Source organism: Streptomyces avidinii, assembly GCF_045161815.1.
Taxonomy (GTDB): Bacteria; Actinomycetota; Actinomycetes; order Streptomycetales; family Streptomycetaceae; genus Streptomyces; species Streptomyces avidinii.
Genome location: NZ_CP108863.1, coordinates 5,867,309 through 5,922,003, shown reverse-complemented (window position 1 = coordinate 5,922,003; position 54,695 = coordinate 5,867,309). Strand labels below are relative to the sequence as shown.

Here is a 54,695-nt window from a genome sequence, read left to right as displayed (position 1 = left end):
CACGGAGTGGTTCAGGCACCCGGAGACCCCGCAGGCGATCTCCACCGACGTCTTCGGGACGGCTCCGCGCGAGCTGACCCGGGCGATCACCCTGCGGCAGACCGTCGAGATGGTCCGCACCACGATCGAGGTCATGGAGGCCGCGATCGAGGAGGTGGCGGCGCCGGGCGACGAGTCGATCCTGCGCGAGGCGCTGCTGGTGTACGCCCGGGAGATCGCCTTCGCCACCGCCCAGGTGTACGCCCAGGCCGCCGAGGCTCGCGGGGCCTGGGACGCCCGGCTGGAGTCCCTGGTGGTCAACGCGGTGCTGTCCGGCGAGGCGGACGAGGGGGCGCTGTCCCGTGCGGCTGCGCTGGGCTGGAACTCCCCGGAGCACGTGTGCGTGGTGCTCGGCACGGCGCCGGAGGGGGACAGCGAGCTCACGGTCGAGGCGATCCGGCGCGCGGCCCGTCACCACAAGCTCCAGGTCCTCACGGGTGTGCTCGGGGATCGTCTGGTGGTGATCGCGGGCGGCAGCGACAACCCGATCCAGGTGGCCAAGTCGCTGATCGGGCCGTTCGCGGCGGGTCCGGTGGTCGCCGGACCGGTGGTGTCCGACCTGCTGAACGCAACGAAGTCGGCGCAGGCCGCGGCGGCAGGGCTGAAAGCGTGCACGGCCTGGCAGGATGCCCCTCGGCCCGTCCTGGCGGACGATCTCCTGCCGGAACGGGCCATCGCCTCCGATCCCGCTGCCAGGGATCAGCTGGTGGAGGAGATCTACAGACCACTGGAGGAGGCGGGGTCCGCACTACTGGAGACCCTGAGCGTCTACCTGGAGCAGGCCAGCAGCCTCGAAGGGGCGGCGCGGATGCTGTTCGTGCACCCCAACACGGTGCGCTACCGGCTACGACGTGTGACCGACGTCACCGGATGGTCTCCTTCCGATGTCCGCTCTGCGTTCACGTTGCGGATCGCCCTGATTCTGGGGCGTCTGGCCGACGGCGATCCGCAGTCCTAGACTTTTGTCGGACATCAACAATTACCCCGACGGTTCTTCGTCCCTGTCCCCACGGGCGGCAGGGACCATCCACAAGAGAGAGTGTGAGGGTGCTCGTACTCGTCGCTCCCGGCCAAGGCGCTCAGACGCCCGGCTTCTTGACTCCCTGGCTCGAACTTCCCGGTGCCGCCGACCGCGTCGCCGCATGGTCGGATGCCATCGGGCTGGACCTTGCCCACTACGGCACGAACGCCGACGCCGACGAGATCCGCGACACGGCCGTGGCCCAGCCCCTGCTGGTCGCCGCGGGTCTGCTGTCCGCCTCGGCGCTCGGTTCCCCGGCCGCCTTCGGCGCCGTGGCCGGCCACAGCGTCGGTGAGATCACCGCCGCCGCGTACGCCGGTGTGCTGTCCGACGCCGACGCGCTGTCGCTCGTCCGGACCCGTGGGCTCGCCATGGCCGAGGCCTCCGCCGTCACCGAGACCGGCATGGCCGCGGTCCTCGGCGGTGACCGCGACGTGGTCGTGGCCCACCTGGAGAAGCTGGGGCTGACGCCGGCCAACATCAACGGCGCGGGCCAGATCGTGGCCGCCGGCACGATGGAGCAGATCGAAGCTCTGCAGGCCGACAAGCCCGAAGGCTCCATGAAGGTCGTCGCCCTCAAGGTCGCGGGCGCCTTCCACACGCACCACATGGCCCCGGCGGTCGCCACCCTGGAGAAGGCCGCGGAGGCCCTCACCCCGGCGGACCCGGCGCTGAAGTACGTTTCGAACAGGGACGGCCTCGTCGTCGCCACGGGCGCCGATGTCGTCGCCCGCCTGGTCGGCCAGGTCGCCAACCCGGTCCGCTGGGACCTGTGCATGGAGACGTTCGCCGAGCTGGGCGTCACGGGGATCATCGAGCTCTGCCCCGGTGGCACCCTGACGGGTCTGGCCAAGCGCGCGCTGAAGGGCGTACCGAGCGTGGGTCTGAAGACCCCGGACGATCTCGACAAGGCCGCGGCGCTCATCGCCGAACTGACGGCCTGAGAGAAGGAGCCCACACAGCATGTCCAAGATCAAGCCGGCCAAGGGCTCCCCTTACGCCCGCATCCTCGGTGTCGGCGGCTACCGCCCGACCCGTGTGGTGCCCAACGAGGTCATCCTCGAGACCATCGACTCGTCCGACGAGTGGATCCGCTCCCGCTCCGGCATCGCGACCCGGCACTGGGCCTCGCCCCAGGAGACCGTCGCCGCGATGTCGGTGGAGGCCTCGGGGAAGGCGCTGGCCGACGCCGGTGTCGCCCCGGAGCAGATCGGTGCCGTGATCGTCTCGACGGTCTCGCACTTCAAGCAGACTCCGGCGATCGCGACCGAGATCGCGCACCGGATCGGCGCGGGCAGGCCCGCCGCCTTCGACATCTCCGCCGGCTGTGCCGGATTCGGCTACGGCCTGACCCTGGCCAAGGGTCTGGTGGTCGAGGGTTCCGCGGAGTACGTCCTCGTGATCGGCGTGGAGCGGCTCTCGGACCTGACCGACCTGGAGGACCGCGCGACGGCCTTCCTGTTCGGTGACGGCGCCGGCGCCGTGGTCGTCGGTCCCTCGGACGTGCCGGCCATCGGCCCCACGGTGTGGGGTTCGGAGGGCGACAAGTCCGAGACGATCAAGCAGACCGTGCCGTGGGACGAGTACCTCGGCAAGGACGGCGGCGAAAAGTTCCCGGCCATCACCCAGGAGGGTCAGGCGGTCTTCCGCTGGGCCGTCTTCGAGATGGCCAAGGTGGCCCAGCAGGCGCTCGACGCCGCCGGGATCACCGCGGATGACCTGGACGTCTTCATTCCGCACCAGGCGAACATGCGGATCATCGACTCGATGGTGAAGACTCTGAAGCTGCCGGAGCACGTCACGGTCGCCCGTGACGTGGAGACCACCGGCAACACCTCGGCCGCCTCGATTCCGCTCGCTATGGAGCGGCTCCTGGCGACCGGAGCGGCGAAGAGCGGCGACACCGCGCTCGTCATCGGCTTCGGGGCGGGACTCGTCTACGCCGCGACGGTCGTTACCCTCCCCTAGGGCCGGGATACACATCCCGCCCTGTTCCACCCCAGTTAGCTATAGAAGGAGCGCCACATGGCCGCCACGCAGGAAGAGATCGTCGAGGGTCTCGCGGAGATCGTCAACGAGATCGCCGGTATCCCCACCGAGGACGTCGCGATCGAGAAGTCCTTCACCGACGACCTGGACGTCGACTCGCTCTCCATGGTCGAGGTCGTCGTCGCCGCCGAAGAGCGCTTCGACGTCAAGATCCCGGACGAGGACGTCAAGAACCTCAAGACGGTCGGCGACGCCGCCGAGTACATCCTGAAGCACCAGGCTGCCTGAGCCTGACGAGCGTTTGTCGCCACCTGGCGGTGGCGCCGTGACAATTCAGCACCCCCTGAGACGTGGAGAAAGAATTCCTGTGAGCCCGACCAATCGCACCGTGGTCGTCACCGGTATCGGCGCAACCACTCCGCTGGGTGGCGACAGCGCTTCGACCTGGGAAGGTCTGCTTGCCGGCCGTTCCGGCGTCAAGCCCCTGGAGGGCGAGCGCTTCGCCGAACTCCCGGTACGCATCGCCGCTCGGGCCGCCGTCGACCCGAGTGAGGTCCTGCCCCGGCCGCTGGCCCGCAAGCTGGACCGCTCGGCGCAGTTCGCCGTCATCGCGGCCCGCGAGGCGTGGGCCGACGCCGGCTACACCACCCCGGCCGGCGAAGAGACGGAAGAGGGCGCGTTCGTTGCGCCCGAGCGTCTGGGCACCGTGATCGCCTCCGGCATCGGCGGTGTCACCACCCTGCTCGACCAGTACGACGTCCTGAAGGACAAGGGCGTGCGCCGGGTCTCCCCGCACACCGTCCCCATGCTCATGCCGAACGGCCCGTCCGCCAACGTCGGCCTGGAGGTCAACGCCCAGGCGGGCGTGCACACTCCGGTCAGCGCCTGCGCGTCCGGCGCCGAGGCCATCGGCTACGCCGTCGAGATGATCCGTACCGGCCGTGCCGACGTGGTCGTGGCCGGCGGCACCGAGGCGGCGATCCACCCGCTGCCGATCGCCGCGTTCGCCAACATGATGGCGATGTCCAAGAACAACGAGAACCCCGAGCAGGCTTCCCGCCCGTACGACAAGGCCCGTGACGGCTTCGTACTGGGCGAGGGCGCGGGCGTCGTCATCCTGGAGTCCGCCGAGCACGCCGCCGCGCGCGGCGCCCGGGTCTACTGCGAGGTGCTGGGCCAGGGCCTGTCCGCGGACAGCCACCACATCGCGCAGCCGGAGCCGACCGGCCGCGGTGTCGCGGCCGCGGTGCAGAACCTGCTCGACAACACGGGTCTGGACCCGGCCGAGCTGGTCCACCTGAACGCGCACGCCACGTCGACCCCGCAGGGTGACACGGCCGAGCTGAAGGCCCTGCGCAAGGTGCTGGGCGACGACCTCGACCACATCGCGATCTCCGCGACCAAGTCGATGACCGGTCACCTGCTGGGCGGCGCGGGCGGTATCGAGACCGTCGCGACCGTGCTGGCGCTGTACAACCGGCTGGCCCCGCCGACGATCAACGTCGACGACCTCGACGAGGACATCGACGCGGACATCATCGTCGGCGAGCCGCGCAAGCTGCCGGCCGACGGCCCGATCTCCGCGATCAACAACTCCTTCGGCTTCGGCGGTCACAATGTGACCCTGGCCTTCCGCACGGTCCAGTAACCGCGCGGCAGACATGAGAAGGGCCCACCCGGATTCACCGGGTGGGCCCTTCTCATGTCTGCCGCGGGCTCGGGCCGGGCGGCTCGGGCCGGGCGGCTCGGACCGGGCGGCTCGGACCGGGCTCAGACCACCTGGTGGAGCCAGCGGACCGGGGCACCCTCGCCCGCGTAGCGGAAGGGCTCCAGTTCGTCGTCCCACGGCTTGCCGAGCAGTTTGGCGATCTCCGCCTCCAGGTCGGTCTCGCCGCGCGCGGACCGGGCGAGGGCGGCACGCAGCCGGTCCTCCGGGATCAGGATGTCGCCGTGCATACCGGTGACGGCGTGGAAGATGCCGAGCTCCGGGGTGGAGCTGTAGCGCTCGCCCTCGGCGTTCGGGCACGGTTCCGCGGTCACCTCGAAACGCAGCAGGTGCCAGCCGCGCAGCGCGGAGGCGAGCTTCGAGGCGGTGCCCGCTTCGGCCTGCCAGGAGAACTCCGCTCTCCAAGTGCCGGGAGAGGCGGGCTGTCTGATCCAGTCGAGGTTCACCCGCACCCCGAGCACCCCCGCAACAGCCCATTCCACGTGCGGGCAGAGCGCGCGCGGTGCGGAATGCACGTACAGAACTCCACGTGTCGTCACCGGGACCTCCAGTGTGGGACGAGGTCGGGAATAAACTCCAGAAAACGGACAGTATGTGACGTGATGTAATGTAACGGAAATTATTTGACATTGCGCTACGGGACCTGCGGCCGAAACGCCACGGGAAAAAGCTACCGTGCGCCAGGGGTCATGGTGTGACGTACGGTCGCTCCGAACCCGGTAAACACAGAGCTTTCACTCAGCAGGACCCCCCGAACGACACGGGGGCGACAAGGAGGGTCCCTTCCCATGCGCACCACCGCTGCGCGCCGCCGCGCGCGCCGGACTCTCGCGGGCGCGGGCACGGCGGTCGTGCTGCTGGCCGGGGCGGCCACCGGGTGCAGCTCGGGCGGGTCGACCGAGCAGGGCGGCGAGCGCGGGGCACAGAGCGCACCGCGCTGGAACACGGCGCCCGCCTCGATCGCGGCCGTGGGCGACTCCATCACGCGCGGGTTCGACGCCTGTTCGGTGCTGGCCGACTGCCCGGAGGTCTCCTGGGCCACCGGGAACGACCCGGCGGTCCGCTCCCTCGCCACGCGGCTGCTCGGGGACGCCGAGGCGCCCGCCCGGAGCTGGAACTACGCGGTGACCGGCTCGCGGATGGCGGACCTGCCGGCCCAGCTGGCGGGGGCCGCCGCGCACAAGCCCGACCTGGTCACGGTGATGGTGGGCTCGAACGACGCCTGCCGGCCCACGGCTTCGTCGATGACCCCGGTGGCGGACTTCCGGGCCGGATTCGAGAAGGCTCTCGCGGAGCTGCGGACCGCCTCCCCCGCCTCCCAGGTGTACGTCTCCAGCGTGCCGGACCTGCAGCGGCTGTGGGAGCAGGGCAAGGACCTGCCGATGGTGCGGCAGGTCTGGAAGCTGGGCATCTGCCAGTCCATGCTCGCCGATCCGCTGTCGGCGGCCACGGGGGCGACGGCCCGGCGCGAGCAGGTGCGGGCGCGGGTGGTGGAGTACAACGAGGTGCTGCGCGAGGTCTGCGGAAAGGATCCGCTGTGCCGCTACGACGGCGGCGCGGTGTTCCAGTACCCCTTCGCCGCGGATCAGTTGAGCCGCTGGGACTGGTTCCATCCGGGCAAGGACGGGCAGGCGCGGCTCGCGGAACTGGCGCACCGCCAGGTGACGGCGGCCGAGCCGCCGCGTTGACGCTCCGCTGCGGAAAGGGTCCGGGGGCGGGTGTCAGGGCCCGCCCCCGGACCGGTTTTCAGGGGTGACTTCCGGCCATACGGTGTGTCACGCGATGTCGAGCGTCGCGGTCAGCCGGGTGTCACCGTGCGAGTGGCTCACGCGGACCTCGTAGGCGCCGCCGATCCGCCGCCAGCCGCGGGCCTCCTCGTCCCAGATCTCGAAGGCCCGGGCGGGCAGCGGGATCTCGGTCTCGACGCTCTCGCCGGGGCCCGCCACGACGCCCGCGAAGGCGGCCAGCCAGCTCGCCGGGCGCTCCACACCGTCCTGCGCGGGCGCCAGGTAGACCTGGACGACCTCGCGGCCGGACCGGGTGCCGGTGTTGGTGAGACGGACCCGGACCGTGTCGGCGGTGGCCTCCAGGGACTCGTAGGTCCACTCGGTGTAGCCGAGGCCGTGCCCGAAGGGGTAGGCGGGGGTCACGGCGTGCTTCTCGTACGCCCGGTAGCCGATGAAGAGCCCCTCGCGGTAGTCCAGTCGCCCGTCGGTGGGGACCACCTCGGTGACGGGCGCGTCCGAGAACCGCGCGGGCCAGGTGGTGGGCAGCCGCCCGCCCGGCTCCGCGTCGCCGAGGAGTACGTCGGCCAGCGCGGCCCCGCCCTCCTGCCCGGGGAACCAGGTCAGCAGGACGGCGGCGACGTCCTCGCGCCACGGGAGCTCCACCGGGGAGCCCGCGTTGACGACGACCACCGTGTTCGGGTTGACGGCGGCGACGGCGCGCACCAGGTCGTCCTGGCGGCCCGGGAGGGCGAGGTCCTGCCGGTCGAAGCCCTCGGACTCCACGCGCTCGGTGGTGGCGACGACCACGACGGCGGTGTCGGCCTCGCGGGCGGCGGCCACGGCCTCGGCGATCAGCTCGTCGGCGTCGCGCCGCGGGCCGAGGTGGAGCAGCGAAAACATGATCGCTCTGAGCGGCAGCGCGGTCATGTCGGGGACCTGGAAGGTCAGTGACACCTCGACCGGCTCGCCCGCGGTGAGGGTGACGCGGGCCCGCTCGTTGGGGGCGCCGAAGAAGGCCTCGAAGGGGTCGGCCTCGTTGCCCATCTCCTGGACGCCGCTCCACAGGCTCTCGCCGCCGACGGCGAGGGCGAAGGCGCCGAGTCCGCGGGTGCCGAAGGCGTGCTCGCCGCTCTCCCGCGGCACGAACGTACCGCGCACCTCGATGCTCGCCATGGTCTCGTACGTGGCCCCCGCGGGCAGGTCGTCGCCGATCCACTGGACCTGGCCGGACGGCAGGCCGCCCTCGCCGAGGACGGCGCCGGAGGCGTCGCGGCAGACGGCGTGGAGCTCGAAGCCCTGACCGGCGGGGGTGAGTTCGTCGGAGGGGTCGGCGCCGACGCTGTAGGTGAGGGCGCCGTCGGGCAGAGCCGCGGTGAGCCCGTCGAGCGGGGAGACGATCCGCTCGGGGAAGACGGTGGCGCTGCCCCCGCCGAGGACGCGGGCGTCGCGGGCGGCGGCGCCCGCGAGGGCGACGGTGCGGCCGGCGTCGAGCGGCAGCGCCCCCGCGTTGCGGACCAGGACGAAGCCGCGGGCGGCGAGCTCGCGGGCCAGCGCCTGGCCGTCGATCGGGGCCGGGGCGCTCTCCACGGCGGCGGGGGCGCCCTCCAGGACGCCGACGCGGGCGGCGAGGCGCAGGACGTTGCGCACGGCCTCGTCCACGGCGGACTCGGGGACCTCCCCGGCGCGGACGGCCTCGGCGAGGGCGGGGCCGTAGACGGTGGTGGGGCCGGGCATGGCCACGTCCATGCCGCCTCGGATGTCGCCGGTGGTGGAGCGGGCGGCCATCCAGTCGGAGACGTTGCAGCCGTCGAAGCCCCACTCGGCGCGCAGGACCTCGTTCACCAGGTACTGGTGCTCCGTCATGGTCGTGCCGTTGACCCGGTTGTAGGCGGTCATGATGCCCCAGGGGTGGGCATTGGCGACGATGGCCTCGAAGGGCGCGAGGTACAGCTCGCGCAGCGGGCGCGGGGCGATGACGCTGTCGACGGTGAACCGGTCGGTCTCGGCGTCGTTGCCGACGTAGTGCTTGACGGTGGTGCCGACCCCGCCGTCCTGGACGCCGTTCACGTAGCCGGAGCCGACGACGCCGGTGAGGTACGGGTCCTCGGAGTAGCACTCGAAGTGCCGGCCGCCGAGCGGGGAACGGTGCAGGTTGACGGTGGGCGCGAGGAGGACGTGGACGCCCTTGCGGCGGGCCTCCTGGGCGAGGAGCCGGCCGGCGCGGCGGGCGAGCTCCGGGTCCCAGGCGGCGGCGAGCGCGGTCGGGGACGGCAGGGCGATGGACGGGTCGTCGGCGGTCCAGCGCACGCCGCGGACCCCGATGGGGCCGTCGGACATGACGAGGGACTCCAGGCCGATCGAGGGGACGGCGGGCAGGGACCACATGTCCTGGCCGGCCAGGAGCCGGGTCTTGGTGTCGAGGTCCAGTTTGCCCAGCGCCGCCTCGACGGCGTCGTTGCGTGACTGCTCGCGGACCTGATCGGCATCGGTCACGGCCGTGCCTCCTCGTTGAGTGCGGTTGCTCGGTGCGGTGCCCCCATCGTGGACCTGATACCTGTTGAACGGTAGGGTTCGTAATCTGTTCGTGATATTCGAATGCCGTACGGTCCTGTGAGCAGGGCCTGAACGGGAAGGGGTGCCGGGGAGATGGTCAGGGCGAGGAGCGAGGAGCGCCGCGGGGAGATCGTCCGCGCCGCCGTCGAGGTCATCGCGGAGCGCGGCTACCGGGGCGCGTCCCTGGCCACCGTCGCCGAACGCGTGGGCCTGACCCAGCAGGGGCTGCTGCACTACTTCCCGACCAAGGAGGCCCTGCTCGTCGCGGTGCTGGAGGAGCGCGACCGCTGGGACACCGGCGGCGGCTCGCGCTCCGCGGCCGGCACCTGGCGCCTGGACCTGCTCGCCTCGCTGGTCGAGTACAACGCCATGCGCCCTGGCATCGTGCAGACCTTCTCGGCACTGCTGGGCGAGAGCGTCACCGACGGGCACCCCGCCCGGGAGTTCTTCACCGAGCGCTACGCCCAGGTCCGCTCGGAGATGGCGGCGGTACTGCGCGCCGAGTTCGGCGACCACCTCCCCTCGGGCCTCACCCCGGAGCAGGCGGCCCCGCTGCTGACGGCGGTCATGGACGGCCTCCAGTACCAGTGGCTGCTGGCCCCCGAATCGGTGGACATGCCCGCCGCCTTCCGCTCGTTCCTGATCCTGCTGCGAGGGCCGGAGAAGACGACCTGGGGGCGGATGCCGGACAGGGGGTGACGGGCCATCGGGGCGCCCATCCGGCCGAGGCCGAGAAACGCGATCTTCAGTGCTGTGTCCATGCCCTCGACGCCAGATAGGCACACTCATGCGACAGGCGAATGTCTAGCATGGCCGCCATGCCCACTTCGCACAGCCTGTACGAGGTCTTCCTGCACGTGGCCCGCCTGGCCTCCTTCACCGCCGCAGCCCGCTCCCTCGGCTACACCCAGTCCGCGGTCTCCCGGCAGATCCAGACCCTGGAGGACGAATGGGGGACCCCGCTCTTCGACCGCCTCCCCCGCGGGGTCCGGCTGACCGAGGCCGGCCGGATCCTGCTCCCGCACGCCCAGGCCGTCGGCGAGCGGCTGCGCACCGCCCGCGCCGAACTCGACGCACTGCACACCCTCGGCGCCGGCCGGCTGCGCATCGGCGCCATCTCCACCGCCGACGCCGCGCTGCTGCCCCGCGCGCTGGCCGCCTTCCGGGCCCGCCACCCCGGCGTGGCCGTCACCCGTACCGAGGGCCCCTCCGCCAAGCACCTGGCCCTCCTCGCCGCCGGGGACCTCGACCTCGCCGTCGTCGCGGACACCTCCGCGGAGCCGCCCCTCGGCTGCACCCCGCACCACCTGCTCGACGAGCGGATGTACGTGGCCCTGCCGCACGGCCACCGGCTCGCCGGGCGCACCGACGTACGGCTGGCCGAACTGGCCGACGAGGAGTGGATCGCGGCGGACGCCCGGCCGGAGGAGACCCTCATGCACTCCGCGCTGGCCGGTGGCTTCCGCCCGCGCACCGGTTTCGTCGCCGCCGACTGGATCGCCAAGCAGGGCTTCGTCGCGGCCGGGCTCGGCGTCACCCTGGTCCCGGCGCTCGCCGCCTCCTCGGCCCGGGCCGACCTCGCACTCGTCCCCCTGCATCCGGACGACACCCCGCGCCGCCGGGTCTACGCCGCCACCCCGCGCGGGATCGCCCCCTCCCCCGCCGCCCTCGCCTTCCTGGCCCTGCTCAGGGAGGCCGCGGCCGGGCTGGCATCCTGACCGGGTGAAGATCGCCGCAGCGCAGCTGACGTGTACCCCCGCCGATGTACGGGCCAATGTCGCCCGGGCCGCGGAACTCGCCGCCGAGGCCCGTGAACAGGGCGCCGGGCTGGTGGTGTTCCCCGAGCTCGCGCTGACCGGGTACGAGCTCGCCGCGCTGGCCGCCGACCCGGGCCTGTGGACGGCCGCCGACGACCCCCGGCTGGATCCGCTGCGCTCCGCCGGGATCGCCACCGCGGTGAACGTCGCCCTGCCCACCGGCGGCCCGCGCCCCGCCATCGCGACCCTGGTCCACGACGCGGACGGCGCGCACGTGACGACGTACGCGAAGCAGCACCTGTACCGGCACGAGCAGGACTTCTTCCGGGCCGGTGAGGGCGACGGGCGCTTCGAACTCGGCGGGATCCGTTTCTCCCTGGGCGTCTGCTACGACAACCACTTCCCCGAACTGCCCGGCCGGGGCGCGGCCGACGGCTGCCGGGTCCACCTGGCGAGCTCCCTGTACGGGACGGGCGACGGGATCCACGAGCGCGCCACCGTGTACCCGGGGATCGCGCGGGAGCACGGCGTGTACGTGGTCCTCGCCAACCACGTCGGCCCGGCGGGCCCGTGGACCGGCTGCGGCCGGGCGGCCGTGTGGGCCCCCGGCGGGGCCCTGCTGGCGGAGGCGGACGACCGTACGCCCTCGGTGGTGACGGCCTCGGTCGGGACGGCCCGGTCCTGACGGCCCCCGGTGTGATGAGGTGGGCGCCATGAGCGACTTCGAGACGATCACGGTGCCGGAACGCCTCCACGGATATCCGGGGGTGGCCTTCGGCGGCTACGTGGCGGGCGTGCTGGCCGCCCGCGCCGCGGCGAAGAGCGTGCGGGTGGACTTCCGGCGGCCCGTGCCGACCGGGGCTCCGGTCCGGCTCGCCGCGACCGCGGACGGCGGCTGCGAGCTGACAGCCGGCGAGCTGCTGCTGGCCGTGGCGAGCCCCGCCGAAGCGCCTCCCGCGGACTCCCCCGGAGCCCCCTCCTGGGACCGCGCCGTGGCAGCTGCCGAGGCCTTCCGGGCGGACCCGCCGGAGGGCCAGGCCGACTGCTTCGGCTGCGGCCTGGACCGGACGCCCGCCACCGGGCTGCGCCTGCACTGCGGTACGGTGCCGGGCCGCGAGCTGGTCGCCGCCGCCTGGACCCCCGCGCCCGAACTGGGCGGCGCGGACGGGCTGCTGCCGCCCGAGCTGGTGTGGGGCGCGCTGGACTGCCCCGGGAACGCGGCCGGCCGGCTGCTCGACGGCCGCGGGGCCGGTGCGGTCACCGCCGCGCTGGGTGCCCGGCTGCTGCGGCCGGTACCGGTGGGCGAGGGGCTCGTCTCGTACGCCTGGATGCTGTCGGCCTCGGGCCGCAAGTACACCGTGGGCACGGCCCTGGCCACGGCCGACGGCGAACTGTGCGCCGTCGGCGAGGCGCTGTGGGTGGAGCCGCGCCCGCGCCCGTAACGGCTCACGCGGAATCGGGCAGCAGGTGCTTGCTGCCCCACATCCCGAGGGGTTCCAGGGCCGCGTTCAGGTCCTGGCCCAGCGGGGTCAGGGAGTACTCGACGCGCGGCGGAACCTCGTCGTACACCTCGCGGTGCACGATGCCGTCGGTCTCCAGCTCGCGCAGCTGGGCGGCGAGCACCTTCTCGGATACGCCCGGGACGAGCCTGCGCAGTTCACCGAACCGGCGCGGGCGCTGATCGAGCTCCCACAGGAGCGACACCTTCCATTTGCCGTCGATCACGGACATCGCCGCCGCGATCCCACAGTGATCCGCACCGGGCCTTCGTGTCACCGCCATCGCACACCCCTCCCCACCTGCTCGCTCACCTCGGGGTAACCACCCACTCCGAAGTGCGTACTTGAGCGCTTCCACGCCTGCCACCAGGCTAATCGTCATGACCGACACCACACCGCAGAGTTCCCTCACCCTCCTCGGCCTGGGCGACATGGGCACCGCCCTCGCCCGCACCTGGCTCGCCGCCGGGCACCCCCTGACCGTCTGGAACCGCACCCCCGCCAAGGCCGGGGCACTGGCCGCCGAAGGGGCCGTCGCCGCCCCGAGCGCGGCCGCGGCCGTCGCCGCGAACCGGCTGGTCGTGGTCTGCCTGCTGGACGACGCCAGCGTCGGCGCCGCCCTGGACGGCATCGACCTGGCCGGCAAGGACCTCGTCAACCTCACCACCGGCACCCCGGCCGAGGCGCGCGCCCGGGCCGCCTGGGCCGAGGAGCGCGGTGCCCGGTACCTGGACGGCGGGATCATGGCCACACCGACGATGATCGGCGTCCCCGAGGCCGGCGGGTACGTCTTCCACAGCGGTTCGCGCGCACTCTTCGATGCCCACCGGGCCGTTCTGGCGGTCCCGGCCGGGGCCCGTTTCGTCGGCGAGAACCCCGGGCACGCCGCCCTGCACGACGTGGCGCTGCTCAGCGCGATGTGGGGGATGTTCGCCGGCATCTCGCAGGCCTACGCGCTGATCGAGGGCGAGGACATCGCCCCGAAGGACCTGGCTCCGCTGCTGTCCGAGTGGCTCGGCGCGATGGGCTTCTTCGTCGGCAACGCGGCCGAGCGGCTGACCTCGCGGGACTTCACCTCGGGGGTGGTGTCCAACCTGGCCATGCAGGTCACGGGCAGCGGCACCATGCTGCGCACCGCCGAGGAGCAGGGCGTCAGCACCGAGCTGATCTCCCCGTACGTGGACCTGCTGCGGCGCCGGCTGGCCGCGGACCCGGCCGCGCACGGCGGGGAGGACACCACCGGGGCCATCCTGCTGCTCAAGCGGTAGCCGACCGGGGGTCAGGGCCGGAGCCCGGACCGCGGCCCGGCGGTTACGAGTACGCGGGCGGCGGCGGTCCGAAACCCGCGGGGGTGGTTTCGGCAGCCGGAGCCTCGTCGGTCCGCATGAGGTCGCGCGCCATGAGGGTGGCCCCGGCCACCGCTCCCGGCATCAGGAACACCGCGACGAGCGGCACCAGGAAGGCCAGCACCAGCGGCACCCCGAAGCCCAGCACCAGCATCCGCCGCGAGCGCATCAGTGCCAGCCGGTCGGGCAGTTCCACCTTGCGCCGCTGGAGGGCCACGGCGGTGAGCTCCTGGGTGAGGAAGTATCCGGAGACGCAGAACCCGAGCACCGGGATCACGGTCTGCCCGATCACCGGGACGAACCCGAGGGCGAACAGCAGGATCCCGTACAGCAGCACCCGTGCGAGCACCTTGACGCTGTCCCGGGCCGAGACCCACAGCTCCAGCCAGAGCGGGAGCCCCGACTCGGGGACCTCGCCGCCCTCGCTGCGGTCGACCTGCTCCGAGAGGGACTCGTAGAACGGCTGGCCGATCAGCAGGGTCACGGCGGTGAAGGTGATCACCGCGACGAAGAGCCCCAGGCCGAAGAGCAGGGTGGTCAGGAAGCCGCGGAAGAGCGCGAGCCACGGCGAGGACCAGCCGTCGGCGAAGGGGGTGGCCCAGGCGGTCAGGTCGTCGGCCCCGTAGCCGAGCCCGATCAGGGCGCCGGCGTAGAGGACGAACGCCACGAGCCCGGGCAGCAACCCGAAGCCCAGCCACCGGCCGTGCCGGAACACCCATCGCTGTCCGGCCAGCAGATACCGGAAGCCCCCCGCAAGATCACGCATGGGGCCAGTTTACGGCGAAGGCCGCACCCCGGTCGGGGTGCGGCCCTCGCGCTGCGAGCGCCGGATCAGACGGCGAGCTCGACGGTGATGTTGCCGCGGGTGGCCTTGGAGTACGGGCAGACCTCGTGGGCCTTCTCGATGAGCTCCTTGGCGGTGGCGGTGTCCACGTTCGGGATCACGGCGGAGATCTTGACGATCAGACCGAAGCCCTCGTCGTTCTTGCCGATGCCGACCTCGGCGGTGACCGTGGAGCCGGATATGTCGGCGTTCACGTTCTTCGCGACGACGCCCAGGGCGCCCTGGAAGCAGGCGCTGTAGCCGGCGGCGAACAGCTGCTCCGGGTTGGTACCGGCGCCGCTGCCACCGAGCTCCTTCGGCGGGTTCACGACGACGTCGAGCTGGCCGTCGTTGGTCGCGACGCGACCGTCACGGCCGTTCTCCGCGGTGGCGACAGCGGTGTAGGCGACGTCGGACTGGTGGATGGACATAAAGGAAAATCCTCCTGGTAATCGCCGTGACTCGCGCCCACGATCACGACGGTGTGCAGTGAGCCTAGCCGGTGAAAGAAACGATCATCTTTCCGGTGTTCTCGCCGCGGAGCATGCCGAGGAAGGCGGAGGTCGCGTTCTCGACGCCCTCGACGACCGTCTCGTCGTAGCGCAGCTCACCGGAACGCAGCCATCCGGCGACGTCCTGGACGAACTGCTGCTGCAGTCCGGCGTGGTCGTTGACGAGGATGCCCTGCAGGCGCAGGCGCTTGCCGATGACCTGCATCAGGTTGCGCGGACCGGGGGCGGCCTCGGTGTCGTTGTAACCGGCGATCGCGCCGCAGAGGGTGGCCCGGCCGTTCACCTTCATCGAGGAGATGGCGGCCTCCAGGTGATCACCGCCGACGTTGTCGAAGTAGACGTCGATGCCCTCGGGGGCCGCGGCCGGCAGCTGCTCGGCGACGGGGCCGTTCTTGTAGTTGAAGGCGGCGTCGAAGCCGTACTTCTCCGTGAGCAGCGTCACCTTGTCGTCCGAGCCGGCGGAGCCGATCACCCGGGACGCGCCCTTGATCTTCGCGAACTGGCCGACGAGGCTGCCGACCGCACCGGCGGCGCCGGAGACGAAGACGGAGTCGCCCTCCTTGAAGGAGGCGACCTCGAAGAGGCCGGCGTAGGCGGTCAGGCCCGGCATGCCGAGAACACCGAGGTAGGCGGAGAGCGGGGCGAGCGAGCCGTCCACCTTGGTGGCGTGCGCGGCGTCGAGGTCCGCGTACTCGCGCCAGCCGAGGTGGTGCAGGACGTGGTCGCCGACGGCGAAGCCCTCGGCGGAGGAGGCCACGATCTCGCCGACCGCGCCGCCCTGCATCGGCTCGTCCAGCTGGAACGGCGGGATGTACGACTTCACGTCGTTCATGCGGCCGCGCATGTACGGGTCCACGGACATGTGCAGGTTGCGCACGAGGATCCGGCCGGCTGCGGGCTCGGCGGACACGGGCACCTCGCGCAGGGCGAAGTCCTCGGCGACGGGCCAGCCCTGCGGGCGACGGACGAGGTGCCACTCGCGGCTGACGGCGGGGATCTGGGACATGCGACGCTCCTGGTCAGAACGAAATTGCTTCACTAGGTGAAACAACCATGCGCCTAGATATTTCATGTTGTCAAGTAAATGGGTACGCTGGTTCCATGCCCAGTCGTCGCGTAGACCCAGTGACCATCGAAGTCGTCGAACTCATCGGCGACGTCGTGGCCAGGTATCACATGGAGTACGAGCACGCGGCCGCCAGCCACCAGCTCACCGGCGCCCAGGCCAAGGTGCTGAACATGCTCTCGCTGGAGCCCATGCCGATGCGGCGCATCGCACTGAAGCTGCGGTGCGAGCCCTCGAACGTGACCGGCATCGTCGACCGCCTGGAGACCCGTGGCCTGGTCGAACGCCGCCCGGATCCGGCCGACCGCCGGGTGAAGCTGGCCGCCCCCACCGAGGAGGGCACACTGACCGCGGAGCGGCTGCGCGAGTCCCTGGACTTCGCACGCGAACCGCTGGCGGGCCTGTCCGCGGAGGAGCGCACGGCCCTGCGGGACCTGCTCAGGCGGATGCTGAGCGAGTAGGCCGGGACAGGGACGGGACTGCCTAGAACCAGCCGCAGAAGATCCAGCAGTCCTTCGTCGGCGAGGGGCTCGGCGACGGGGACGGCGGGGGCGGCGGTGCCTGCGTGCTCGCGGTGGCGCTCTGCGACGGCTTCCCGGAGGCACCTCCCTGTACGGACGACCCCGGGCCGGGAGTACGGGAGGCCGGGCCCGATGTCGCGGGCGCGGGGGCGGACGGGGCCGGACCCGGCTGCGTGACGCCTCCGGAGGGCCCGCCGGCCCCGGCCGTCCTCGTGGCACTGACGGCGGCGGCCTTCGCCGTGGCCTTCACGGAACCCGTGGGCGCCCCGGGCGTCGGCGCGTCCGGCAGCGGAGCGGGCTGCTGCGGCCCGTCGTCGGTCAGCACCACGTTCGCGGCACGGTCGGAGCGCTCCCCGTCGGCGGCCATTCGGGCCACCGCCATCGAGCCCCCGACCGCGATCAGCGCGCCGAGCGCGAGGGTCAGCACGGTCCGGCGGCGGCGCCGGTGCGTGACCCGGCGCCGCGCACCGGCGCGCCGCTCGTTCGGGGCGGACAGCACGACGAGGGAGTCCGCGAACACCTCGGAGAGCTCGGTCGGCATGGTTTGCGACGGGGCTGCGACACCTGGCGCAGCACCCGGCAGCGCGGCGGACGGGGCGGGTATCAGGTACTCGGCGGGCGTTCCGCATCCGGCGCACGCCAGTGCGCCGTTGAGGTGCCTCCGGCATGCGTGGCAGTAGTTCATGGCGCCCGCAGGCTACGTGGTCTGCGGCAACATCCGGATCCCGAGAACGTAAGGATCCTGTGTGGAATCGTTTCCGGCATGACATCTTTCGGGCCGAGCGCATTCCAGTTGGTGCTGTTGCGGCGGATGGCCGACTTCCAGCCGGACCTCGCCGACGAGGCCCGCCGCCGGCTGGGCGCCTCGCTCGCGGACCAGCGGGAGGCGAACAAGCACTGGCAGGCGATGGTCCGCTCGCCCCGCTCCCGCGGGGCGCTGGCCCGGTACCGCTCGGTGCTCGGACCGCCGGAATCCGCCGAGCGGCGCACGATCGGCGATCTGGAGTGCGAGGCGCTCCTGTGGCCGCTGCCGCTCTGGCCGGACCTGCGCTTCGAGGTGCTGGCCGCGCCGGACGGGGCGGTGTGGAACGAGTGGCTGGTACGGGCCCCGGGCGCGCCGGGGCCCGTACTGGAGTCGCCGGACGACCTGCGGCCCTGGTCGGCGACGGTGGACGAGGTCGCGCGGGCCTTCGCCCCGGTCCGCCCGATGGAGGGGACCGCGCCGACCCGCTGGCGCCTGGCCTTCGCCGTACGGGGCCGGCCCTGCGTGGCGGAGTTCACGTACGGCCTGCTCCAGCGCTTCTCCCTCGACGGGCGGACCGGGGCGGGCGGAACCTAGTGCTGTCACAGCACTAGGCCGTCTCTTTCGGATCCTGCCGGGCCCACGACGCCCGGCACCGCACCCGGCCGCGTTGTCGGGGCGCCCGAGTACGTCCAGTACAAGGGCGCCCCTCCGCCTTGCCGGGCACGGCACCGGACGCCGCGGGCCCGGCCGACAAGATCCGAAAGAGACCGCCTAGGAGGCGAGGAAGGCGCGGACCCCCGCCGAGGTCGCGTCGTCGCCGAGCAGGTCGTTGTGCCCCAGGCAGCCGACCGCCGTGTTGGCGGCTCCGGTCAGCCGGACGCTGTCGTCGGGGTTGACGACCTCGTCGCAGTCGGACCAGAAGGTCGCGTACCTCACCGCACCCGGGGTCTCGTCCCCGCCGTTCAGGTTCTTCACGACGTACGACCCGGGGGTCATGTCCCGGCAGGCCTGGTCCCACAGGGCGCAGGCCCAGGCGGTGGAGGTGCCGCGGTTGGGTCCGGCCAGCGAGACCCAGTGGTCCACGGTGGCCCCGCCGCCGCCGAACTTCACGTACCAGCGGCTCACCAGCGAGCCGAAGGAGTGCGCGACGACGTCGACCCTGGCGGCGCCGGTCTCCCGGCGGACCTGGTCGACGTAGGCACCGAGTCGCCCGGCAAGGACCTCGTTGACGGACAGGTGGGTGTCGTAGCCGAAGGAGAACAGCTCGGCGTCCGTGTACCCGGCGGCGCGAAGGTCGCCGCGCAGGGCTCCCCAGACGCCCGGGTCGGCGTTGTAGCCGTGCACGAGGACCACCGGGTTTCGGGCGGCCGCCCGGTCGGCGGCGTGGGCCGGGACGGCTGCGGGCAGCGCGAGACAGAGGGTCAGGAGTGCCAGGAGTGCCGGAAGCGCGCGAAGGGGCAGCAGTCTCTGTCGGGCCGTCAGCATCGAGTCCCCTTTACCTTGTTACGCATGAGTAGCGCGTGCGGTGCGGGCATGGTGCTGCCTGTCGGTACAGAAATCCACCCCCATGCAGCCGCGACGCACCCCCCGGCCGGAGCATCCCAACGGGCCATTAGCCCGAATTGCCCGCGATGATATGAAAAGTGACCGACACTTCCGTCGGTCCTCTTGCGCCAGCGCTCTCGGGAGGATCTGCCGTGACCGTCAGTCTTGAGCAGTTGCGCCGCTGCCACGTCGCCGTCGACCTGGGGGCGGCAAGGACCCGCGTGTACGTCAAGGGCGCCGGCCTCGTGGTCGACGAACCCAGCGTCGCCGCGGTCAACACGCGCACCGGTGCACTCATCGCCGTCGGCTCCTTCGCCGAACGGATGACCGGCCGCACGCCCGACTACATCCGGGTCGTGCGCCCCGTCTCCGGCGGCACCGTCGTCGACATCGAGATGGCCCAGCGGATGCTGCGTCACCTCCTCGGCGAGAAGCTGCGGCGCGCCCTGCGCCGCAAGCCGCGGCTGCGGGCCGCCGCCTGCACCCCGCACGACGCGGATCCGCTCGCCCAGCGGGCCACCGTGGAGACCCTCGTCGGACTCGGCGCCCGGCGCGTCGAACTGGTCGACACCCTGATCGCGGCGGCCGTCGGCTGCGGACTGCCCGTGGAGCAGCCGACCGCCACGATGATCATGGTGTGCGGGGCCGCGGCCACCCAGGTGGCCGTCCTCTCCCTCGGCTCGATCGTCACCGCCCAGCGGATCCCGGTCGGCGGCGAGGCCATCGACCACGCGGTCGTCCAGCACCTGCGCCACGCGCACGAGCTGATGCTGCCCAGCCAGGCGGTCCGGCCGCTCCAGCTGGCCCTCCACGGCAATGGCCTCACCGTCGGCGGCCCGACCTCCACCCTGATCCACGGCCGCGACGTGGCCACCGGACTGGCCCGTTCCGTGCAGGTGGACACCGCCGCCGTACGGGACGCGATCTACACCCCGCTGACCGCCGTCCTGGACGGCATCGGCAAGGTGCTGCGGGACTGCCCGCCGGACCTCGTGGCCGATCTGACGGACCGGGGGATCATGATGGTGGGCGGCAGCGCCCTGCTGCCGGGCCTGGACCAGATGCTGCGGGACGCCACCGGAATGCCCGTCGCCATCGCGGAACGGCCGGACGTGTGCGCCGTACTCGGTCTCGGCGCGATGCTCGAAGGGAAGATCGCCCCGATGGTCCTCAACCCGCTGGCCGAATGACGAACGCCGGGCAGGAGCCCGACGCGAGGCCCGACCGGCCCGACCTGATGCCCGACCGGCCCGACGAGGAGGCGGCGCTCCTTCCGGTGCTGCTGGAAGCCGTCCTCGACGTCGGGTCCGAGCTGGAGCTGCACGCCACCCTCCAGCACATCGTGGAGTCGGCGACCGAGCTGTGCGAGGCCCGGTACGGAGCGCTCGGGGTCGTCGACCCCGAGCGCGTCCTGTTGACCCAGCTGTTCACGGCCGGGCTGACCGAGGAGCAGCGGGCCGCGATCCCGCACCTGCCGGACGCGCGCGCCGGGGTGCTCGGAATCCTCGTCGGCGACCCGCGCCCGCTGCTCCTGGACGATGTCACCCAGGACCCGCGGGCGGCTGGTTTCCCTCCGGGCCACCCGCCCATGAGCAGCCTCCTGGGCGTCCCGATCCGGGTGCACACGGAGGTCTTCGGCAATCTCTACCTCACCGAGAAGCGCGGCGGCGGCCCGTTCACGGACGAGGACCTCGCCCTGCTGCGCGTCCTGGCCTCGCAGGCGGGCATAGCGATCGGCAACGCCCGGCTCTACGAGACCGCGCGCCGCCGGGAGCGCTGGATCGACGGCGCCGCCGCCGTCACCACGGCCCTGCTCGCCGGACGCCCGGCCGCGGACGCCCTGAAGTGCGTGGCCGAACGGGCCCGGCTGCTGGCGGACGCCGCGGCCGGAGTGGTGCTCCAGCCGACCCCCGAGGGCGGCATGGAGATCGTGGCCGCCTCCACGCAGGGGGACCCCGGGGACCTGGTGGGAACGGCGATCGCCCCCGGTTCGCCGGTGCTGGAACAACTCCTCGGCGGCGAACCCGTCTTCATCGACGACTCGGCGACCGACCCCCGGATGACCACGCACGTCCGGGAACGGTTCGGGCCGAGCATGATGCTTCCGCTGCAGAGCGGCGGCCAGCTGATCGGCACCCTGGCCCTGCCCCGCGCCCGCGGCGGCCCCGCGTACGACGCGGTGGACCGGCTGCTCGCCTCGCAGTTCGCCTCGCAGGCCGCGCTGGCCCTCGTACTGGCGGACGCCCAGCACGACCGGGAGCAGCTGGCCGTGTACGAGGACCGCGACCGGATCGCCCGGGACCTGCACGACCTGGTGGTCCAGCGGCTCTTCGCCACCGAGATGATGCTCGAGAGCACCCGGCGGCGGGCCGCGAACGCCCCGTCCGGGGACACCGTCGGCGACGAGCTCAGCCGGGCCGTGGACGAGCTGGACTCCACGATCCAGGAGGTCCGGACGGCCATCTTCGCCCTCCAGCAGCCGCCGACCGACGCCCCGACGACCTTCCGGGGCCGGGTGCTGCGCGAGACGGGCGGGGCGGCCGCCGTGCTCGGCTTCCAGCCGTCGGTGCACTTCGGGGGCGCGGTGGACGCCCTGCTGCCGGACCCGGTGGCGGACGCGCTGCTCGGGGCGCTGCGCGGAGCCCTGGCCGCGGCGCACCGGCGCGGCGAGATCACCTTCATCGACGTGCAGGTGGACGCGGACCCGTCCCGGGTCCGGCTGACGGTGGCGGACGACGGCCGTACCGAGTCGGGCGCGCGCGGCACGACGACGACCTGGGAGTCGGTGCTGTAGGGGGGGAGTGTCCTGCCGATCAGGCCGGTCGGGTGGCAGCGCGCAGCGCGATCCGGGTGTTGGACTGGGCCACCCCCGCCTCCCGTTTCAGCCGGCGGAGCAACCCGTCGAGGACCGCGGGGTCGGCGGCCCGGGCGCGGACGAGGTAGTCGTGCTCGCCGGTGACGTGCACGACCTCGGTGATCCCGGGAAGCTTGGCGACCTGCCGTTCGAACTCCTCGTTGGTGGTGTCCTGGCGCAGGGTGACGTCGATGAAGACGACGAGTCCGCCTCCGGTGTCGGCGGCCGGGTCCACGATCGTGGTGAAGGCGCGGATCACCCCGTCGCGGCGCATCCGTCGCACCCGGTCGGCGGTGGCGTTGGCGCTGAGGCCGACGCGGACCCCCAGATCCCGGTACGAGATCCGCGCATCCTGCTGGAGGATGCCGAGGATTTCCCTGTCGAGGCGGTCCATACCGCGATTCTCGCAGCCGGGGCCGGTATTCGCGCTCATCCCCCGGGCGGCTGGACCGAACCTCGCCCCATGAGCGAACTGATGACACCGGCGCTCGCGGGCGCGGCCGCGGGTCTGGGCGTGGCGATGCCCATGGGGGCGATGAGCGTGCTGCTGCTCCAGGAGGCCATGCGCGAGCGCCGCACGGCCGTGGCCGCCGCCGCGGGAATCGCGGCGGTCGACCTCGGCTACGCGGCCCTCGCCACCGCGGTCGGACCCTGGGCGGCCTCCCACATCTCCCCGGTCGAGGCCTGGGTCCGGCTGGCCTCGGCGGTGATCCTCCTGGCCATCGCGGCCCACGGCCTCCGCGGCGCCACCTCCCCCACCCGGACCGCCGCGGCCGCGCCGGGCTCCCTGGCTTCCCCGGGCCGGACCGCCACATCGGCCGCCCCGGCGCGGCCGGTCAGGGTCTTCGCACGGTATGTCGGTCTCACCGCCCTCAACCCCACCACCGCCCTCTACTTCGCCGCCCTCACCACCGCCCAGGGCGCCACCCTGGGCACCGGCCCGGCCGGAGCCGCGTTCCTCCTCGGGGTCGGCGCCGCCTCCCTCCTGTGGCAGCAGTCGCTCGTGGCGCTCGGCGCCCTCGCCGGTACCCGCATCCCGGACCGCGCCCGCGTCTGGACCTTCCGCCTCGGCTACGGGCTGGTCGCCGCCTACGCCCTCAAGATCGCCTTCCCGCTGCCGACCCCGGGATGAGGCGCCGGGCCCGCTCGGGGGCGACTCGGGGTGGGCTCGGGGAAGCCTCGGGGGCATGCCGGATACGGGCCGATCCCCCGGCTTGAATGATCAGTACATGACCAATCACCCCCTGGGGCGCCGCCGGGCGGCCCTCACCCGGGCCGCCTTCGTCGCCGCTCCCCTGTGCATGCTGGCCTACGGCGCCATCCGGCTCAGCGACCCCGACCACGGCCCGGGCCCCGCCTGGACCGCGGGCCACATCGCGCTGCTGGCCGGGGTGCTGCAGTTCGCCGTGATCCTCCCGGCCCTGCGCCGGCTGACCGGGCCCGCCCGCGGAGCGGCCCGCCTGGGCGCCGGCGCCGCCACCCTCCTCGGCCTGGCCGGCGCCCTGGCGGTCGTCGCCCAGGCCGTCATCGACCTCGTCGTCGGTTTCCGCGCCGCCGACCGTCCGGAGATGGCACGGCTCTTCGAGGAGATCCAGAGCCACCCCGGAGTGCTGCCCGCCGTCTACACCGTCGGCCCGATGCTTTTCTACGTCGGCCTCGTCTGGCTCCTGATCCACCTCGCCGTCCAGCGCCGGGTCAGCCCCTGGCGCCCCGTCATGGTGCTGCTGGGCACGGCCACCACCGCCGTCAGCCTCGACCTGCTGCCGCTCGGCGCCCTCTTCTTCACCGCGGCCCTGCTCCCCCTGTCCCTCCCCCTGACCACCCGGCCCGATCGACGGGAACCTTCTAGTGTGACCCCGTGACGACTCGCCTCTCGGCCCGTGCGGCCATCGCCTCCGTGACCGACCCCGGCAGCTTCACCGAACTCCCCGCCCCCCGGCGGGAGTCCCCGCCCGACGGACCCGGCGGCCCGGACGGACCCGACGGACCCGACGGCCCGCTGGAGTGGACCGGCTACGCGGACTCCCGCGCCCGCGCCGCCGCCCGCACCGGCGAGCAGGAGTCCGTGGTCACCGGGACCGCCCGCATCGGCGGTCACGAAACCGCCGTCGTCTCCTTCGAGTTCGGCTTCCTCGGCGGCTCGCTGGGCGAGCGCACCGGGGACCGGCTCGAAGCCGCCTACGCCCACGCCCGCGAGCACCGGCTCCCCCTCGTCTCGCTCATCGCCACCGGCGGCTCCCGGATGCAGGAGGGCATGCTCGCGCTGACCCAGCTCCAGCGGGCGGCCCGTCAGTGCGTCCTGACCCGGGCCGCGGGCCTCCCCCAGCTCGCCGTCCTGCGCGATCCGACCACGGGCGGCGGCTGGGCCACCCTCGGGGCCGGGGCCGACGTCGTCCTCGCGCTCCCCGGGGCCCAGGTCGGCTTCGCCGGGTCCCGGGTGCGCCCGGCCGACGCGGACCCGGTGGCCTACTCCGCCGAGGGCCAGTACGCCGCCGGACACGTGGACGCCGTGGTGGCCGCCGCCGAGCTGCCGGGGACCCTCGCCGGCTGGCTCCGTGTGCTGGCCGCACCCCGCCCCGCCGGGCCGGTCGAGCCGCCGGCGGCGCTGGCCGACGTAGCACCGCCGCGGACCGGCTGGGACGCCGTCCTGCAGGCCCGTCACCCCGACCGGCCGCGCGCCGCCGCGTACCTGGACGCGTACTTCGAGCTCCGCCTGCCGCTCTCGGGGGACCGGGCGGGCGGCACCGACCCCGGCATGCTGTGCGGATTCGGGCTGCGCGAGGGCCGCGCCGTCGCCTACGCCGCCCAGTGCGGCACCGCCACCCGCCCGGCGGGCTACCGTACGGCCGCCCGCGTCGTCCGCCTCGCCGACCGGCTCGGCATCCCGGTGCTCACCCTGGTGGACACCCCGGGCGCGGCCAACGACGCCGCCGCCGAACACGCCGGGGCGGGCGCGGCCATCGCGGACACCTTCGCGGCGCTCGCCGCGGCCACCGTCCCCGTCACCACCCTGCTGATCGGCGAGGGCGGCTCGGGCGGCGCCCTCGCGCTGGCCGCTCCGGGGAACACCTGGGTCACCCCGGACAGCTACTTCTCGGTGATCGCCCCCGAGCTGGCGGCAGCCATCCTCAAACGCCCGCCGGAGGCCGCCCCGGCCACGGCGGACCAACTGCGCATCCGCCCCCAGGACCTGGTGGCCCTGGGGGTGGCACGCGGCATCGTCCCGCCCGGTCAGCCCCGGTAGGCGCCCAGGCCGTGGTTCCGGCGGGCCGGAAGCCGGACGTCCATCCGGTAGAGCCGCGTGACCTGCCGGTCCAGCTCGTTGTCATCGCTGGCCAGCAGCAGCCGTACCCGGCCGAGGCCGTCGTGGTCCGTGACGACCATGCCCTCGATGTTGTCCACCAGCGGGTGGTTCTGCGGCAGCTTCGACGGCGCGCCCAGCGTCGGGCAGTCGTCGAAGTCCCCGATCGCCGTCTTGCGGGCGACCCGCAGGCCGCGGCCCTCGGTCAGCGTCCCCACCGCGGAGGTGTCGGTCGCGCCCAGCGGGTCGGCGACGTACAGCCGCACCGTGATGGCGAACTGCTGCGTGAAACCGCGCTCCAGGACGATCAACCGGCCGTCGCGGGTCGGCGCGAGCTCGACGAGGCCGTGCCCGGCGTCCACGGGGTAGGCGTACTGGCGGCCCGGCCGGAACTCGCCGTCGCGGCCCCGCTCCCAGGTCTGGATCCGCTGGAGGGTCCGCCCCTGCGCGTCCTTGCCGTCACCGGCCAGCGGCCCCTCGACGCCCGCGACCAGGGTGCGCCCTCCGGGCAGCAGGGTCAGCGACTCGAAGGTCTGGTTGGCGGAGGCCCGACCCTGCGGCGCGAGCCGGAGGGCGTCCGGGACCGGCAGGGTGCCCAGCACCTTCCCGTCCCGGCCGTAGCGGCGGACGGTGGGGGCGAGCTCGTCGGTGACCAGGTAGGAGCCGTCCCGGTCGACGACGACGCCCTCCGAGTCGACGGGCTTCCCGGCGCCGTCCGTCAGCGGCAGCCGCGCGGTGGCCCGGGTGTTCGGGGTGTCGCCGCGTCCCACCTTCAGCGAGTACAGCGCCGACCTGTCGGAGACGGCGGCGACCGTGCCGTCCCGGTCGACGGCGAGACCGGAGATGCCTCCGACCAGGCTCCCGTCGAGCGTGGTCTTGTCGAGCGCGAATCGAAAGAAAGCGGAAGGCCCTGAAACAGGAAGGCAACGAACCGGCCAACTTCCCTTCACAACCGGCCGGATCGGGCGAACCGTGCCGGGCCGATCCCCACGTGCCGCCCGAAGTGCCTGGTCAGATGCGCCTGGTCGTAGAACCCCGCCGCCACCGCCGCCTCGGCCGGCCGCACCCCCGCCAGCAGCAGCCGCCGCGCCACCGCCACCCGCCGCGCGGTCAGATACGCGTGCGGCGGCAGCCCGTAGGCCGCCCGGAAGCTCCGGATCAGGTGCGTGGGGTGCGGGTGCCCGAGCTCGGCCGAGGCCTCCTCCAGCGTGATCCCCTCGGCCACCCGCGCGTCGAGCAGCTCGCGCAGCCGTACGGCGACCACCGCGCCCGCCGCCCCCGCCCCCGCCCCGGGGGCCGCGCGCCCGGCCAGCCGCCGGTGCAGCCGCTCTTGTACGAAGGCGAGCCGCGACTGCGCCTCGAGGGGGTCCGGGTCGCGCTCCGCGAGCGCCAGGTGCAGCCCGTGCACCCGCTCGCGCAGCGCCGGATCGGCCAGCGACGGAGTGTCCACGGCGGCTCCGGTGAGCCGCTCCGGCAGCACCGAGGTGTCCAGGTACAGCACGCGCTTGCGGAAGCCCGCCTCGGTCACGGTCCGCCCGTCGTGAGCCACCCCGGGCGGCAGCAGGATCACCGCGTCCGACACCCCGAAACCGTGCCTTTCCCCGTCGAGGGCGAAGTCCACCCGGCCGCCGTCGAGGATCATCAGCGCCCAGGTGTCGTGCACGTGGGCCGGGTACGCGTGCTCGGTGAAGCGGGCGTGGAAGACCTCCGCGATCCCGGGAACCGCCGGCTTCCAGGCGCGGACGGTGCTGCGCGGACGTATCGCGGCCATGTCAGGAACGTACAAGACCGGTCCGCGGGCGGGCCGCCAGGCTGTCCGCATGACGACACACAAGGTCAACATCGCCGAAAAGCTGGCCGGTTTCACCGAGCAGTGGGCCCCGCGGCGCATCGCCCGCGTCAACGACTACGAGGTCAAGGTGGCCCGGATCGAGGGCGAATTCGTCTGGCACACCCACGAGGACACCGACGAGCTCTTCCTCGTGGTCGGCGGCACGCTGACGATCCGCCTGCGCGACGGGGACGTGGTGCTCGGTCCCGGGGAGATGTACGTCGTCCCGCGCGGGGTCGAGCACTGCCCGGCGGCGCGGGAGGAGGCGCAGATCCTGCTCTTCGAGCCGGCCGGCACCGTCAACACCGGCGCCGAGGGCGGGGACCGCACCCGGGAACCGGTGGACGCGTAGCCCGGCCGGTCGTGCCGGGGCCAACCGGCCACCGGCCGATGTACCGTCCGGCCCAGCGGTCCCAGCGACTAGGCCTGCGGGAACCGCGCGTCGTACCGGGCGAAGTTCCGCCACCGCAGGGCGAGCAGACCCAGCACCAGTACGCAGGCCAGCCCGCCGCCCGTGACGGCCACGGTCGGGGAGATCAGGTCGGCGGTGGTCCCGGCGAGGAAGTCGCCGAGCCGGGGCCCGCCCGCGACGACGATGATGAAGACGCCCTGGAGCCGGCCCCGCATGTCGTCGGGGGTGGCGGCCTGGAGCATGGTCGTGCGGAACACCATGGAGGCGGTGTCCGCGTACCCGGCCAGGGCCAAGAAGAACATGCCGAGCCACAGGTTCCGGGTGAGCCCGAACACCGCGACGGCCAGCCCCCAGCCGGCGACGGCCAGCAGGATCGCCAGCCCGTGCCGGCGGATGCGGCCCTGCCAGCCGGAGAACAGCCCGCCGAGCAGCGCCCCGGCGGCCATCGCGGCGACCAGCAGGCCGACGGTGCCGGCGCCCCCGCCGAACCAGAGCCCGGCGATGGCCGGGAACAGCGCCCGGGGCTGCGCGAGCACCATGGCGGCCAGGTCGGAGAAGAAGGTCATCCGGATGTTGGGCCGGGTGCCGAGGAAGCGCAGTCCGTCGAGCACGGAGGCCCTGCCCCGGGCGCCCTCGGCCCGGTCTGGCTTCATCGACGGCAGCTTCCACATCGCGTAGAGCGCGGCGGTGAAGGTGACGACGTCGATCACGTAGGCCGTCCCGTAGCCCGCGAAGGTGACGATGACCCCGCCGAGGGCCGGGCCGACCATCGACCCGAAGGTCATGGTCACCGAGTTCAGGGCGTTGGCGGCGGGCAGCTGTTCGACCGGGAGCAGCCTCGGGATCATGGCGGACCGCGCCGGTCCGGTGAGCGCCCCGCAGACCGCCTGGAGCGCGACGACGGCGTACAGGAACCACACATGGTGGAAGCCGAGGACCGCGGCCACGGCGAGCACGACGGACAGCGCGGCGGCGCCCAGCGAGCTGTAGAGGCCGAGCTTGCGCCGGTCGACGGTGTCGGCGATCGCGCCGCCGTAGAGGCCGAAGACGACGAGCGGGACGAGGGAGAAGAGTCCGACGAGCCCGACCGAGAAGCTGGAGCGGGTGATGTCGTAGACCTGGAGCGAGATCGCGAGGGTGGTCATCGCCTGGCCGACCCAGGAGATGGTTCCGCCGAACCACAGCCGCCGGTAGTCGAGGGATGCGCTCAGCGGGGTCAGGTCGGCGAATATTCGCTGCCAGAGCTGGGGTGGGGCGGTCGTCCGGGTCACAGCGGATGATAACCACCGGCCGTACCGCACCCCCGGGGATTTTCCGCCGCTTCACACACCGGCAACAGCCGCCACACCCGGCTCCGGGCTTTCGGCGCGGGCCGCCATTTGCCGGTAACTCGCCACTATCACCGGACATTTGACCGAATCGACGTGCGCTCCTCACCTCGGCTTCAGCTCATGATGAAAAGACTCGTATGTCCAGGGAGGCGTAGTGATCGAACCTGGCAACAGCACCACGAGCACCGGCACGACGCAGAACACGGTGCCCCCCACCGTTCCCCTCACCGTCGGTGTCGAGGAGGAGTTCCTGCTCGTCGACACCCGCACCTTCCGGGTGGTCCCCGCCGCCCCGCTGGTCCTCGCGACGGCCGGCGGGCTGCCCGGCGAGCTGCACCCCGAGGGCACCCGCTACCAGGTGGAGATATCCACCCCGATAGCCCACTCGGCCGCCACGCTGCGCGCCGAGCTCGCCGCCCTGCGGCGCACCCTCGGCCGGGCCGCCCGGGCCCACGGCTGCCGGCTGCTGGCCGCCCCCTCGCCGGTCGTCGCCGTGGAGGGGCCGCTGCACCTGACCGACGACGAGCCGCGCCAGCGCGAGCAGCACCGCCGCTTCGGCGCGCTCACCGACACGCTGGTCAGCTGCGGCCGCCACATCCACATCGGCACGCTCGACGTGGACACGGCGGTGGCCGTGTCCAACCGGATCAGACCCTGGCTGCCCACGCTGATCGCGCTGGCCGCCAACTCGCCGTTCTGGGGCGGCCGTGACACCGGTCACGCCAGCTGGCGGGCGATGGCCTGGTCGGGCTGGCCCTCGGCGGGCCTGCCCCCGCACTTCACGTCCACGGCCCACTTCCGGCGCTCGGTGCAGACCCTGCTCGGCTCCGGGGCGGCCCTGGACACGAAGATGGTCTATTGGGACCTCCGCCCCTCCGGGCACTGGCCGACGCTCGAGATCCGGGCGCCCGACATGTCCCCGGACATCGACTCGGCCGTCCTCCAGGCCGAACTGGCCCGCGCGCTGGTCTCGACGGCGCTGCGCGAGATCGCCGAGCGGCGCCCCGAGCCGGCCGTACGGGACGACGTACTGCGCCTCGCGCGCTGGCGGGCGGCCCACGACGGACTGGAGGGCTTCGGCCTCGACCCGTACACGGGGACGGAACTCCCCGCGGCGGACCTGGCGGAGGCCCTGCTGGACCTGGTCGCCCCGGACCTGGCCGCCACCGGCGACCTCGACCACGCGGCCAAGACCCTGGCGGGCCTCCTGCGCGACGGCTCGGGCGCCCACCGCCAGCGCGTGGCGTTCGCCCGGCGCCAGGACCTGACGGACGTCCTGCGCCACCTCACGGACGAGACGGAGGACTTCTGACCCGAGCGCCCACCGCAGCCGCAGGTGCCCCGCGCGCACCTGCGGCTGCGACGCCGCGGTGGCCGGAAGCGGACCGGAAGCGGGCCGGGGCTTCCCCCGGCAGCGGCCGCCCGGGTCTCCTGACGGAGGTCCGCGGATGCGGGCGCCGGAGCGAGGGAGGCCGCCATGAGCGGGGAACGAGGACAGTGGGAGCCGGTATCCCGACGGGGTGCACGGCGATGACGGCCGCCGTCGGCCACGATGACGCCCTTCCCTACCGGGAAACCACCTCCGACGCCTACGCGACCACTGCCGCACGCACGTTCGGCGCGCGCCGGCTCGCCGAGGGCATCAGCCTGCTGACAGGGCCCTGCCCCCGCTGCCGGGCGGTGATCTCCGTCCACCTGGTCAACGACGTCCTGCGCCGCGGAGTGCGCCGACGGGCCCGGCAGGCACCGCCGCAGCCGTACCGGACGGTGCGGTGCAACTGCCGGGCCCCGCACCCCGGACGGCCGGAGGGCCTGCGCGGCTGCGGCGCGTACTGGAACGTCCTCGTCGAGCAGCGGAGGCAGCCGTGACGACCGATCCGACGCTGCGCCCGGGGCCTCCCGCGACCCCGGACGACCTGCACCGCGCCCAGTACCAGGAGGAGTTGCTGGAGGGCGGCGAACTGGAGCGCATCCGCTCCGCGGCGCTCGCCTGGCGCAACGGCCTGGCAGGTCTGATCGCCGGCCTGATCGGCTTCGGGCTGGTCAAGGGCCGGTCCGACGTCACCCAGCTGGCACCCGGCGCGGCTGCCGCGGTGGGCGTGCTGCTGGGCCTAGTGACCCTGTTCGGTGCGCTCGCCGCCTGGCTGGTGCTGCGGGCCGCGCACGGCCTGCCCCGGGTGGTCCCGGCCGAGCAGTTGCCCGGCCGGGTGACGCACGAGCACCAGCTGGCCACCGCCGCCGCCCGCGACCTGCGCCGGGGCAGCGCCCTGGTGGTGGTCCACGCGACGCTGCTGATCGCCGCCGTCGCCGTCACCTGGTACGGCCCGGAGCGGGCGAAGCCGCAGGTGAAGGTGGTCACCCCGGACGTCACCGCGTGCGGCACCGTACGGAGCGTCGGCGGGGGAGCGCTCACGGTCCGGACCCGCACCATGGAGATGCGGATCCCGCTCGACCAGGTGCTCGACCTGACGGCCGTGGAGGCCTGCCCGCCCAGGTGAACCGGCGCCCGGGCTCAGCGGCCCATGTGGAGGAACGGGGCCCACAAGGCCGGGAGTTCGTCGCCGAACCGGTCCCGCAGCTCGCGGGTCGCGGCGTGCACCGCCCGGGCCACGGCGTCCGGCGGCAGGTCGTCCTGCCCGGCCACGGCTGCGAAGACCGCCTCGGCGACGTCCGGGATGCTGATCTCGCTGGCCGACCAGACCGAACCGACCACGTCCTGCCAGCCCGCGAACCGCAGCGCGGCGGTCAGGCTGATGGCCTCGTCCATGTTGACCAGTCCGCCGGTCGCCGTGTGGCAGGCCGCGAGGAAGGCCAGCCGGCCGGGGTGCGCGTCCTCCACGAGCCGGGCGATGGTCAGCACCCCGTCGTACAGGACCAGTCCGCCCTGGGAGGGGTCGGCGAGGTCCTGCCGACCGTGGCAGCCGAAGTGCACGTACGGATGGCGGCGCAGCTCCTCCCGGACCCGCTCCTGGCCGGCCCCGGGTCCGTCCAGCGCCGTGTGCCGGTCCCCCGGGAAGAGCTCGGCCAGCCGCTTGGCCTCCGGGACACTCAGGCGCCACAGGCCTTCGGCCTCCGGCACCGTCGCGATGAGCAGCCGGGGCGGGACGCCACCGGGTCCCGGGGGCTTCGTCGCCTCCGGTGCGGGCGCGGCACCGCTCAGCAGTCGCAGCGTGGGCGTGTAGGAGGAGACGGCCCGGTCGATCACGCTCGCTCCGCGGCCCGCCGCGCCGTCGTGGCGTCCGGCGGCGTGCAGCGGTACGAAGGACAGCAGGCTGGTGGGGCACCACCAGATGCGGGGCAGTTCCTGCCCGGACTCGTCCGGCTCGAGGCCGAGCGCCGCCATGACCGGCTCCGCGATCACGTCCCAGGCCCACTCCAGCAGCATGCGGGCGCGGGTCTGCCGGTCCTCGGGCTCGGCCTCCTCCTCGCCGAGGAGCACCCCCAGGTGTCCGGCGAGCAGGTCGACCGCCTCCTCGAAGCGCAGGCCGGGAAGCGGCACCACCCGCAGCCCGGCGGAGGAGACGACGAGCGCGTCGCTGCGCCAGCGGCTGAAGTTGATCAGGACGGCCGGGCCGTCCACCGCCCACCCCGAGACCAGGTCCTCCAAGGTGAGCAAGGGCGGTCCGGCGTCCGAACCGGTGGCGTCCGAACCGGTCAGCGACTGCGCCCAGGTCACGGCACGGCCCCGCTCCAGCAGTTCCACGGCCGCTGCGGGTTCCTGCGCGTGGAGGGCGCACGCGGCTGCGTCCGCCGCCATGCCGGCCCAGGCCCGCCGTGACAGGTGCAACTCCTGGTCGGAGCGTTCCAGCCCGCGGTGGGCGAGTTCCGGCAGCAGGTGCACGGCGGCCCGGTAGCCCTCCAGGGCCGTGGCCCACTCGCCGCGCTCCCCCGCCAGCAGACCCCACTTCTGGGCGGCGTCCAGCCGCGCCCACGGCCGTCCGCCGGTAGCACCGACCGCCTCCCGCCAGGCGGCGACGGCCGTCGCCGCGTCCGCGGCGTCCCCGGTCAGGTCGTAGCGCATCCGTGCGGCGGTGCCCCGGTTGGTCAGGCACTCGGCGTACGTCGGGTGGTCGGCGGACAGCCGCTCCACGATCACCGCGCACGTCTGCAGCGCCTCGTCCAGCAGGTCGGTCCGGGCGAGCAGTTCGCCGGCCGTCATCAGGGATCCCACGTGGTGGTTGAGGAGGTCGATCAGCGCCGGATGCCCCGGCGGGGCGGACCGCACCGAGGTGCGGCCTGCCTCCACCGCCTCCAGCAGCATCGCCCTGCCCTCCGGGGTGGCGGCGCGGGCCCGGCCCGCGTGTGCGAGGACCAGGGCGAGGTTGGACTGGATCGCGGAGTGTTCCGGGTACGAGGGCGGGGTCGTACGGGCCGCTTCCCGGCAGCGTCGCACCGCCTCGTCCAGATCGGCCGCGTCCTCGGACATCTCGTGGAGGAACAGCAGGGCCACGCCCAGCTTCGCCAGGAACTGCTCCCGGTCGGGAGAGCCGGGGCGGGTGCTGTCGCACATCTCCCGCAGCAGGTCGACGCCCCGGATCAGGTCCTCCTTGCGCCCGTTCCGCTTGAACCGGCTGACCAGAGCGCTGGAGACCGTGTCGGCGAGCCACAGGCGCAACTGCGGATCGAGTGCGTCGTCCGCCAGCAGCGGCTGTCCGGTGCCGACCACCTCGTCGAGGAGGGCCGGGTCGCCTTCCTTCTCGTAGACCATCAGCAGGGTGACCAGGCGGTGTCCCTGGGCCAGCACGTGACCGGGATGGTCCTCGGGCACCCGGCCGAGCATGTCCGTCGCCAGCTCCAGCTTGCGGTCCAGGTCGGCGGCGGCCCCGCGGCCGCGGTAGCGCAGGAGCAGCGCGAGCTGCAGGTGGTGTTGGGCAAGTCCGAAACCGGGATCCGCCGGGTCGGTCGCCTCGAGGGCCTCGATCAGCCCGTCGAGCCGCCGGTCGGAAAGCCGCCCCGCCCCCGCTGCGAGGAGTTCGGCCTCCATGCTGCTGCCGTCGTACCGGAGCCGGGCCTGGCGAAGTATGCCGAACAGCTTCCCGATCATGCGTCATCATCCTTACTCGTGCCTGCGGCCGCCGGTGTGCTCCGGCGGCCGCTCGTTCGGAACCGGACCGCTCATCGCTCGATGCGTGCCACTCCGTCGGAGGCGGGGCCGGTGAGCACACCGAGTCTTTTCGCCGTGTTCTGGATGAAGTGGATCGTCAGCAGCAGCACTCCGATGTCATCGAGGTAGACGGGGTCGGGAATCAGGTCGACCGGACTGACGGTGTAGACGAGGGAGGCCCAGAAGGCCACCTTGTTGGACAGGGGGAGGTCCTCGCTGCGCAGCAGCTTGGATATCTTCACGAGCTTCACGGCGAGCACGATCGCAACGCCCAGCATCGCGAGGACCGCGATCGCCAGGACGATCAGCACGCCTGTGGACAGTTCACTCAACCGCTTCTCCTCTGCACCGCGCAGGTGGGAACGGGCCGCGGACGACCCGTTCTCGTACGGTCCATCAGAGGTCCGGTCCTGCTTCCCCCGGCAGCTGCCCGCTGCTTCCGGTGCGCTTCCGGGGCGGTTCCCCACCCGGTGCGCACGGGCCGCGGTCGTAGGCGGTCAGGGCCCCGAAGTCGCCCGCGGTGAGCCAGTCCTGGCCCCGGGGCTTGACCGGGCAGCCGATGAGCGCCAGCCGGTTGGCGACCTTCGAGCGGAAGCCCGGGGAGTCCGAGACGGTGATGTAGTTGAGGCCGCCCAGGTCGGTGACCGGACGCATGTCACCGAACTGGAGGATCACCGTCCGCGTCGGATGGACTGCGAGGGCCATGCCGAGTTCCAGAAGGACGTTGGGGCGCGCCTGGAGGCTGGGGCCCTTCTCGGCCCGCGACTCCCGTCTCTCGTGCAGGTCGGGGTGGAGACCGACGACGTCGTCAGGCGTCAGCAGGACGACGACCGCCCCGGCCAGCGGCAGCGCCCGGCCGATCGCCTCTCCCAGGGACGGGGTGGCCTTCCCGGTCAGGGCCACCAGTTCCTCCCACTCCAGGGGGTTGAGCCCGAGCGCGCGCAGGAAGGTGAAGACCGCGCTGCGGGCCGACTCGTCCCGGCCGTAGACGACGAAGACGTTCCGCGCCGTCTCCGGTTCCGCGGACCCGGTGGTGAGCGGTGGGACGGGGGCGGTACCGGTGCCGGGCTCCGTCGCGCCCGGCACCTCGGGCGCCGGGACGGGGGCGGCCGCGATGCCCGCGCGGGAGGCCGCCGCGGCGAGGTAGGCCACCTCGTCCTCCAGCCGTTCCACAAAGGAGTGGGCCAGCTCCAGGTCGTCGGCGAACGGACCGCCCCGCTCGCACGGCCCCGCCAGGTCGAGCGCCCGGCCGAGGTTGTCGGCGGCGATCTCCGCCGTGCGGCGCATGTCCTGCAGGCCGGAACGCAGCAGCATGGCGTCGCGCCGGTACTCCCGGAGCTGCTCCGCCTTCGCGGGGCGGTCCGCCCCCGGCACCCGTACCTGCGGGACGAGCAGGTCGATCGTCTCCCGGAGCCGCCGCGCCTGCCCGTCACGCTGCCAGACCAGCAGCTGGTAGCGGAGTTTGGCGGCGTGCAGGAGGTAGCGCGCCAGCGGGGGGACGGTGCTGCCGCCGTCGGACCAGATCCACCCGCTGGCCTCCGGGTCGGCGTCCTGCCGTACCGCGAGGACGAACCTGCGCAGCGCGCGCTCGTCGGGTTCGGGCAGGTTCTCCCACAGCGCCAGGCTCGCCGACAGCCGTACGCCGGGATACTGTCCGTGCCGTCCCCGGGCCGCGTCCGGAAGCACTTCGTCCAGCGCCCGGTGCAGCGCCGGGTCCGCCGATGCGACCTGCTCCCGCGCGTCGACCCGGGCCAGGTAGATCCGGGACTCGCCGATCGCGTACGGGAGGTGGGCGCCGACCAGCGCCTGCCACTGGTGGTCGAGGATGCGCCACCACAGCCACGGGACCGACGGCGCAGGGCCGACCGGCGCGGCTGCCTCCGGCGGTGCCAGCGCCACGGACAACAGGAGCACGTCGTGGTGGCGGCGCAGGATCACCTGGGAGTGGGCGGCCGGGTGTTGGAGGGCGGCCACCGCGTGCTCGCCCCCGGGCGGCAGACCGTCGGGGGTGGCCGGGGGCATCGGCGGGAGCCCGGTCCCCGGGACGGGGTCGGTGAGGTGCAGCAGGGTCGTGCAGCCCCGCCAGATCTCCACCAGCCCCCGGTGGGCCGCATCGGCCGCGGGGCCGTCGGCCGGCAGGACGAGGTGCGCGACGAACTGCTGGTCGAGGATCACCGCGGCGCCGCCTCCCGCGATCGGAGCCCGTCGCCGTCCAGGCCCTCGAAGTAGCGTGCGACATCGGGGAGCCCGACCCCGCGCAGGTCTTCCGGCCGTACGACGACCCGTAGTTCCGGAGTGACCGGCCGGTCCCGGCAGGCGCGCAGGAAGCTGTCCGCGATCAGGGCGATCAACTCGTGCCCCCGGAGTGCGGTGACCCGCGCCAGACCGGACCCCACCAGCGGGAGCGCGACCGGTCTGAGCAGGCCGTGGACGGCGACGGACTCCCACAGCCGGTCGAGGGCGACCCGGAGTTCGTCCGGGCTCGACCGGGCGACCAGGTCCAGCCCCTGTCTGCTGTAGGCGACCGCGAACACCCGGCGTCCGGGCTCGGCCAGCGGCACCGGGACCACCGTCCCGATCGGGTAGCGCAGGCGTTTGCCCCTCGGTTTGTCCCGGGCGCTCTCCCGGCCGACCGGCTGGACGGCTCGCAGCCCCTTTCGCAGTTCCCGGTCGAGCAGCGCCCGGTCGCCGTCGAAGACCCGGTGCAGCAGTTGTCCCTGCACGCTGCCCCGGCTGATGATGAGGTCGTCCTCGGTGGCCGTGTCGAAGGTGTCCCCGAAGCCGGCGACGAGGCTCGCGTCGGTCTCCTCGAAGAGGTCCCCGCTCTTGACGACCACCGTGGTCCGGAGCCGGGGGAATTCATGGCGCAGCAGCTCAGCGCCGTTGCGTTCACGCAGTCGTGCCCACAGCCCCTGGAGCGTCGCCAACGCCTCCTCGTCGTCGGGCCGCTGCACCACGAGCCGCTCCGCGACCGGCAGGGCGAGCTCGGGCCGGTCCCACTTGGTGTGGGTCCGGATGAGTTCGGCGCAGGCCGCTTCGTACATCCCCGTCAGCCGCAGCACCAGGGGCCGGGCGAACTTCGCGTCGGCCACGTCGCCCAGCGGGCGTCCCCGCCACAGCTCGAGCGCCCGGTTGAGCAGCATCGTCGCTGTGGCCGAGCCGGTGTGGGCAGCCCGGTGGAAGAGGTCGGTGAACTGCAGGGCGTCGAGGCGGTCCGGGCCGAGCACCAGCCGGTAGGCCGACTCCTGGCCGCCCTGGGTCAGAATCTGCTCGGTCCGCAGCACGGGCTCGTCCGCACCGCCGGGGGCGGGTTCCAGTGCCCGGCGCAGCTCGAGAACGCGCTTCTGCACCTCGGTGCGGTGGGCCCGGGTGATCCGGCCCCGCTCCGGTCTTCCCCAGAGATCCGTGTACAGATCCCCGGAGGCGACGGCCTTGCCCTCCGCCGCGACCAGGCGTAACAGCAGTTTGGTCGTCAGGGGGGTGATCCGGATGCCGGTGCCTCCCCGTTCGAGCGTGGTGGCTCCCAGCACGCTCACGTAAACGTCCGTCAATACAGGACTCCATCGCCGGCTCCGTGCCCCCATGCGGCCGGTCGAGCGTACCAAGGGAGCACCGGCCGCGAGGGGTGGTCCGGGATCATCGTCGTCTCCTGCGCGACCGCCCTCCCCGGGCGGGCTCCGCTGGCTATGCTGACGCCATGTCAGCGCCCGGAGCCTCTCCTCGGACACCCCCCGGACCGGACGGGCGGACCGCCCTCGTCGACCGGATCCTGGCCCTCCTCGACTACGCACTGACGGACTGGGAGCTGCCCCCGCACCGCTGGGAGAAGCTCGGCACGTCCGTCGAGACGCTGATCGCGGCGGAGGCCCACGGCGGCGAGGAGGCGGCCCTGCGCCGCACACTCGTGCAGCTGCAGCTCGCGGCCCCCGACCGGGTGGTCCCGATCGGCTCCGTGCGGCCGGTGCGGGTGAGCGCGCGCCATCGGGAGCGCATGAACCACCTGATCCACACCCTGACGCCCCCGGAGCCGCCCACGGCTGCACCGGCCCCGCGGTCCGCACCGCCCGACGACCGCCGCTGACCCCGGCGCCGGATCGGACGCACCTGAGGGCACGGCGCCCCTGGAAAACGCCGAAGCCGCAGGTGCGATCGTTTCTGCACCTGCGGCTCGCAGTGGGGCGGGTGGGACTCGAACCCACGGCCGACGGATTATGAGTCCGCTGCTCTAACCGGCTGAGCTACCGCCCCTTCACGGCGTGGCGCGTACACGTGTGCGCGCCGTCTGCCGCAGCATAGCCGCTCATACGATCTCCTGCCTCGGATGCCTCGCATGATCGGCTTCGCCTGTTCAGAGAGACCGCGCTGAAGGCTGTCCGGTTCCCGGACGGGGTGGCAAAAGAAAAGAAGAGGACCCCGTGGGGCCCTCTTCTTCTTCCTTGCTCCCCCGGCTGGACTCGAACCAGCAACCCTCCGGTTAACAGCCGAATGCTCTGCCAATTGAGCTACAGGGGACCGCGCTCCCCCGACTGGACTCGAACCAGTAACCTGCCGGTTAACAGCCGGCTGCTCTGCCAATTGAGCTACAGGGGATTGCTGCGGTGCATCGAACAGCCCACCTCCGGCCTTGCCGGGGGGCGAGTGCCCGTTGCGAGTCATAGATTAGCGCAAGCAGGGGGGTGCTCCGCCAATCGGTTTCACCAGCGCGGCCGGGCACCACACGACGAAGGGTGGCAGGCATGCGGTACAAGGTCACGTTCGTGGTCGGACTGGCCCTCGGGTACGTGCTCGGAACCCGGGCCGGACGCGAGCGCTACGAGCAGCTGCGCAAGTCCGCACGGCAGATCGCGCAGAACCCGGCGGTGCGCAACGCCGCCGAGACCGCCGGCCAGACCGGGCGCGAGTTCGCCGGGAAGGCCTTCACCGCGGTGAGCCAGAAGGTCGGCGACGCCGTCCCGGAGTCGATCGCCGGGCGGGTACGGGGACTGCGCGACAGGGTCGGCGGCGGCGCCGACGACGACTGGGGCACCAGCAACACCTAGGCCGTCCCTTTCGAAGATCCGAAAGGGACGGCCCGGACCCACAGGTCCACGCGCCGGGGCCCACGGGATCCATGAGGTTCCGGGGGCTCCGGAGCGGTCGAGACCGGCCCCGCGTGCGGCAGAATCGTCCACATGGGGATAGTCGCCGGGCTGGACAGCTCTTCCGCGTTCACACGCATCGTCGTCTGTGACACCGAGACCGGCGCCGTGCTGCGCCAGGGGTATGCACCCCATCCGCAGCCCACGGCCGAACCGGACGGCGCGAGTCCCCATGAGACCGATCCGCAGGCCTGGCTGCTCTCGCTCGGCGAGGCCGCCGGCGGCGGGCTCCTCGAAGGGGTTCAGGCCATAGGGGTCTCGGCCCAGCAGCACGGTCTGCTGCCGCTGGACCCGCAGGGCGGGCTGGTACGTCCCGCCCTCGTCGGCAACGACAAGCGCGGCCAGGTCGCCGCCGCCGAACTCATCGAGGCCTTCGGCGGCCGGCAGCCCTGGGTCGAGGCGGTGGGCTCGGTCCCGCACGCCGCGCAGCCGGTGGCGAAGCTGGCCTGGCTGGCCCGCACCGAGCCCGAGGCGGCCCGCCGGATCGCCGTGCTGATGTCCGCGCACGACTGGCTGGTCTGGCAGCTGCTGGGCCGACCGGCCCGGCGGACCACCGACCGCGGCGGCGCCTCCGGTACCGGGTACTGGTCGGCGGCCACCGGAACCTGGCGCCCCGACCTGGTCGAGCTGGCGCTCGGCCACCGGGCGCTGCTGCCCGAGGTGCTCGGCCCGGCCGATGCCGCCGGGACCACGCCCGAGGGGCTGCTGATATCCGCCGGCACCGGCGAGACGATGGCCGCCGCGCTCGGGCTGGGGCTCGGCCCCGGCGACGCGGTGGTCTCGCTCGGTGCCTCCGGTTCGGTGATGGCGGTGCACCACGAGGCGGTGTCGGAGCCGGGCGGGCTCGTCACCTCCCTGGCCGACGCCACCGGCATGCACCTGCCCGTGGTGAACACCTCCAATGCCGTACGGGCCCTGCGCGGCACCGCCGAGCTGCTCGGCACCGATCTGGAGGGGCTGTCCGAGCTCGCGCTGAAGTCGACACCGGGCGCGCACGGCCTCGTACTCCTGCCGTACCTGGAGGGGGAGCGGACGCCGAACCTGCCGCACAGCGCCGGCACCCTGTCCGGGCTGCGCCGGGACTCGATGAAGCCGGAGCACCTGGCCCGCGCCGCCTTCGAGGGCATGCTGTGCGGGCTCGTGGACGCGCTGGACGTGCTGCGCTCGCGCGGGGTCGAGATCCGCCGGGTGTTCCTGCTGGGCGCGGCGGCCGAGCTGCCCGCCGTGCAGGCCGCGGCTCCCGGGCTGTTCGGCACCCAGGTCGTGGTGCCGGCACCGGCGGACTACGCGGCGCTGGGCGCGGCGCGCCAGGCGGCCTGGGCGCTGGGTGTGGCGCAGGGCACGCTGGCCCCGCACACCCCGCCGGTCTGGCCGGCCCCCGCGGCCCAGGTCTTCGAGCCGGGCGACGAGTTCCCGGCGTGGCAGGCCGTGCGCCAGCAGTACATCGCGACGCGGGAGCAGATCCACCCCGGGGCGTTCCAGGGGCCCGACAGGCACAACGCTCCCTAGGTCGCGGGTCGGGGTGGGCTGGTCCTTTTGACCGGCCTTTGCGAAATCCGGTGGGGATCGCGGGGCCGGTTGGCCCAATATGGGTTGACCCCCTCGATCGTGCCGACCGGAGCCTGCGCGTGCTCATACGACTTCTGCGGACCCATCTGGGTCCGTACCGCAAACCCATCGCGGTGCTGGTCCTGCTGCAACTGCTGCAGACCAGCGCCAGCCTCTACCTGCCCACCCTCAACGCCGACATCATTGACAACGGTGTCGTCAACGGCGACACCGGCTACATCCTGCGCTTCGGCGCGCTGATGCTCGGTGTCTCCCTCGTCCAGCTCGTCTGCAACGTCGGGGCCGTCTACTACGGGGCCCGTACGGCCGCGGCCGTCGGCCGGGACCTGCGTGCCGCCGTCTTCGACCGCGTGCAGAGCTTCTCGGCGCGGGAGCTCGGCCAGTTCGGCGCGCCCTCGCTGATCACTCGTACGACGAACGACGTCCAGCAGGTCCAGATGCTGGTGCTGATGACCTTCACCCTGATGGTCTCGGCACCGATCATGTGCGTCGGCGGCATCGCCATGGCGCTCTCGCTCGACGTGAAGCTGTCCGGCGTCCTGCTCGCCGTGGTCCCCGTGCTCGGGATCTCGGTCGGCGCGATCGTCTTCAGGACGCGGCCGCTGTTCCGCCAGATGCAGGAGCGGCTGGACACCGTGAACCGGGTGCTGCGCGAGCAGATCACCGGCAACCGGGTGATCCGCGCCTTCGTCCGCGACGACTACGAGAAGGACCGCTTCCGCGAGGCCAACGCCGACCTGACCGGCGTCTCGCTGGCCGCCGGCAAGCTCCTGGCGTACATGTTCCCCACCGTCATCGTGGTCGTGAACATCTCCAGCGTCGCCGTGATCTGGTTCGGCGCTATGCGCGTCGACAGCGGCGGCATGGAGATCGGCCAGCTGACGGCCTTCCTCGCCTACCTGATGCAGATCGTGATGGCCGTGATGATGGCCACCTTCATGTTCATGATGGTGCCGCGCGCCGAGGTCTGCGGCGAGCGCATCCAGGAGGTCCTGGACACCGAGTCCAGCGTGGTCCCGCCCAAGGACCCGGTGCGCGAACTCGTCCGCCGCGGGCGCCTGGAGCTGCGCGGCGCCGACTTCCGCTACCCGGGCGCCGAGGCGCCGGTGCTGCGCGGGGTGGACCTGGTGGCCCGCCCCGGCGAGACCACGGCGGTGATCGGCTCCACCGGAAGCGGCAAGTCCACGCTGCTGGGCCTGGTCCCGCGGCTGTTCGACGCGACCGGCGGCGAGGTCCTCGTCGACGGGGAGGACGTCCGCGCGCTCGACCCGGAGCTGCTGGCCAGAACGGTCGGCATGGTGCCTCAGAAGCCGTACCTGTTCTCCGGAACCATCGCCTCCAACCTGCGCTACGGGCGCCCGGACGCGAGTGACGAAGAGCTCTGGCAGGCGCTGGAGGTGGCCCAGGCCAAGGAGTTCGTCTCCGCGCTGGAGGGTGGCCTGGAGGCCCCCGTCGCCCAGGGCGGAACCAATGTCTCCGGCGGCCAGCGCCAGCGTCTGGCCATCGCCCGCACGCTCGTGCAGCGCCCGGAGATCTACCTCTTCGACGACTCCTTCTCCGCCCTGGACTACGCGACGGACGCGGCGCTGCGCGCGGCGCTCGCCCGCGAGACCGAGGAGGCGACCGTGGTCATCGTGGCCCAGCGGGTCTCCACGATCCGCGACGCCGACCGGATCATCGTCCTGGACGAGGGCCAGGTCGTGGGCGAGGGCCGCCACCACGAGCTGATGGCCGGCAACGAGACCTACCGGGAGATCGTGCTCTCCCAGCTGACGGAGGCGGAGGCCGCATGAGCGGGCCCGGAGGACGGATGATGATGGGACCGGCCCAGCGGTCCATGGACTTCAAGGGCTCGGGGAAGCGGCTGCTGCGTCAGCTCGCGTACGACCGGGCCAAGATCTGGGGCATGGTCGCGGCCGTCGTCGGCAGTGTCGGCTGCGCCGTGGTGGGCCCGAAGATCCTCGGCGAGGCCACCGACCTGGTGTTCGCGGGGATCGTCGGCCGGGAGATGCCGGCCGGGACCACCAAGCAGCAGGCGCTGGACGGGCTGCGCGCCCGGGGCCAGGACGGTATGGCGGACATGCTCGCCGGTACCGACTTCACCCCGGGGCAGGGCGTCGACTTCGGCGCCGTCGGCGTCGTGGCGATCTGGGCGCTGGTGGTCTTCACCCTGGCCGGGCTGCTGATGCTGGTCGCGACGCGGCTGTCGAACCACGTCATGAACGGCACCGTCTACCGGATGCGCGAGGAGCTCCAGGCGAAGCTGTCGCGGCTGCCGCTGTCGTACTTCGACCAGCAGAAGCGCGGCGAGGTGCTGAGCCGGGCCACGAACGACATCGACAACATCGGCCAGACGCTGCAGCAGACGATGGGCCAGCTGCTGAACTCACTGCTGACCATCGTCGGCGTGCTCGTGATGATGTTCTGGATCTCGCCGCTGCTGGCGCTCGTCGCGCTGGCGACCGTACCGCTGTCGATCTTCGTCGCGGCGAAGATCGGCAAGAAGTCGCAGCCGCAGTTCGTGGCGCAGTGGAAGTCGACCGGCGCGCTCAACGCCCATATCGAGGAGATGTACTCGGGGCACAACCTGGTCAAGGTCTTCGGCCGGCAGAAGGAGTCCGCGGCCGTCTTCGCCGAGCAGAACGAGGCGCTGTACCGGGCCTCCTTCAAGGCGCAGCTGGTCAGCGGCATCATGCAGCCGGTGATGTTCTTCATCTCGAACATCAACTACGTGCTGATAGCCGTCGTCGGCGGGCTACGGGTCGCGTCCGGCACGCTGTCGATCGGTGACGTGCAGGCCTTCATCCAGTACTCGCGGCAGTTCTCGATGCCGCTGACGCAGGTCGCCTCGATGGCGAATCTCGTGCAGTCCGGTGTCGCCTCCGCGGAGCGGGTCTACGAGCTGCTGGACGCGGCGGAGCAGGAGCCGGACGCCGAGGTTCCGGAGCGTCCCGAGGACCTGCGCGGTCAGGTCACCTTCGACAAGGTGGCCTTCCGCTACGAGCCGGACAAGCCGCTGATCGACAACCTCTCGCTCACGGTGGAGCCGGGCCACACGGTCGCGATCGTCGGCCCGACCGGCGCCGGCAAGACCACCCTGGTCAATCTGCTGATGCGGTTCTACGAGGTCACGGGCGGGGAGATCGCCCTCGACGGGGTGGACATCGCGAAGATGACCCGCGAGGACCTGCGCAGCGGCATCGGCATGGTGCTCCAGGACACCTGGCTGTTCGGCGGCACCATCGCCGAGAACATCGCCTACGGTGCTTCGCGCGAGGTCACGCGCGCCGAGATCGAGGAGGCGGCGCGGGCCGCCCACGCCGACCGGTTCATCCGCACCCTGCCGGACGGCTACGACACCGTGCTGGACGACGAGGGGGCGGGTGTCAGCGCGGGCGAGAAGCAGCTGATCACCATTGCCCGGGCGTTCCTGTCGGACCCGGTGATCCTGGTGCTCGACGAGGCGACGAGCTCGGTGGACACCCGTACCGAGGTGCTGATCCAGAAGGCGATGGCGCGCCTCGCGCACGGCCGTACGTCCTTCGTGATCGCGCACCGGCTGTCCACGATCCGCGACGCGGACGTGATCCTGGTGATGGAGAGCGGCTCGATCGTGGAACAGGGCACGCACGAGGAGCTCCTGGCCTCGAACGGCGCGTACGCCCGGCTGTACGCGGCGCAGTTCGCGCAGGCGGTGGCCGAGGTCGACTAGGTCGTCTCTTTCACGCGTCGCACGGCGGAGGGGCATCCGGTACGGGACGTACTCGGATGCCCCTCCGGCCCGGGGGGCCACGGCGCAACGGCCGTGGCTAGCATGACGGCATGGCATTGGACGTGGTGATTCGCCCGGCCCGGGCGGAAGACGAACGCGAGATAGTGGCGCTGCTTCGCTCGGCATGGTCCCGCGTGAGCGAACCCGGCCCCGAGCGCCCGGCCGATGCGTCCCTCTTCGACGAACGGCACCCCGTGGAGAGCTACCTCGTCGCGGAACGCGGGCACAGGATCGTCGGATACGTCGCCCAGGCCCCGGCCGGCCCCCTCGACTCCAATCGGCACGTCCGTCACATCCAAGGACTGGCGGTCCTCGAATCGGCCCGCGGCAGCGGGGTCGGGCAGGCCCTCGTCGAGGCCGCCTGCGCCGCCGCCCGGGCCGGTGGTGCCCGCCGCATGAACCTGCGCGTCCTCGGCCACAACAAGCCGGCGCAGCAGCTCTACCGGCGATGCGGCTTCGCAGTGGTGGGTGTCCTGCCCGAGGAGTTCTTTCTGGACGGGGCCTATGTCGACGACGTGTGGATGAGCCGGTGCCTGTCCGACTCCCCCGACTCTGCGCACCCGTAACGGTGGCAACGGAGTGGGGGCGCCTGGCGGGGCGCCCCCTTTTCCGTCGGTCCGTCGGTCCGTCGGTCCGTCAGTCCAGGTAACCGCGGAGCTGGTCGGCGAAGGCGTGGTCGCGGAGCTTGTTGAGGGTCTTGGACTCGATCTGGCGGATCCGCTCGCGCGTCACGCCGAAGATCCGGCCGATCTCCTCCAGGGTGCGCGGCCGCCCGTCGGCGAGGCCGTACCGCAGCTGCACGACTTTGCGCTCGCGCTCGCCGAGGGTCGACAGGACGGCTTCCAGATGCTCGCGCAGCAGGAAGAAGGCGGCCGACTCCACGGGCGAGGCGGCGTCCCCGTCCTCGATGAGGTCGCCGAGCGCGACGTCGTCCTCCTCGCCCACCGGGGCGTGCAGGGAGACCGGCTCCTGGGCCAGGCGAAGCACCTCGAGGACCCGCTCGGGGGTCAACTCCAGCTGGACCGCCACCTCTTCGGCCGTCGGCTCGTACCCGCGCTCCTGGAGCATGCGGCGCTGCACCCGGACGACCCGGTTGATCAGCTCGACCACGTGGACGGGGACGCGGATGGTCCGGGCCTGGTCGGCGAGGGCCCGGGACATCGCCTGCCTGATCCACCAGGTGGCGTAGGTGGAGAACTTGTACCCGCGGGCGTAGTCGAACTTCTCGACGGCCCGGATCAGCCCGAGGTTCCCCTCCTGCACGAGGTCGAGCATGGTGAGCCCGCGGCCCACGTACCGCTTGGCGACGGAGACGACGAGCCGCAGGTTCGACTCGATGAGACGGCGCTTGGCCATCCGCCCCATGACGACGAGCTTGTCCAGGTCGAGGGCGAGTTGGGAGTCGAGGTCGGGGGTGTTGCCGAGTTTCTCCTCGGCGAACAGGCCGGCTTCGACGCGTCGCGCGAGGTCCACCTCCTCGGCGGCGGTGAGCAGCGGGATCCTGCCTATCTCGCGGAGGTACTGCCGGAACAGATCGGCGGACGGGCCCGCTCCGCCTCCACTGTCGCTGTTGCTGCGCCTGCGCTGCACGGGCACCGGCTCGATGAGCTCCGGTACCTCGGGCTCTTCGTCCACGGCCTTGGCCTCCGAGGACTCGCTCACGTTCACGGTCAGGGTCCGGGTCTGCACGGGGGCGACCTCCAGGGCTCCGAGGACGGGGGCACCGCACCTCAGTGTGGGGTACGACACATCGCGGCCACGAGGGGCGTGCGAGCACTTTCTGAGTCCGGTGCGTGACCGGATGGTTACCCCCCGGCGGGAATCCCGATGCGGCTCGGACGCATGTCCGAGATGATCGACTCCATGTCGGAGTACGAGACCCATGTGACGGTGCGCTGCGCGGACGCGGCCGAGCTGGCGCGGCTCGGCGCCTGGGCCGGGGCACGGGAGCTGAAGGTCACCCACATCCTGCTGGCCCGGGGCCGGATGGTCTCGCAGCCGATGCTGACCCTGCCGGACCGCACGGGCCACGAGCGGCTGGTGCCGCGGCTGCGGTCGGCCGGCTTCGACCCGGTCCGGGTGAAGGTGGAGACGGTCCCGTGGACCACCGAGTCCCCCGGCCCGGGCGGCGGCTACTTCGAGCACCACCTCAAGCTGCTGCTGCCGGCGGACTTCGACCGCGGCGCCCTGGAGTCCCTGGTCGTCCCGCACGGGGCCCACCTGTCCTGGAACGCCCGCCGGGTCCTGGCCGGGGGCGCGCACGAACGGTTCGTGACCCAGCGGTGGCGCGGCACGGCGGCGGGGGCGGGCGCGGCCTGCGACGCGCTGGTCGCCGCGCTCGGCTCGGCCGGGTACGAAATCCGTTCGGAGGAGCGGGAGTTCGTGCTGTACGACAGTGACCTGTCGGTGGACGACGGGTGGATCGGCGAAGAGGTGACGGCATGACCGGGACGAGCACGCAGGACGCGGCCGGGGACGACTGGAGGCGGCGCCAGATCCAGCTGCCGCGCACCTCCACGGCCGGACTGGACGCGGCGGGCCCCGATGCCCGGGTCTTCGACCCGGCGCTGAAGCACTTCGCGGACGGCTACCGGATCACGGACGCGGCCGTGGACGGCGCGCTGCGCCCCGCCTGGCGGGCCGCCCGCCGCACGGCACTCGACGTGGTGGCGCGGGGTGTCGCCGGGTCGGGCTGGGCGGATTCGCTGGTGCTGCGCGGCAGCATGCTCATGTCCGGATGGTTCGGGGCGGCGGCGCGGGAGCCGCACGACCTGGACTTCGTGGTGGTCCCCCAGGACTGGGCGATCGAGGAGCCGCGTACCGCGCGGCTGCTGACGGCCGTCGCGGAGGCGGCCGAGCGGGCCGCCGACGAGCAGGGCGGGCCGGTGATCGCCGCCGGCGCGGCGGTCTGCGAGGACATCTGGACGTACGAGCGCGTCCCCGGGCGCCGTCTGGTCCTGCCCTGGTCGGCACCGGGGCTGCCCGGGGGCCAGGTCCAGCTGGACTTCGTCTTCAACGAGCGGCTCCCGGCGGCGCCGGAGCCGGCCGATGTCGCGGGGGTGCGTCTGCGGGCGGCCACGCCGGAGCTGTCGCTGGCGTGGAAGCTGATCTGGCTGGCCACCGACATGTACCCGCAGGGCAAGGACCTCTACGACGCGGTCCTGCTCGCCGAGCGCTGCACGGCTCCGTACGAGCTGGTCCACACGGTCTTCCGGGAGTCGGGCGAGTACTTCCCGCCGAAGGCGCCCCAGGACACCCCGCTGACCCTGGAGGCCTTCGCCGAGGTCAAGTGGGCCGACTGGGACACCTTCCGGGCCGACTACCCGGGGATCTCCGGCTCCGCCGAGTCCTACGCCGAGCGGCTTCTGACCGCCCTTGCGCCGACCTTCGCGGGTCGTGGCTAGGCCGGCTCGACGCGGACCGCGCAGACCTTGAACTCCGGCATCCGGGACACCGGGTCGAGCGCGGGGTTGGTCAGGGAGTTGGCGCGGCCCTCGCCCGGCCAGTGGAAGGGCATGAAGACGGTGTCCGCCCGGATGGTGTCGGTGATGCGGGCCGGGGCCACCGCGCGGCCCCGGCGGGAGGTCACGGCCAGGGGGCTGCCGTCGACCGCGCCGATCCTGGCGGCCAGCCGCGGGTGCAGTTCCACGAAGGGGCCGGGGGCGGCCGCGTTGAGCTCGTCCACCCGGCGGGTCTGGGCTCCGGACTGGTACTGGGCGACCACCCGGCCGGTGGTGAGCAGCAGCGGGTAGTCCGCGTCGGGGACCTCGGCGGCGTCGCGGTGGGAGACGGGGACGAAGCGGGCCCTGCCGTCGTCGGTGGCGAAGCGGTCCAGGAAGAGGCGCTCGGTTCCCACGGAGCCTTCGGGGCAGGGCCAGAAGACGCCCTGTTCGGCCTCGATCCGGGCGTAGGTGATGCCCGAGTAGTCCGCCGGGCCGCCGGCAGATGCGCGGCGCAGCTCCTCGAAGACCTCCTCCGGTTCGGTGGGGAATCCCTTTTCGACGCCCAGGCGGGTGGCGAGTCCGTGCAGGACGTCGAGGTCGCTGCGGACCCCCGGCGGCGGGGTCAGGGCCCGGCGGCGGAGCAGGACGCGGCCCTCCAGGTTGGTGGTGGTGCCGGTCTCCTCCGCCCACTGGGCGACCGGGAGGACCACGTCCGCGAGGGCCGCCGTCTCGGAGAGGACGACGTCGGCGACCGCGAGGAAGTCCAGGGAGCGGATGCGGTCCTCGATGTGGGCGGCGCGGGGGGCCGAGACCACCGGGTTCGAGCCCATCAGGAGCAGGGCCTTCACGTCCGTGCCGAGGGCGTCGAGGAGTTCGTAGGCGCTGCGGCCCGGGCCGGGGAGGCTGTCGGGGTCGACGCCCCAGACCGCGCCGACGTGGGCGCGGGCCGCCGGGTCGGTGAGCTTGCGGTAGCCGGGGAGCTGGTCGGCCTTCTGGCCGTGCTCGCGGCCGCCCTGGCCGTTGCCCTGCCCGGTGAGGCAGCCGTAGCCGGAGAGCGGGCGGCCGGCCCGGCCGGTGGCCAGGCACAGGTTGATCCAGGCGCCGACGGTGTCGGTGCCCTTGGACTGCTGCTCGGGGCCGCGGGCGGTGAGGACCATGGCGGATTCCGGGGCGCAGAACAGGTCCGCGGCCTCGCGGAGCCTGGGGACCGGTACCCCGGTGATGCGTTCCACCAGCTCCGGCCAGTGGGCCATCGCGGCGGCCCGGGCCTGCTCCCAGCCGGTGGTGCGGGCGGCGATGAACTCCTCGTCCGTGCGGCCTTCCGCGACGATCAGGTGGAGCAGGCCGAGCGCGAGGGCGAGGTCGGTGCCGGGGCGCGGGGCGAGGTGCAGGTCGGCCTGTTCGGCGGTGCGGGTACGGCGCGGGTCGATGACGACGAGGGTGCCGCCGTTCGCCCTGAGCTCGGTGAGGTAGCGCAGGGCGGGCGGCATGGTCTCGGCCAGGTTCGAGCCGACGAGGATCACGCAGCCGGTGCGCGGGATGTCCTCCAGCGGGAAGGGCAGCCCGCGGTCGAGCCCGAAGGCCCGCTGGTGGGCGGCGGCGGCCGAGGACATGCAGAAGCGGCCGTTGTAGTCGATCTGCGAGGTGCGCAGGGCGACCCGGGCGAACTTGCCGAGCGCGTAGGCCTTCTCGTTGGTGAGCCCGCCGCCCCCGAAGACGCCGACGGCGTCCGGCCCGTACGAGCGGCCCGTGCGGGCGAGGCCCTCGGCGACGGCATCGAGGGCCTCCTCCCAGGTGGCCGGCTCCAGCCGCCCGGCGTGGGTGCGGACGAGCGGCTCGGTCAGGCGCACCCGGGAGGAGAGCAGGGCGGGCGCGGTGCGGCCCTTGCCGCACAGCGCGCCCCGGTTGACGGGGAAGTCGGCCCGCTCCTCCACGGTCACGGTGGCGCCGCCCGGTTCGGGGCGGAGCCGCATCCCGCACTGCAGGGCGCAGTACGGGCAGTGCGTGTCGGTGGCGGAGTCGGAGGTGCGCATGGCCCCAGCGTGCGCCGCCGGTGTTACACGGGCGGCCGCCGCGCGTTACGGCCCTGGGTGCTCCCCCTCAGCGCCGGCCGCCGGCCCCGGTGAGGCCGCGGCCCGGTCCGGCGTGCGGGCCGCGGCGAGAGCTGCGGTGAGCGCCGGCCGCAGCTCGGGCCGGTCGAGGACCTCCACGAACATGATCCGTCCGTGGACGACGTCGAGGATCAGGTAGCCGCGGTCCGCGGAGAGCGGCACGTTGCGGTGGCCCGGGCCGTACGGCCCGGTCGGGCGGCGTTCGGTGTAGAAGCTCTGGCAGAAGTCGTCGCCGCAGCCGCAGTCCGCGACGATGCGCAGGTCGTTGGCGCAGATGGCGAGTTCGCGCTCGCCCTCCTCCTCCAGCAGCCGCACGAGTTCGGCCGCCAGGGCGGGGAGGACGTCGCGCACGAGGGGTGCGGCGCGCTCCTGGTCCTGGGCCGGGGCACGCTCCTGGGCTTGATCTTCCTGTTCCACAGGCCGGACCGTAGTCCGGCGCCCCGCCGACGGCACGCGAATAACCGGCGGTCGGGGCGGGGCGCCGGGCCGGTCACCGGCCCGTCAGGTACTTCACCGTCAGGCCGGCCGTCCAGCCGCCGTCGACGGCGAGCTCGGCGCCCGTCATGTACCCGGCGGCGTCCGAGAGGAGGAAGGCGATCGCGGCCGCGATCTCCTCGGGCACGCCGACGCGGCCCAGCGGGGCGCCGGGGTAGTTGCCCTCGCCCGCCCGGATGCCGATCGGGGCGGTCATCGGGGTCAGCGTCATGCCGGGGTGCACGGAGTTGACGCGGATCCCCGCCTCGGCGAGCTCCACCGCGCCGATCTTCGACAGGCCGCGCACGCCCCACTTGGAGGCCCCGTACCCGGCGGTGAGCGCGAGGCCGGTCAGGCCGGCGGCGGAGGAGATGTTGACGATGGACCCGCCGCCGTTCGCGCGCAGCAGCGGGATCGCGGCCTTGATGCCGATGAACACGCCCACCAGGTTGATCTCGACGACCCGGCGGAAGTGCTCGACGCTCTCGTGTTCCAGGAACCGGCCGGTGGATATGCCCGCGTTGTTCACCAGGCCGTCGATGCGGCCGAACTCGGCGACCGCGTACTCCAGGGCCGCCTGCCAGTCCGCCTCGCTCGTCACGTCGTGCCGGACGAAGCGCGCCGCGTCCCCGAGCTTCGCGGCCGTCCCGGCGCCCTCCGCCTCCAGCACGTCGGTGATCAGTACCCGGCCGCCGCCGTCCACGACGGCCTGTGCGGCTGCGGCGCCCAGGCCGCGGGCTCCACCGGTGATGACGACGACCTTGCCGCTCAGATCCACAACAGCCACGGTTCCACACCCCTGACGCTCTCGTACGGGACTGACCGGCATATGACTAATCGGCATAACCGGCGCCGCGTCAGTCTGCCAGAGCGGCCAGCGCCCGCGACACCCCTTCCTCCTTCGGTCCCAGGAAGTGCGGGGCGGGCTTGAAGACCGCGTCCAGCGCCGCCTTGCCCGCCGCGAAGACCTCGCGGGTCTCGCCGTAGTACCAGGTGGCGTCGTGCACGTCGGCCACCCCGACGCCGTACGAGTCCAGGCCCGCCGCCTGGCACAGCGCGACGGCCCGGCGGATGTGGAAGCCCTGGGTGACCAGCACGGCCCGCTCCACACCGAAGATCTCCTTGGCCCGTACGCAGGAGTCCCAGGTGTCGAAGCCCGCGTAGTCGCTGACGATCCGGGTGTCCGGCACCCCCTGGCCCGTGAGGTACGTCCGCATCGCGTTCGGCTCGTCGTACTCGGTGCGGCTGTTGTCCCCGGTGACCAGGACGACCCTGACCTTGCCGGTGCGGTACAGCTCGGCGGCGGCGTCCAGCCGGTCGGCCAGGTAGGGGGTGGGCCGCCCCCGCCACAGGCCCGCGCCGAACACCACGGCCACCTCGGCGGCGGGCGCGTCGGCCGTGGTCCGCAGCCGGTCGGCGGCCACCGCGTGCATCCACGCCGAGGGCAGCAGCGCCAGCACACAGCCCGCCATGACGGTCTGCACCGCCAGCCGCCGCGTCCGTACGCTGCGCAGCGCCGCCACCGCCCGGCTCCACTCGACTCTCGGCAGGCGCGGTCGGCGCATCATCCATCCCCTGGTTTCTCGGCTGCTGGTCCGCTGGTCAGGACGCGTACGGGCGCCGCGCGGTTCACCCGGGCCCGCAGGCCGGGCGGGCGGGCCGGGCGGGCACCCCGCGCGCCGCCACCGGCTCCGACAACCGCGCCGGCCGCCCTGTGAGCACCCGGCAAACACCCGTCATCCCCGCGCAACGCACCGGCAATCTCCGGCGCGCAGGATCGATTCATGACGGAGCCGGTGCACCCTCCCGAATTTCCCGCCCTCCCCTTCGACAGCACGGCCGAGCTCCTCGGCCGCATCACCCTCCAGCTGGGCACCCAGCTCAGCGGCCTGCGCCGACCCGGAGTCCGCCCATGCAGCCCACCCTCGTCGCCGTGGCCCACGGCAGCCGTGACCCGCGCGCCCTGCACACCGCCCGCGCCCTCCTCGACCGGGTCCGCGAGCTCCGCCCGCGCCTCGACGTCCGGCTCGGCCACATCGAGCTGAACGAGCCGCTGCTCGACGACACCCTGAGCGGGCTGTCCGGCTCGGCGGTGCTCGTCCCGCTGCTGCTCGGCCGCGGGTACCACGTCAAGCGTGATCTCCCGGCGGCCGCCGCCCGGGCCGGACACCTGCTCACCCGCGTCGCCGCACCGCTGGGTCCGCATCCGCTGCTCGTCGAGGCCCTGTACGAGCGGCTCCTGGAGACGGGCTGGACCCCGGCCCCCGGTTCGGCCGTCGTGCTGGCCGCCGCCGGTTCCCGCGACCCCGACTCGGCGGCCGACACGCGCCGCACCGCCGCCCTGCTCTCCGAACGCCTCGGCGGCGTCCCGGTGACCCCCGCCTACGCCTCCGCCGCCGCGCCGACCGCCCCCGACGCGGTCCGGGCCCTTGCCGCCCGAGGGCACCACCGGATCGCCGTGGCCTCGTACTTCGCCGCTCCCGGCCGCTTCGCCACCCAGACCGCAGCGGCCGCGCCGGGCAACGCCGCCGCTCCGCTGGGCGACCACCCGGCCCTGGCCCGCCTGTTGCTGCACCGCTACGACGAGGCGCGCACCCTCCCCCTCGACCTGGCGCGGCCGGAACTGCTCTCCGCCTGATCCCGATTTGTCAGAGGTTCCGGTTACCGTCTAGTCATGGAAGGCACCACGCACGCCCTCACCGACGACCACCACGGCCTCTACGGCGCGGCCGACACCGAGCGATGGGCCACCGAGCCCGACAAACGGCCCGGCCGGACCGCCTTCCAGCGCGACCGCGCCCGCGTGCTGCACTCCGCCGCCCTGCGCCGGCTCGCCGGGAAGACCCAGGTCGTCACCCCGGGCAGCCGTTCGTACGACTGGGACGCGAGCCCTCGTACCCGCCTCACCCACTCGCTGGAGTGCGCCCAGGTCGGGCGGGAGCTCGGCGCCGCGCTCGGCTGCGACCCCGACCTCGTCGAAGCCGCCTGCCTCTCCCACGACATGGGCCACCCGCCCTTCGGCCACAACGGCGAGGAGGCGCTCAACGAGTTCGCCAAGGACTGCGGGGGCTTCGAGGGCAACGCCCAGTCGCTGCGCCTGCTGACCCGCCTGGAGCCCAAGCGCTTCGTGCCCAATCCGGCGAGCGGGGAACTCGTCAGCGTCGGCCTCAACCTCACCCGGGCCTGCCTGGACGCCGCCACCAAGTACCCGTGGGCGCGCGGGGACCACCCCACCGACCCCGACTCGGTGAAGTTCGGAGCGTACGAGGACGACCTGCCCGTCTTCGCCTGGCTGCGCCGCGGCGCACCCGCGGACCGCAAGTGCTTCGAGGCCCAGGTCATGGACTGGGCCGACGACGTCGCGTACTCCGTCCACGACTTCGAGGACGGCCTGCACGCCGGCCACCTCGACCCCAACCTCCTCTTCTCGGAGCCCGAGCGCACGGCGATCTGGCAGGTCGCCATCGGCCGGTACGTCCCCGCCGACACCGCGCCCGAGGAGCTGCGGGCCGCCCTCGACCGGCTGATGGAGGAGGAGTGGTGGCCGCACGGGTACGACGGCTCGGCCGTCGCCCAGGCCCGGCTGAAGGACGCCACGAGCCAGCTGATCGGCCGGTTCTGCCTGGCCGCCGAGGGGGCCACGCGGGAGGCGTACGGCTCCGGCCGCCTCACCCGCTACGGCGCCGAACTGGTGGTCCCGCGCGAGGCGCGCAACGAGTGCGCGGTGCTCAAGGCTGTCGCCGACCTGTACGTCATGCAGCGCGACGAGCAGGAACGGATCCGCGCCGACCAGCGCATCGTCCTGGCCGAACTGGCGGAGGCGCTCAGCGCCCGCGCGCCCGAGGGACTGGACCCGCAGTTCCGGGCGACCTTCGACGCGGCCCCGGACGACCGGGCCAGGAAAAGGGCGGTCATCGACCAGATCGCGTGCCTCACGGACGCATCCGCCCGTTCCCTTCACGCACGCCTCACCCGGCGCGGCCGACGCGCCGAAAGGTGAGCCGATCGAGCCACTCCCCCTTCACGCGGCAGGCTCGGTGCGGGACGCTCGCATGTGCTCGCATGTGGCGGAGAGGTTATGAGGAGGCATCAGGTGGTCGACGCACACCGGACATTCGTCATCGTCGGCGCAGGGCTCGCCGGGGCCAAGGCGGCCGAAGCGCTGAGGTCCGAGGGGTTCACGGGGCGGGTGATCCTGATCGGCGACGAGCGCGACCATCCGTACGAACGCCCTCCGCTGTCCAAGGGCTACCTGACGGGCAAGGAGGACCGGGAGAGCGTCTTCGTCCACGAGCCGTCCTGGTACGCGGCCGCCGACGTCGAGCTGCACCTCGGCCAGCCGGCGGTGCACCTCGACCGGGACGCCAAGAAGGTGCTCCTCGGCGACGGCACGGTCCTGCACTACGACAAGCTGCTGCTGGCCACCGGCGCCGAGCCGCGCCGGCTCGACATCCCCGGCACCGATCTGGCCGGGGTGCACCACCTG

Annotated in this window: 54 protein-coding genes and 3 tRNA genes (2 of these 57 running past the window's edge); 33 read left to right on the top strand and 24 right to left on the bottom strand. The window is 73.0% G+C overall.

The window, feature by feature from the left end; translation table 11 throughout:
* From OG373_RS26590 to OG373_RS26570, 5 genes are all read left to right on the top strand, one after another.
* Positions 1-997, top strand: partial view of a CdaR family transcriptional regulator gene (locus tag OG373_RS26590; RefSeq protein ID WP_189964030.1) — the 3' portion only. Its footprint begins 221 nt before the window's first position; the window shows 997 of its 1,218 coding nt (coding positions 222-1,218); the start codon falls outside the window, past its left edge; its stop codon occupies positions 995-997.
* A gap of 89 nt (positions 998-1,086) precedes the next feature.
* Entirely contained in the window at positions 1,087-2,004 is a 918-nt protein-coding gene (locus OG373_RS26585) for an ACP S-malonyltransferase (protein WP_405440777.1), read from the top strand.
* Between the two features lie 19 nt (positions 2,005-2,023).
* Positions 2,024-3,028 (top strand): ketoacyl-ACP synthase III, encoded by a 1,005-nt coding sequence (locus tag OG373_RS26580; RefSeq protein ID WP_405440776.1) that lies wholly within the window; start codon positions 2,024-2,026, stop codon positions 3,026-3,028.
* A gap of 57 nt (positions 3,029-3,085) precedes the next feature.
* Positions 3,086-3,337, top strand: coding sequence for an acyl carrier protein (locus OG373_RS26575; protein WP_053702965.1), 252 nt, complete (start codon positions 3,086-3,088; stop codon positions 3,335-3,337).
* Positions 3,338-3,416: 79 nt separating this feature from the next.
* On the top strand, positions 3,417-4,697 hold the full coding sequence (locus OG373_RS26570; protein WP_189964036.1) for a beta-ketoacyl synthase: 1,281 nt from the start codon (positions 3,417-3,419) through the stop codon (positions 4,695-4,697).
* A gap of 122 nt (positions 4,698-4,819) precedes the next feature.
* Here the strand turns inward: OG373_RS26570 and OG373_RS26565 are convergent, their stop codons facing one another.
* Complete coding sequence (locus tag OG373_RS26565) at positions 4,820-5,314, bottom strand: DUF3145 domain-containing protein (RefSeq protein ID WP_052875531.1); 495 nt, start codon at positions 5,312-5,314, stop codon at positions 4,820-4,822.
* Positions 5,315-5,563: 249 nt separating this feature from the next.
* On the opposite strand from OG373_RS26565, the gene OG373_RS26560 reads away from it, so the two are divergent.
* Entirely contained in the window at positions 5,564-6,463 is a 900-nt protein-coding gene (locus OG373_RS26560) for an SGNH/GDSL hydrolase family protein (RefSeq protein ID WP_405440775.1), read from the top strand.
* A gap of 87 nt (positions 6,464-6,550) precedes the next feature.
* Here the strand turns inward: OG373_RS26560 and OG373_RS26555 are convergent, their stop codons facing one another.
* The gene (locus OG373_RS26555; RefSeq protein ID WP_405440773.1) at positions 6,551-8,995 is read right to left on the bottom strand and encodes a beta-glucosidase; all 2,445 of its coding nucleotides are present in this window, start codon (positions 8,993-8,995) and stop codon (positions 6,551-6,553) included.
* A 153-nt stretch (positions 8,996-9,148) separates the two neighbouring features.
* Here OG373_RS26555 and OG373_RS26550 point away from each other — a divergent pair, with 153 nt between their 5' ends.
* The 4 genes from OG373_RS26550 to OG373_RS26535 all read left to right on the top strand — a co-directional run bounded on the left by OG373_RS26550 (position 9,149) and on the right by OG373_RS26535 (position 12,254).
* Complete coding sequence (locus OG373_RS26550; RefSeq protein ID WP_405440771.1) at positions 9,149-9,754, top strand: TetR/AcrR family transcriptional regulator; 606 nt, start codon at positions 9,149-9,151, stop codon at positions 9,752-9,754.
* 110 nt (positions 9,755-9,864) lie between these two features.
* A complete protein-coding gene (locus OG373_RS26545; protein WP_405440770.1) occupies positions 9,865-10,773 on the top strand; it encodes a LysR family transcriptional regulator in 909 nt (302 codons plus the stop codon).
* Between the two features lie 4 nt (positions 10,774-10,777).
* Positions 10,778-11,497 (top strand): carbon-nitrogen hydrolase family protein, encoded by a 720-nt coding sequence (locus tag OG373_RS26540; RefSeq protein WP_405440768.1) that lies wholly within the window; start codon positions 10,778-10,780, stop codon positions 11,495-11,497.
* Positions 11,498-11,525: 28 nt separating this feature from the next.
* The gene (locus tag OG373_RS26535; RefSeq protein ID WP_405440766.1) at positions 11,526-12,254 is read left to right on the top strand and encodes a PaaI family thioesterase; all 729 of its coding nucleotides are present in this window, start codon (positions 11,526-11,528) and stop codon (positions 12,252-12,254) included.
* Positions 12,255-12,258: 4 nt separating this feature from the next.
* Here OG373_RS26535 and OG373_RS26530 read toward each other — a convergent pair whose 3' ends face one another.
* Positions 12,259-12,543: a winged helix-turn-helix transcriptional regulator gene (locus tag OG373_RS26530; RefSeq protein WP_397728675.1), complete on the bottom strand. Its 285-nt coding sequence runs from the start codon at positions 12,541-12,543 to the stop codon at positions 12,259-12,261.
* A gap of 148 nt (positions 12,544-12,691) precedes the next feature.
* Here OG373_RS26530 and OG373_RS26525 point away from each other — a divergent pair, with 148 nt between their 5' ends.
* A complete protein-coding gene (locus tag OG373_RS26525) occupies positions 12,692-13,579 on the top strand; it encodes an NAD(P)-binding domain-containing protein (RefSeq protein ID WP_405440764.1) in 888 nt (295 codons plus the stop codon).
* A 43-nt stretch (positions 13,580-13,622) separates the two neighbouring features.
* On the opposite strand, the gene OG373_RS26520 is transcribed toward OG373_RS26525, so the two are convergent.
* The 3 genes from OG373_RS26520 to OG373_RS26510 form a co-directional block, all read right to left on the bottom strand.
* Complete coding sequence (locus OG373_RS26520; protein WP_405440762.1) at positions 13,623-14,423, bottom strand: EI24 domain-containing protein; 801 nt, start codon at positions 14,421-14,423, stop codon at positions 13,623-13,625.
* 65 nt (positions 14,424-14,488) lie between these two features.
* On the bottom strand, positions 14,489-14,911 hold the full coding sequence (locus OG373_RS26515) for an organic hydroperoxide resistance protein (protein WP_405440760.1): 423 nt from the start codon (positions 14,909-14,911) through the stop codon (positions 14,489-14,491).
* A 64-nt stretch (positions 14,912-14,975) separates the two neighbouring features.
* Positions 14,976-15,998, bottom strand: coding sequence for an NADP-dependent oxidoreductase (locus OG373_RS26510; RefSeq protein ID WP_189964058.1), 1,023 nt, complete (start codon positions 15,996-15,998; stop codon positions 14,976-14,978).
* 95 nt (positions 15,999-16,093) lie between these two features.
* Here OG373_RS26510 and OG373_RS26505 point away from each other — a divergent pair, with 95 nt between their 5' ends.
* Complete coding sequence (locus OG373_RS26505; RefSeq protein ID WP_189964060.1) at positions 16,094-16,519, top strand: MarR family winged helix-turn-helix transcriptional regulator; 426 nt, start codon at positions 16,094-16,096, stop codon at positions 16,517-16,519.
* Positions 16,520-16,541: 22 nt separating this feature from the next.
* On the opposite strand, the gene OG373_RS26500 is transcribed toward OG373_RS26505, so the two are convergent.
* Positions 16,542-17,120 carry a hypothetical protein gene (locus OG373_RS26500; protein WP_405440758.1) on the bottom strand — a complete coding sequence of 193 codons (579 nt, stop codon included), beginning with the start codon at positions 17,118-17,120 and terminating at the stop codon, positions 16,542-16,544.
* Between the two features lie 222 nt (positions 17,121-17,342).
* Between OG373_RS26500 and OG373_RS26495 the strand changes: the two genes are divergently transcribed.
* A complete protein-coding gene (locus OG373_RS26495; RefSeq protein WP_405440756.1) occupies positions 17,343-17,918 on the top strand; it encodes a hypothetical protein in 576 nt (191 codons plus the stop codon).
* A 177-nt stretch (positions 17,919-18,095) separates the two neighbouring features.
* On the opposite strand, the gene OG373_RS26490 is transcribed toward OG373_RS26495, so the two are convergent.
* Positions 18,096-18,809 carry an esterase/lipase family protein gene (locus OG373_RS26490; protein ID WP_405440754.1) on the bottom strand — a complete coding sequence of 238 codons (714 nt, stop codon included), beginning with the start codon at positions 18,807-18,809 and terminating at the stop codon, positions 18,096-18,098.
* A gap of 212 nt (positions 18,810-19,021) precedes the next feature.
* On the opposite strand from OG373_RS26490, the gene OG373_RS26485 reads away from it, so the two are divergent.
* Both OG373_RS26485 and OG373_RS26480 read left to right on the top strand, forming a co-directional pair.
* On the top strand, positions 19,022-20,059 hold the full coding sequence (locus OG373_RS26485) for a rod shape-determining protein (RefSeq protein ID WP_189964068.1): 1,038 nt from the start codon (positions 19,022-19,024) through the stop codon (positions 20,057-20,059).
* A gap of 47 nt (positions 20,060-20,106) precedes the next feature.
* Positions 20,107-21,663: a GAF domain-containing protein gene (locus OG373_RS26480; RefSeq protein WP_405444205.1), complete on the top strand. Its 1,557-nt coding sequence runs from the start codon at positions 20,107-20,109 to the stop codon at positions 21,661-21,663.
* Between the two features lie 19 nt (positions 21,664-21,682).
* Here the strand turns inward: OG373_RS26480 and OG373_RS26475 are convergent, their stop codons facing one another.
* Complete coding sequence (locus OG373_RS26475; RefSeq protein ID WP_405440752.1) at positions 21,683-22,117, bottom strand: Lrp/AsnC family transcriptional regulator; 435 nt, start codon at positions 22,115-22,117, stop codon at positions 21,683-21,685.
* Between the two features lie 69 nt (positions 22,118-22,186).
* Between OG373_RS26475 and OG373_RS26470 the strand changes: the two genes are divergently transcribed.
* From OG373_RS26470 to OG373_RS26460, 3 genes are all read left to right on the top strand, one after another.
* On the top strand, positions 22,187-22,855 hold the full coding sequence (locus tag OG373_RS26470; protein ID WP_405440750.1) for a LysE family transporter: 669 nt from the start codon (positions 22,187-22,189) through the stop codon (positions 22,853-22,855).
* A gap of 97 nt (positions 22,856-22,952) precedes the next feature.
* Positions 22,953-23,585 carry a hypothetical protein gene (locus tag OG373_RS26465; protein WP_405440748.1) on the top strand — a complete coding sequence of 211 codons (633 nt, stop codon included), beginning with the start codon at positions 22,953-22,955 and terminating at the stop codon, positions 23,583-23,585.
* Positions 23,582-24,967, top strand: coding sequence for a carboxyl transferase domain-containing protein (locus OG373_RS26460; RefSeq protein WP_405440747.1), 1,386 nt, complete (start codon positions 23,582-23,584; stop codon positions 24,965-24,967). Before OG373_RS26465 ends, OG373_RS26460 begins: the two co-directional genes overlap by 4 nt.
* On the opposite strand, the gene OG373_RS26455 is transcribed toward OG373_RS26460, so the two are convergent.
* Together OG373_RS26455 and OG373_RS26450 are read right to left on the bottom strand one after the other, a co-directional pair.
* On the bottom strand, positions 24,955-25,974 hold the full coding sequence (locus tag OG373_RS26455; RefSeq protein ID WP_405440745.1) for an esterase-like activity of phytase family protein: 1,020 nt from the start codon (positions 25,972-25,974) through the stop codon (positions 24,955-24,957). The two genes, OG373_RS26460 and OG373_RS26455, sit on opposite strands and share 13 nt — an antisense overlap.
* Positions 25,971-26,795: an AraC family transcriptional regulator gene (locus OG373_RS26450; RefSeq protein ID WP_405440743.1), complete on the bottom strand. Its 825-nt coding sequence runs from the start codon at positions 26,793-26,795 to the stop codon at positions 25,971-25,973. The genes OG373_RS26455 and OG373_RS26450 overlap by 4 nt, the downstream gene beginning before the upstream one ends.
* 49 nt (positions 26,796-26,844) lie before the next feature.
* On the opposite strand from OG373_RS26450, the gene OG373_RS26445 reads away from it, so the two are divergent.
* Positions 26,845-27,207: a cupin domain-containing protein gene (locus OG373_RS26445; protein WP_405440741.1), complete on the top strand. Its 363-nt coding sequence runs from the start codon at positions 26,845-26,847 to the stop codon at positions 27,205-27,207.
* A gap of 68 nt (positions 27,208-27,275) precedes the next feature.
* Here OG373_RS26445 and OG373_RS26440 read toward each other — a convergent pair whose 3' ends face one another.
* A complete protein-coding gene (locus OG373_RS26440; protein ID WP_397728706.1) occupies positions 27,276-28,538 on the bottom strand; it encodes an MFS transporter in 1,263 nt (420 codons plus the stop codon).
* Between the two features lie 214 nt (positions 28,539-28,752).
* On the opposite strand from OG373_RS26440, the gene OG373_RS26435 reads away from it, so the two are divergent.
* The 3 genes from OG373_RS26435 to OG373_RS26425 all read left to right on the top strand — a co-directional run bounded on the left by OG373_RS26435 (position 28,753) and on the right by OG373_RS26425 (position 31,096).
* A complete protein-coding gene (locus OG373_RS26435) occupies positions 28,753-29,910 on the top strand; it encodes a glutamate--cysteine ligase (protein ID WP_397728708.1) in 1,158 nt (385 codons plus the stop codon).
* 218 nt (positions 29,911-30,128) lie between these two features.
* Positions 30,129-30,467, top strand: a complete 339-nt coding sequence (locus tag OG373_RS26430) for a hypothetical protein (protein WP_405440739.1) — start codon at positions 30,129-30,131, stop codon at positions 30,465-30,467.
* Complete coding sequence (locus OG373_RS26425; protein ID WP_405440737.1) at positions 30,464-31,096, top strand: hypothetical protein; 633 nt, start codon at positions 30,464-30,466, stop codon at positions 31,094-31,096. The genes OG373_RS26430 and OG373_RS26425 overlap by 4 nt, the downstream gene beginning before the upstream one ends.
* Positions 31,097-31,110: 14 nt before the next feature.
* On the opposite strand, the gene OG373_RS26420 is transcribed toward OG373_RS26425, so the two are convergent.
* The 4 genes from OG373_RS26420 to OG373_RS26405 form a co-directional block, all read right to left on the bottom strand.
* Positions 31,111-33,642, bottom strand: coding sequence for a CHAT domain-containing protein (locus OG373_RS26420; protein WP_405440736.1), 2,532 nt, complete (start codon positions 33,640-33,642; stop codon positions 31,111-31,113).
* A gap of 71 nt (positions 33,643-33,713) precedes the next feature.
* Positions 33,714-34,034, bottom strand: a complete 321-nt coding sequence (locus OG373_RS26415) for a YkvA family protein (RefSeq protein WP_397728716.1) — start codon at positions 34,032-34,034, stop codon at positions 33,714-33,716.
* 64 nt (positions 34,035-34,098) lie between these two features.
* Positions 34,099-35,877 carry a CATRA conflict system CASPASE/TPR repeat-associated protein gene (locus OG373_RS26410; protein WP_405440734.1) on the bottom strand — a complete coding sequence of 593 codons (1,779 nt, stop codon included), beginning with the start codon at positions 35,875-35,877 and terminating at the stop codon, positions 34,099-34,101.
* A complete protein-coding gene (locus tag OG373_RS26405; protein WP_405440732.1) occupies positions 35,874-37,238 on the bottom strand; it encodes a macro domain-containing protein in 1,365 nt (454 codons plus the stop codon). Before OG373_RS26405 ends, OG373_RS26410 begins: the two co-directional genes overlap by 4 nt.
* 161 nt (positions 37,239-37,399) lie before the next feature.
* On the opposite strand from OG373_RS26405, the gene OG373_RS26400 reads away from it, so the two are divergent.
* Positions 37,400-37,783, top strand: a complete 384-nt coding sequence (locus OG373_RS26400) for a CATRA system-associated protein (RefSeq protein WP_405440731.1) — start codon at positions 37,400-37,402, stop codon at positions 37,781-37,783.
* A gap of 93 nt (positions 37,784-37,876) precedes the next feature.
* Here the strand turns inward: OG373_RS26400 and OG373_RS26395 are convergent.
* The 3 genes from OG373_RS26395 to OG373_RS26385 form a co-directional block, all read right to left on the bottom strand.
* Positions 37,877-37,950: transfer RNA gene (locus OG373_RS26395), tRNA-Ile, on the bottom strand.
* 191 nt (positions 37,951-38,141) lie between these two features.
* A tRNA-Asn gene (locus tag OG373_RS26390) sits at positions 38,142-38,214 on the bottom strand.
* Positions 38,215-38,219: 5 nt separating this feature from the next.
* A tRNA-Asn gene (locus tag OG373_RS26385) sits at positions 38,220-38,292 on the bottom strand.
* Positions 38,293-38,438: 146 nt separating this feature from the next.
* On the opposite strand from OG373_RS26385, the gene OG373_RS26380 reads away from it, so the two are divergent.
* The 5 genes from OG373_RS26380 (at position 38,439) to OG373_RS26360 (ending at position 44,747) form a co-directional block, all read left to right on the top strand.
* Positions 38,439-38,741, top strand: coding sequence for a YtxH domain-containing protein (locus tag OG373_RS26380; protein ID WP_397728724.1), 303 nt, complete (start codon positions 38,439-38,441; stop codon positions 38,739-38,741).
* 132 nt (positions 38,742-38,873) lie between these two features.
* Positions 38,874-40,349 carry an FGGY family carbohydrate kinase gene (locus tag OG373_RS26375; RefSeq protein ID WP_405440729.1) on the top strand — a complete coding sequence of 492 codons (1,476 nt, stop codon included), beginning with the start codon at positions 38,874-38,876 and terminating at the stop codon, positions 40,347-40,349.
* A 119-nt stretch (positions 40,350-40,468) separates the two neighbouring features.
* On the top strand, positions 40,469-42,202 hold the full coding sequence (locus OG373_RS26370) for an ABC transporter ATP-binding protein (RefSeq protein WP_405440727.1): 1,734 nt from the start codon (positions 40,469-40,471) through the stop codon (positions 42,200-42,202).
* Complete coding sequence (locus OG373_RS26365; protein ID WP_405440726.1) at positions 42,199-44,121, top strand: ABC transporter ATP-binding protein; 1,923 nt, start codon at positions 42,199-42,201, stop codon at positions 44,119-44,121. The genes OG373_RS26370 and OG373_RS26365 overlap by 4 nt, the downstream gene beginning before the upstream one ends.
* A gap of 110 nt (positions 44,122-44,231) precedes the next feature.
* On the top strand, positions 44,232-44,747 hold the full coding sequence (locus tag OG373_RS26360; protein ID WP_405440724.1) for a GNAT family N-acetyltransferase: 516 nt from the start codon (positions 44,232-44,234) through the stop codon (positions 44,745-44,747).
* 70 nt (positions 44,748-44,817) lie between these two features.
* Here the strand turns inward: OG373_RS26360 and OG373_RS26355 are convergent, their stop codons facing one another.
* Complete coding sequence (locus OG373_RS26355; protein WP_405440723.1) at positions 44,818-45,930, bottom strand: RNA polymerase sigma factor; 1,113 nt, start codon at positions 45,928-45,930, stop codon at positions 44,818-44,820.
* Positions 45,931-46,023: 93 nt separating this feature from the next.
* Between OG373_RS26355 and OG373_RS26350 the strand changes: the two genes are divergently transcribed.
* Both OG373_RS26350 and OG373_RS26345 read left to right on the top strand, forming a co-directional pair.
* Positions 46,024-46,626 carry a hypothetical protein gene (locus tag OG373_RS26350; RefSeq protein WP_405440721.1) on the top strand — a complete coding sequence of 201 codons (603 nt, stop codon included), beginning with the start codon at positions 46,024-46,026 and terminating at the stop codon, positions 46,624-46,626.
* The gene (locus tag OG373_RS26345; protein ID WP_405440720.1) at positions 46,623-47,585 is read left to right on the top strand and encodes a nucleotidyl transferase AbiEii/AbiGii toxin family protein; all 963 of its coding nucleotides are present in this window, start codon (positions 46,623-46,625) and stop codon (positions 47,583-47,585) included. Before OG373_RS26350 ends, OG373_RS26345 begins: the two co-directional genes overlap by 4 nt.
* Here the strand turns inward: OG373_RS26345 and OG373_RS26340 are convergent.
* The 4 genes from OG373_RS26340 to OG373_RS26325 all read right to left on the bottom strand — a co-directional run bounded on the left by OG373_RS26340 (position 47,582) and on the right by OG373_RS26325 (position 51,774).
* Complete coding sequence (locus OG373_RS26340) at positions 47,582-49,657, bottom strand: molybdopterin oxidoreductase family protein (RefSeq protein ID WP_405440719.1); 2,076 nt, start codon at positions 49,655-49,657, stop codon at positions 47,582-47,584. The genes OG373_RS26345 and OG373_RS26340 overlap by 4 nt on opposite strands.
* 45 nt (positions 49,658-49,702) lie before the next feature.
* Complete coding sequence (locus OG373_RS26335) at positions 49,703-50,152, bottom strand: hypothetical protein (protein ID WP_405440718.1); 450 nt, start codon at positions 50,150-50,152, stop codon at positions 49,703-49,705.
* 73 nt (positions 50,153-50,225) lie between these two features.
* The gene (locus OG373_RS26330) at positions 50,226-51,038 is read right to left on the bottom strand and encodes a glucose 1-dehydrogenase (protein WP_405440717.1); all 813 of its coding nucleotides are present in this window, start codon (positions 51,036-51,038) and stop codon (positions 50,226-50,228) included.
* 28 nt (positions 51,039-51,066) lie between these two features.
* Positions 51,067-51,774, bottom strand: coding sequence for a vancomycin high temperature exclusion protein (locus OG373_RS26325; protein ID WP_405440716.1), 708 nt, complete (start codon positions 51,772-51,774; stop codon positions 51,067-51,069).
* Between the two features lie 347 nt (positions 51,775-52,121).
* Here OG373_RS26325 and OG373_RS26320 point away from each other — a divergent pair, with 347 nt between their 5' ends.
* The 3 genes from OG373_RS26320 to OG373_RS26310 all read left to right on the top strand — a co-directional run.
* The gene (locus tag OG373_RS26320) at positions 52,122-52,847 is read left to right on the top strand and encodes a sirohydrochlorin chelatase (protein WP_405440715.1); all 726 of its coding nucleotides are present in this window, start codon (positions 52,122-52,124) and stop codon (positions 52,845-52,847) included.
* 36 nt (positions 52,848-52,883) lie between these two features.
* Positions 52,884-54,209 (top strand): deoxyguanosinetriphosphate triphosphohydrolase, encoded by a 1,326-nt coding sequence (locus OG373_RS26315; protein ID WP_405440714.1) that lies wholly within the window; start codon positions 52,884-52,886, stop codon positions 54,207-54,209.
* A 93-nt stretch (positions 54,210-54,302) separates the two neighbouring features.
* A protein-coding gene (locus OG373_RS26310; RefSeq protein WP_405440713.1) for an NAD(P)/FAD-dependent oxidoreductase crosses the window boundary here: on the top strand, positions 54,303-54,695 show its beginning. The gene runs 882 nt beyond the window's last position; 393 of the gene's 1,275 nt are visible here — the first part of the coding sequence; its start codon is at positions 54,303-54,305; the stop codon falls past the right edge of the window.

What these genes read in the sequence shown, in the direction of transcription:
- OG373_RS26580 (WP_405440776.1), top strand. Translation starts at nt 2,024, where the DNA reads ATGTCCAAGATCAAGCCGGCCAAGGGCTCCCCTTACGCCCGCATCCTC.
- OG373_RS26575 (WP_053702965.1), top strand. Translation starts at nt 3,086, where the DNA reads ATGGCCGCCACGCAGGAAGAGATCGTCGAGGGTCTCGCGGAGATCGTC.
- OG373_RS26560 (WP_405440775.1), top strand. Translation starts at nt 5,564, where the DNA reads ATGCGCACCACCGCTGCGCGCCGCCGCGCGCGCCGGACTCTCGCGGGC.
- OG373_RS26550 (WP_405440771.1), top strand. Translation starts at nt 9,149, where the DNA reads ATGGTCAGGGCGAGGAGCGAGGAGCGCCGCGGGGAGATCGTCCGCGCC.
- OG373_RS26545 (WP_405440770.1), top strand. Translation starts at nt 9,865, where the DNA reads ATGGCCGCCATGCCCACTTCGCACAGCCTGTACGAGGTCTTCCTGCAC.
- OG373_RS26535 (WP_405440766.1), top strand. Translation starts at nt 11,526, where the DNA reads ATGAGCGACTTCGAGACGATCACGGTGCCGGAACGCCTCCACGGATAT.
- OG373_RS26530 (WP_397728675.1), bottom strand. Translation starts at nt 12,543, where the DNA reads ATGTCCGTGATCGACGGCAAATGGAAGGTGTCGCTCCTGTGGGAGCTC.
- OG373_RS26525 (WP_405440764.1), top strand. Translation starts at nt 12,692, where the DNA reads ATGACCGACACCACACCGCAGAGTTCCCTCACCCTCCTCGGCCTGGGC.
- OG373_RS26520 (WP_405440762.1), bottom strand. Translation starts at nt 14,423, where the DNA reads ATGCGTGATCTTGCGGGGGGCTTCCGGTATCTGCTGGCCGGACAGCGA.
- OG373_RS26515 (WP_405440760.1), bottom strand. Translation starts at nt 14,911, where the DNA reads ATGTCCATCCACCAGTCCGACGTCGCCTACACCGCTGTCGCCACCGCG.
- OG373_RS26510 (WP_189964058.1), bottom strand. Translation starts at nt 15,998, where the DNA reads ATGTCCCAGATCCCCGCCGTCAGCCGCGAGTGGCACCTCGTCCGTCGC.
- OG373_RS26505 (WP_189964060.1), top strand. Translation starts at nt 16,094, where the DNA reads ATGCCCAGTCGTCGCGTAGACCCAGTGACCATCGAAGTCGTCGAACTC.
- OG373_RS26500 (WP_405440758.1), bottom strand. Translation starts at nt 17,120, where the DNA reads ATGCCGACCGAGCTCTCCGAGGTGTTCGCGGACTCCCTCGTCGTGCTG.
- OG373_RS26495 (WP_405440756.1), top strand. Translation starts at nt 17,343, where the DNA reads ATGACATCTTTCGGGCCGAGCGCATTCCAGTTGGTGCTGTTGCGGCGG.
- OG373_RS26490 (WP_405440754.1), bottom strand. Translation starts at nt 18,809, where the DNA reads ATGCTGACGGCCCGACAGAGACTGCTGCCCCTTCGCGCGCTTCCGGCA.
- OG373_RS26480 (WP_405444205.1), top strand. Translation starts at nt 20,107, where the DNA reads ATGCCCGACCGGCCCGACGAGGAGGCGGCGCTCCTTCCGGTGCTGCTG.
- OG373_RS26475 (WP_405440752.1), bottom strand. Translation starts at nt 22,117, where the DNA reads ATGGACCGCCTCGACAGGGAAATCCTCGGCATCCTCCAGCAGGATGCG.
- OG373_RS26470 (WP_405440750.1), top strand. Translation starts at nt 22,187, where the DNA reads ATGAGCGAACTGATGACACCGGCGCTCGCGGGCGCGGCCGCGGGTCTG.
- OG373_RS26465 (WP_405440748.1), top strand. Translation starts at nt 22,953, where the DNA reads ATGACCAATCACCCCCTGGGGCGCCGCCGGGCGGCCCTCACCCGGGCC.
- OG373_RS26450 (WP_405440743.1), bottom strand. Translation starts at nt 26,795, where the DNA reads ATGGCCGCGATACGTCCGCGCAGCACCGTCCGCGCCTGGAAGCCGGCG.
- OG373_RS26445 (WP_405440741.1), top strand. Translation starts at nt 26,845, where the DNA reads ATGACGACACACAAGGTCAACATCGCCGAAAAGCTGGCCGGTTTCACC.
- OG373_RS26430 (WP_405440739.1), top strand. Translation starts at nt 30,129, where the DNA reads ATGACGGCCGCCGTCGGCCACGATGACGCCCTTCCCTACCGGGAAACC.
- OG373_RS26420 (WP_405440736.1), bottom strand. Translation starts at nt 33,642, where the DNA reads ATGATCGGGAAGCTGTTCGGCATACTTCGCCAGGCCCGGCTCCGGTAC.
- OG373_RS26400 (WP_405440731.1), top strand. Translation starts at nt 37,400, where the DNA reads ATGTCAGCGCCCGGAGCCTCTCCTCGGACACCCCCCGGACCGGACGGG.
- OG373_RS26380 (WP_397728724.1), top strand. Translation starts at nt 38,439, where the DNA reads ATGCGGTACAAGGTCACGTTCGTGGTCGGACTGGCCCTCGGGTACGTG.
- OG373_RS26375 (WP_405440729.1), top strand. Translation starts at nt 38,874, where the DNA reads ATGGGGATAGTCGCCGGGCTGGACAGCTCTTCCGCGTTCACACGCATC.
- OG373_RS26365 (WP_405440726.1), top strand. Translation starts at nt 42,199, where the DNA reads ATGAGCGGGCCCGGAGGACGGATGATGATGGGACCGGCCCAGCGGTCC.
- OG373_RS26360 (WP_405440724.1), top strand. Translation starts at nt 44,232, where the DNA reads ATGGCATTGGACGTGGTGATTCGCCCGGCCCGGGCGGAAGACGAACGC.
- OG373_RS26350 (WP_405440721.1), top strand. Translation starts at nt 46,024, where the DNA reads ATGTCCGAGATGATCGACTCCATGTCGGAGTACGAGACCCATGTGACG.
- OG373_RS26345 (WP_405440720.1), top strand. Translation starts at nt 46,623, where the DNA reads ATGACCGGGACGAGCACGCAGGACGCGGCCGGGGACGACTGGAGGCGG.
- OG373_RS26340 (WP_405440719.1), bottom strand. Translation starts at nt 49,657, where the DNA reads ATGCGCACCTCCGACTCCGCCACCGACACGCACTGCCCGTACTGCGCC.
- OG373_RS26330 (WP_405440717.1), bottom strand. Translation starts at nt 51,038, where the DNA reads ATGCCGGTCAGTCCCGTACGAGAGCGTCAGGGGTGTGGAACCGTGGCT.
- OG373_RS26325 (WP_405440716.1), bottom strand. Translation starts at nt 51,774, where the DNA reads ATGCGCCGACCGCGCCTGCCGAGAGTCGAGTGGAGCCGGGCGGTGGCG.
- OG373_RS26320 (WP_405440715.1), top strand. Translation starts at nt 52,122, where the DNA reads ATGCAGCCCACCCTCGTCGCCGTGGCCCACGGCAGCCGTGACCCGCGC.
- OG373_RS26315 (WP_405440714.1), top strand. Translation starts at nt 52,884, where the DNA reads ATGGAAGGCACCACGCACGCCCTCACCGACGACCACCACGGCCTCTAC.